Origin of the sequence: Kingella pumchi (genome assembly GCF_022288825.1) — a bacterium.
Classification (GTDB): domain Bacteria; phylum Pseudomonadota; class Gammaproteobacteria; order Burkholderiales; family Neisseriaceae; genus Kingella_D; species Kingella_D pumchi.
This window is the reverse complement of record NZ_JAKOOW010000017.1, coordinates 581-54,707: the sequence shown is the minus strand read 5'-3', so window position 1 is coordinate 54,707 and position 54,127 is coordinate 581. Positions and strand designations below refer to the sequence as shown.

60 protein-coding genes and 2 pseudogenes (1 of these 62 only partly in view) are annotated in these 54,127 nt (G+C 58.4%); 21 read left to right on the top strand and 41 right to left on the bottom strand.

The window, feature by feature from the left end; translation table 11 throughout:
* The 3 genes from MB824_RS04245 to MB824_RS04235 form a co-directional block, all read left to right on the top strand.
* A protein-coding gene (locus tag MB824_RS04245; protein ID WP_238746259.1) for an NAD(P)-binding protein crosses the window boundary here: on the top strand, nt 1-207 show its 3' portion. The gene continues 1,455 nt to the left of window position 1, outside the view; 207 of the gene's 1,662 nt are visible here — the last part of the coding sequence; the start codon falls outside the window, past its left edge; its stop codon occupies nt 205-207.
* Between the two features lie 196 nt (nt 208-403).
* Nucleotides 404-1,900, top strand: a complete 1,497-nt coding sequence (locus MB824_RS04240) for a S41 family peptidase (protein WP_238746258.1) — start codon at nt 404-406, stop codon at nt 1,898-1,900.
* A gap of 285 nt (nt 1,901-2,185) precedes the next feature.
* The gene (locus MB824_RS04235) at nt 2,186-3,538 is read left to right on the top strand and encodes a DUF2868 domain-containing protein (RefSeq protein WP_238746257.1); all 1,353 of its coding nucleotides are present in this window, start codon (nt 2,186-2,188) and stop codon (nt 3,536-3,538) included.
* A 228-nt stretch (nt 3,539-3,766) separates the two neighbouring features.
* Here MB824_RS04235 and MB824_RS04230 read toward each other — a convergent pair whose 3' ends face one another.
* The 5 genes from MB824_RS04230 to mgtE form a co-directional block, all read right to left on the bottom strand.
* The gene (locus MB824_RS04230; RefSeq protein WP_238746256.1) at nt 3,767-4,018 is read right to left on the bottom strand and encodes a peptide ABC transporter permease; all 252 of its coding nucleotides are present in this window, start codon (nt 4,016-4,018) and stop codon (nt 3,767-3,769) included.
* A gap of 257 nt (nt 4,019-4,275) precedes the next feature.
* Nucleotides 4,276-5,469 carry an NYN domain-containing protein gene (locus MB824_RS04225; protein ID WP_238746255.1) on the bottom strand — a complete coding sequence of 398 codons (1,194 nt, stop codon included), beginning with the start codon at nt 5,467-5,469 and terminating at the stop codon, nt 4,276-4,278.
* Between the two features lie 25 nt (nt 5,470-5,494).
* Nucleotides 5,495-6,208: a hypothetical protein gene (locus MB824_RS04220; RefSeq protein ID WP_238746253.1), complete on the bottom strand. Its 714-nt coding sequence runs from the start codon at nt 6,206-6,208 to the stop codon at nt 5,495-5,497.
* 61 nt (nt 6,209-6,269) lie between these two features.
* Complete coding sequence (locus MB824_RS04215) at nt 6,270-7,508, bottom strand: NAD(P)/FAD-dependent oxidoreductase (RefSeq protein ID WP_238746251.1); 1,239 nt, start codon at nt 7,506-7,508, stop codon at nt 6,270-6,272.
* A gap of 203 nt (nt 7,509-7,711) precedes the next feature.
* Nucleotides 7,712-9,148: a magnesium transporter gene (mgtE, locus tag MB824_RS04210; RefSeq protein WP_238746249.1), complete on the bottom strand. Its 1,437-nt coding sequence runs from the start codon at nt 9,146-9,148 to the stop codon at nt 7,712-7,714.
* A 338-nt stretch (nt 9,149-9,486) separates the two neighbouring features.
* Here mgtE and MB824_RS04205 point away from each other — a divergent pair, with 338 nt between their 5' ends.
* The 4 genes from MB824_RS04205 to era all read left to right on the top strand — a co-directional run bounded on the left by MB824_RS04205 (nt 9,487) and on the right by era (nt 11,405).
* Nucleotides 9,487-9,717: an RNA-binding S4 domain-containing protein gene (locus MB824_RS04205; protein WP_238746247.1), complete on the top strand. Its 231-nt coding sequence runs from the start codon at nt 9,487-9,489 to the stop codon at nt 9,715-9,717.
* Nucleotides 9,704-9,886, top strand: coding sequence for an oxidoreductase-like domain-containing protein (locus tag MB824_RS04200; protein WP_238746245.1), 183 nt, complete (start codon nt 9,704-9,706; stop codon nt 9,884-9,886). The genes MB824_RS04205 and MB824_RS04200 overlap by 14 nt, the downstream gene beginning before the upstream one ends.
* Nucleotides 9,887-9,979: 93 nt before the next feature.
* Nucleotides 9,980-10,423 (top strand): peroxiredoxin, encoded by a 444-nt coding sequence (locus tag MB824_RS04195; protein WP_238746243.1) that lies wholly within the window; start codon nt 9,980-9,982, stop codon nt 10,421-10,423.
* Between the two features lie 76 nt (nt 10,424-10,499).
* A complete protein-coding gene (gene era, locus MB824_RS04190; RefSeq protein WP_238746241.1) occupies nt 10,500-11,405 on the top strand; it encodes a GTPase Era in 906 nt (301 codons plus the stop codon).
* A 205-nt stretch (nt 11,406-11,610) separates the two neighbouring features.
* Here era and MB824_RS04185 read toward each other — a convergent pair whose 3' ends face one another.
* The 11 genes from MB824_RS04185 to fdx all read right to left on the bottom strand — a co-directional run bounded on the left by MB824_RS04185 (nt 11,611) and on the right by fdx (nt 21,974).
* Nucleotides 11,611-13,065, bottom strand: a complete 1,455-nt coding sequence (locus tag MB824_RS04185) for a TrkH family potassium uptake protein (protein ID WP_238746239.1) — start codon at nt 13,063-13,065, stop codon at nt 11,611-11,613.
* 366 nt (nt 13,066-13,431) lie between these two features.
* Complete coding sequence (gene aspS, locus MB824_RS04180) at nt 13,432-15,240, bottom strand: aspartate--tRNA ligase (protein ID WP_238746238.1); 1,809 nt, start codon at nt 15,238-15,240, stop codon at nt 13,432-13,434.
* A gap of 58 nt (nt 15,241-15,298) precedes the next feature.
* Nucleotides 15,299-15,643, bottom strand: coding sequence for a hypothetical protein (locus MB824_RS04175; protein WP_238746236.1), 345 nt, complete (start codon nt 15,641-15,643; stop codon nt 15,299-15,301).
* Between the two features lie 30 nt (nt 15,644-15,673).
* On the bottom strand, nt 15,674-16,210 hold the full coding sequence (locus MB824_RS04170) for an Ivy family c-type lysozyme inhibitor (protein WP_238746234.1): 537 nt from the start codon (nt 16,208-16,210) through the stop codon (nt 15,674-15,676).
* Nucleotides 16,211-16,328: 118 nt separating this feature from the next.
* The gene (locus tag MB824_RS04165) at nt 16,329-16,805 is read right to left on the bottom strand and encodes an Ivy family c-type lysozyme inhibitor (protein WP_238746232.1); all 477 of its coding nucleotides are present in this window, start codon (nt 16,803-16,805) and stop codon (nt 16,329-16,331) included.
* 164 nt (nt 16,806-16,969) lie between these two features.
* A complete protein-coding gene (locus MB824_RS04160) occupies nt 16,970-17,464 on the bottom strand; it encodes a hypothetical protein (protein WP_238746231.1) in 495 nt (164 codons plus the stop codon).
* A 15-nt stretch (nt 17,465-17,479) separates the two neighbouring features.
* On the bottom strand, nt 17,480-18,154 hold the full coding sequence (locus tag MB824_RS04155; RefSeq protein ID WP_238746229.1) for a DUF502 domain-containing protein: 675 nt from the start codon (nt 18,152-18,154) through the stop codon (nt 17,480-17,482).
* Nucleotides 18,155-18,297: 143 nt separating this feature from the next.
* Entirely contained in the window at nt 18,298-19,416 is a 1,119-nt protein-coding gene (locus tag MB824_RS04150; protein WP_238746228.1) for a phospholipase A, read from the bottom strand.
* Between the two features lie 164 nt (nt 19,417-19,580).
* Complete coding sequence (gene erpA / locus MB824_RS04145; RefSeq protein WP_238746226.1) at nt 19,581-19,922, bottom strand: iron-sulfur cluster insertion protein ErpA; 342 nt, start codon at nt 19,920-19,922, stop codon at nt 19,581-19,583.
* Between the two features lie 191 nt (nt 19,923-20,113).
* Nucleotides 20,114-21,490 (bottom strand): argininosuccinate lyase, encoded by a 1,377-nt coding sequence (argH, locus tag MB824_RS04140; protein ID WP_238746224.1) that lies wholly within the window; start codon nt 21,488-21,490, stop codon nt 20,114-20,116.
* 142 nt (nt 21,491-21,632) lie between these two features.
* Nucleotides 21,633-21,974, bottom strand: a complete 342-nt coding sequence (gene fdx, locus MB824_RS04135; RefSeq protein ID WP_238746222.1) for an ISC system 2Fe-2S type ferredoxin — start codon at nt 21,972-21,974, stop codon at nt 21,633-21,635.
* Nucleotides 21,975-22,193: 219 nt separating this feature from the next.
* Between fdx and MB824_RS04130 the strand changes: the two genes are divergently transcribed.
* From MB824_RS04130 to MB824_RS04100, 7 genes are all read left to right on the top strand, one after another.
* On the top strand, nt 22,194-23,177 hold the full coding sequence (locus MB824_RS04130) for a J domain-containing protein (RefSeq protein WP_238746220.1): 984 nt from the start codon (nt 22,194-22,196) through the stop codon (nt 23,175-23,177).
* 255 nt (nt 23,178-23,432) lie between these two features.
* Complete coding sequence (locus tag MB824_RS04125; RefSeq protein WP_238746218.1) at nt 23,433-23,633, top strand: hypothetical protein; 201 nt, start codon at nt 23,433-23,435, stop codon at nt 23,631-23,633.
* A 156-nt stretch (nt 23,634-23,789) separates the two neighbouring features.
* Nucleotides 23,790-24,236, top strand: coding sequence for a Fe-S cluster assembly transcriptional regulator IscR (gene iscR, locus MB824_RS04120; RefSeq protein WP_238746216.1), 447 nt, complete (start codon nt 23,790-23,792; stop codon nt 24,234-24,236).
* Between the two features lie 32 nt (nt 24,237-24,268).
* On the top strand, nt 24,269-25,483 hold the full coding sequence (locus MB824_RS04115) for an IscS subfamily cysteine desulfurase (protein ID WP_238746215.1): 1,215 nt from the start codon (nt 24,269-24,271) through the stop codon (nt 25,481-25,483).
* A gap of 63 nt (nt 25,484-25,546) precedes the next feature.
* Nucleotides 25,547-25,930, top strand: a complete 384-nt coding sequence (gene iscU, locus MB824_RS04110; protein ID WP_238746213.1) for a Fe-S cluster assembly scaffold IscU — start codon at nt 25,547-25,549, stop codon at nt 25,928-25,930.
* 584 nt (nt 25,931-26,514) lie between these two features.
* Nucleotides 26,515-26,928, top strand: a complete 414-nt coding sequence (locus MB824_RS04105) for a CopD family protein (RefSeq protein ID WP_238746211.1) — start codon at nt 26,515-26,517, stop codon at nt 26,926-26,928.
* 24 nt (nt 26,929-26,952) lie between these two features.
* Nucleotides 26,953-27,429 carry a CYTH domain-containing protein gene (locus tag MB824_RS04100; RefSeq protein WP_238746210.1) on the top strand — a complete coding sequence of 159 codons (477 nt, stop codon included), beginning with the start codon at nt 26,953-26,955 and terminating at the stop codon, nt 27,427-27,429.
* Between the two features lie 66 nt (nt 27,430-27,495).
* On the opposite strand, the gene MB824_RS04095 is transcribed toward MB824_RS04100, so the two are convergent.
* The gene (locus tag MB824_RS04095) at nt 27,496-28,041 is read right to left on the bottom strand and encodes an NAD(P)H-dependent oxidoreductase (protein WP_238746208.1); all 546 of its coding nucleotides are present in this window, start codon (nt 28,039-28,041) and stop codon (nt 27,496-27,498) included.
* 139 nt (nt 28,042-28,180) lie between these two features.
* Here MB824_RS04095 and MB824_RS04090 point away from each other — a divergent pair, with 139 nt between their 5' ends.
* Together MB824_RS04090 and hscB are read left to right on the top strand one after the other, a co-directional pair.
* Nucleotides 28,181-28,573, top strand: coding sequence for a winged helix-turn-helix transcriptional regulator (locus tag MB824_RS04090; RefSeq protein ID WP_238746206.1), 393 nt, complete (start codon nt 28,181-28,183; stop codon nt 28,571-28,573).
* A 93-nt stretch (nt 28,574-28,666) separates the two neighbouring features.
* Nucleotides 28,667-29,173, top strand: a complete 507-nt coding sequence (gene hscB / locus MB824_RS04085) for a Fe-S protein assembly co-chaperone HscB (protein WP_238746204.1) — start codon at nt 28,667-28,669, stop codon at nt 29,171-29,173.
* Between the two features lie 82 nt (nt 29,174-29,255).
* On the opposite strand, the gene tpx is transcribed toward hscB, so the two are convergent.
* The 3 genes from tpx to MB824_RS04070 form a co-directional block, all read right to left on the bottom strand.
* Nucleotides 29,256-29,750 (bottom strand): thiol peroxidase, encoded by a 495-nt coding sequence (gene tpx / locus MB824_RS04080; RefSeq protein ID WP_238746202.1) that lies wholly within the window; start codon nt 29,748-29,750, stop codon nt 29,256-29,258.
* 124 nt (nt 29,751-29,874) lie between these two features.
* A complete protein-coding gene (gene ykgO, locus MB824_RS04075; RefSeq protein ID WP_238746201.1) occupies nt 29,875-30,000 on the bottom strand; it encodes a type B 50S ribosomal protein L36 in 126 nt (41 codons plus the stop codon).
* Entirely contained in the window at nt 30,000-30,272 is a 273-nt protein-coding gene (locus MB824_RS04070) for a type B 50S ribosomal protein L31 (protein WP_238746199.1), read from the bottom strand. The genes ykgO and MB824_RS04070 overlap by 1 nt, the downstream gene beginning before the upstream one ends.
* Nucleotides 30,273-30,470: 198 nt before the next feature.
* Here MB824_RS04070 and MB824_RS04065 point away from each other — a divergent pair, with 198 nt between their 5' ends.
* A complete protein-coding gene (locus MB824_RS04065; protein ID WP_238746198.1) occupies nt 30,471-32,462 on the top strand; it encodes a TonB-dependent copper receptor in 1,992 nt (663 codons plus the stop codon).
* A gap of 362 nt (nt 32,463-32,824) precedes the next feature.
* On the opposite strand, the gene gap is transcribed toward MB824_RS04065, so the two are convergent.
* The 11 genes from gap to MB824_RS04010 form a co-directional block, all read right to left on the bottom strand.
* Nucleotides 32,825-33,856 (bottom strand): type I glyceraldehyde-3-phosphate dehydrogenase, encoded by a 1,032-nt coding sequence (gene gap / locus MB824_RS04060; RefSeq protein ID WP_238746196.1) that lies wholly within the window; start codon nt 33,854-33,856, stop codon nt 32,825-32,827.
* Nucleotides 33,857-34,102: 246 nt separating this feature from the next.
* Complete coding sequence (gene lptA, locus MB824_RS04055; protein WP_238746195.1) at nt 34,103-34,618, bottom strand: lipopolysaccharide transport periplasmic protein LptA; 516 nt, start codon at nt 34,616-34,618, stop codon at nt 34,103-34,105.
* Nucleotides 34,596-35,174 (bottom strand): LPS export ABC transporter periplasmic protein LptC, encoded by a 579-nt coding sequence (gene lptC / locus MB824_RS04050; RefSeq protein WP_238746193.1) that lies wholly within the window; start codon nt 35,172-35,174, stop codon nt 34,596-34,598. Before lptC ends, lptA begins: the two co-directional genes overlap by 23 nt.
* Nucleotides 35,171-35,710 (bottom strand): KdsC family phosphatase, encoded by a 540-nt coding sequence (locus MB824_RS04045; protein WP_238746191.1) that lies wholly within the window; start codon nt 35,708-35,710, stop codon nt 35,171-35,173. The genes lptC and MB824_RS04045 overlap by 4 nt, the downstream gene beginning before the upstream one ends.
* Before the next feature lie 27 nt (nt 35,711-35,737).
* Nucleotides 35,738-36,835, bottom strand: a complete 1,098-nt coding sequence (locus MB824_RS04040) for a TerC/Alx family metal homeostasis membrane protein (RefSeq protein WP_238746190.1) — start codon at nt 36,833-36,835, stop codon at nt 35,738-35,740.
* A gap of 139 nt (nt 36,836-36,974) precedes the next feature.
* Nucleotides 36,975-38,963: a transglutaminase family protein gene (locus MB824_RS04035; protein ID WP_238746188.1), complete on the bottom strand. Its 1,989-nt coding sequence runs from the start codon at nt 38,961-38,963 to the stop codon at nt 36,975-36,977.
* 130 nt (nt 38,964-39,093) lie between these two features.
* On the bottom strand, nt 39,094-40,536 hold the full coding sequence (locus MB824_RS04030) for a surface lipoprotein assembly modifier (RefSeq protein ID WP_238746186.1): 1,443 nt from the start codon (nt 40,534-40,536) through the stop codon (nt 39,094-39,096).
* A gap of 74 nt (nt 40,537-40,610) precedes the next feature.
* Entirely contained in the window at nt 40,611-41,267 is a 657-nt protein-coding gene (locus MB824_RS04025) for a fumarylacetoacetate hydrolase family protein (RefSeq protein WP_238746184.1), read from the bottom strand.
* A gap of 216 nt (nt 41,268-41,483) precedes the next feature.
* Entirely contained in the window at nt 41,484-41,942 is a 459-nt protein-coding gene (locus MB824_RS04020) for a hypothetical protein (protein ID WP_238746182.1), read from the bottom strand.
* A 306-nt stretch (nt 41,943-42,248) separates the two neighbouring features.
* Nucleotides 42,249-42,494, bottom strand: coding sequence for a hypothetical protein (locus MB824_RS04015; protein WP_238746180.1), 246 nt, complete (start codon nt 42,492-42,494; stop codon nt 42,249-42,251).
* On the bottom strand, nt 42,491-43,357 hold the full coding sequence (locus MB824_RS04010) for a LysR family transcriptional regulator (protein ID WP_238746179.1): 867 nt from the start codon (nt 43,355-43,357) through the stop codon (nt 42,491-42,493). Before MB824_RS04010 ends, MB824_RS04015 begins: the two co-directional genes overlap by 4 nt.
* Before the next feature lie 299 nt (nt 43,358-43,656).
* Here MB824_RS04010 and MB824_RS04005 point away from each other — a divergent pair, with 299 nt between their 5' ends.
* Nucleotides 43,657-44,337, top strand: a complete 681-nt coding sequence (locus tag MB824_RS04005) for a type 1 glutamine amidotransferase domain-containing protein (RefSeq protein ID WP_238746177.1) — start codon at nt 43,657-43,659, stop codon at nt 44,335-44,337.
* 80 nt (nt 44,338-44,417) lie between these two features.
* Here MB824_RS04005 and MB824_RS04000 read toward each other — a convergent pair.
* The 9 genes and pseudogenes from MB824_RS04000 to ppk2 form a co-directional block, all read right to left on the bottom strand.
* Nucleotides 44,418-44,582: pseudogene (locus tag MB824_RS04000) on the bottom strand (IS1595 family transposase); the annotation flags it as partial.
* An 81-nt stretch (nt 44,583-44,663) separates the two neighbouring features.
* A complete protein-coding gene (locus tag MB824_RS03995) occupies nt 44,664-44,939 on the bottom strand; it encodes a hypothetical protein (RefSeq protein WP_238746175.1) in 276 nt (91 codons plus the stop codon).
* Between the two features lie 309 nt (nt 44,940-45,248).
* Nucleotides 45,249-45,527 (bottom strand): annotated as a pseudogene (locus MB824_RS03990) (IS1595 family transposase); the annotation flags it as partial.
* Between the two features lie 87 nt (nt 45,528-45,614).
* Complete coding sequence (gene uvrB / locus MB824_RS03985) at nt 45,615-47,642, bottom strand: excinuclease ABC subunit UvrB (protein WP_238746173.1); 2,028 nt, start codon at nt 47,640-47,642, stop codon at nt 45,615-45,617.
* Between the two features lie 252 nt (nt 47,643-47,894).
* Entirely contained in the window at nt 47,895-48,455 is a 561-nt protein-coding gene (orn, locus tag MB824_RS03980) for an oligoribonuclease (RefSeq protein ID WP_238746171.1), read from the bottom strand.
* Nucleotides 48,456-48,559: 104 nt separating this feature from the next.
* Nucleotides 48,560-50,236, bottom strand: coding sequence for a formate--tetrahydrofolate ligase (locus tag MB824_RS03975; RefSeq protein WP_238746170.1), 1,677 nt, complete (start codon nt 50,234-50,236; stop codon nt 48,560-48,562).
* Nucleotides 50,237-50,354: 118 nt separating this feature from the next.
* A complete protein-coding gene (locus MB824_RS03970) occupies nt 50,355-51,011 on the bottom strand; it encodes an energy transducer TonB (RefSeq protein ID WP_238746168.1) in 657 nt (218 codons plus the stop codon).
* A 13-nt stretch (nt 51,012-51,024) separates the two neighbouring features.
* Nucleotides 51,025-51,285, bottom strand: a complete 261-nt coding sequence (locus MB824_RS03965) for a hypothetical protein (RefSeq protein WP_238746166.1) — start codon at nt 51,283-51,285, stop codon at nt 51,025-51,027.
* 82 nt (nt 51,286-51,367) lie between these two features.
* Nucleotides 51,368-52,285, bottom strand: coding sequence for a polyphosphate kinase 2 (gene ppk2 / locus MB824_RS03960; RefSeq protein WP_238746165.1), 918 nt, complete (start codon nt 52,283-52,285; stop codon nt 51,368-51,370).
* Between the two features lie 279 nt (nt 52,286-52,564).
* Here ppk2 and MB824_RS03955 point away from each other — a divergent pair, with 279 nt between their 5' ends.
* Genes MB824_RS03955 through MB824_RS03945 form a run of 3 tightly spaced genes read left to right on the top strand, consistent with a single transcriptional unit; the run spans nt 52,565 to nt 53,706 of the window.
* Nucleotides 52,565-52,891 (top strand): DUF883 family protein, encoded by a 327-nt coding sequence (locus MB824_RS03955; protein WP_238746164.1) that lies wholly within the window; start codon nt 52,565-52,567, stop codon nt 52,889-52,891.
* 34 nt (nt 52,892-52,925) lie between these two features.
* Nucleotides 52,926-53,420 carry a phage holin family protein gene (locus MB824_RS03950; RefSeq protein ID WP_238746163.1) on the top strand — a complete coding sequence of 165 codons (495 nt, stop codon included), beginning with the start codon at nt 52,926-52,928 and terminating at the stop codon, nt 53,418-53,420.
* On the top strand, nt 53,413-53,706 hold the full coding sequence (locus MB824_RS03945) for a hypothetical protein (protein WP_238746162.1): 294 nt from the start codon (nt 53,413-53,415) through the stop codon (nt 53,704-53,706). The genes MB824_RS03950 and MB824_RS03945 overlap by 8 nt, the downstream gene beginning before the upstream one ends.
* A 241-nt stretch (nt 53,707-53,947) precedes the next feature.
* Here MB824_RS03945 and MB824_RS03940 read toward each other — a convergent pair.
* Nucleotides 53,948-54,127: hypothetical protein (locus MB824_RS03940; RefSeq protein ID WP_238746161.1), on the bottom strand; the 180-nt coding region annotated here is incomplete at its 5' end.

Sequence of the window (54,127 nt, the reverse complement as noted above, 5' to 3'; positions counted from 1 at the left end):
TGCGTGCGCGGCCACGGCATGCGCGTGCCGCTGCCGGGTTATCTGGACGATGCACCAACGCTGGCGCTGCGCCGCCACCGCTCGCGCATTGTCTTTGCCCACAGCGATTTGAGCGGCTATTCAGTGTTTGAAGAAGCCGCGCATTGGGGCGTAGCGGCGGCCCAATACTGGCTCTCCCAAGACCAAGCCGGTTTTCAGGCAGCCTGAAAACTGCCGTCCGCACGCTTGGGGCGCAGCAGAAAATGCCGCGCCAACGCAAAATTTTGCCAAATTTTCCCACCGCCACTTTCCATCGTCCCAAAAATCACATACCCTTACGCCTTTTTCGATTTCAGGCTGCCTGCGGGCAAAACCTGAGTGTATTTTTCAGGCTGCCTTTAGGCGGCCGACGGAGAACCAGCCGATGGCTCAGCAAACTTGGAAAAAAATCGCCCTTTACACTATGGGCGCCTTAACCGGCGCCGTGCTGACGGTCAGCGCCCAGTCGATCGCCGCCGATAAGGCCGCCGAGAAAAAAGAAGGGCTGCCGATCTCGTCCCTGCGCAATATGGCCGAAGTTTACAGTCAGGTGAAAGCCAATTACGTGAGCGACGAAAAAGACGAAAAACTGATCGAAAACGCCATCAAAGGCATGGTTTCCGGCCTTGATCCGCACTCCGAATATATGAACAAAGAAGGCTATGCCGACATGCAGGAGAGCACCAGCGGCGAATTCGGCGGCCTGGGCATGGAAATCGGCGCGGAAGACGGCTTTGTCAAAGTGGTCTCGCCGATTGAAGACACGCCCGCCGAGCGTGCCGGCGTAAAAAGCGGCGACTTCATCGTCAAAATCGACAACGAATCCACACGCGGCATGAGCGTTACCGACGCGGTGAAAAAAATGCGCGGCAAACCCGGTACCAAAATCACCCTGACCCTGTCGCGCAAAGACAGCACCAAGCCGATTGTGGTCAACATCACCCGCGCCATGATCAAAGTGAAAAGCGTGCGCCACCACCTGCTGGAAGACGGCTACGGCTATGTGCGTGTCAGCCAGTTCCAAGAGCGCACCGTGCCGGCGCTGGCCGAAGCGATTGCCGCGCTTTCCAAAGAAAACAAAGGCCCGCTCAAAGGCGTGATTCTTGATTTGCGCGACGACCCCGGCGGCCTGCTCAACGGCGCGGTCGGCGTATCGGCAGCCTTCCTGAAGCCCGATTTGCTGGTGGTCAGCACCAAAGGCCGCGACAACCGCTCGGCGATGGAACTCAAATCCCGCCCCGAAGACTATCTGCTTGCCCCGGGCGGCGACCCGCTCAAAGACCTGCCGCCGGAAATCAAAACCGTGCCGATGGCCGTTTTGATCAACTCCGGTTCCGCATCTGCTTCCGAAATCGTGGCCGGCGCGCTGCAGGATCACCGCCGTGCGGTATTGGTCGGCACCCGCAGCTTCGGCAAAGGCTCGGTGCAGTCGGTGATCCCGATGAGCAACGGCGGCGCGCTGAAAATCACCACCGCGCTCTACTACACGCCCAAAGACCGCTCGATCCAAGCCACCGGCATCCTGCCTGATGTGGAAGTGCAGGATAAAAACCGCACCTTCGAGAGCCGCGAAGCCGACCTCTCCGGCCACATCAACAACCCCACCGGCGCCAACGAAGTCAAAGGCGGCGTCTTGGAGCAGCAGGCCGAAGAAGCGGAAAAAGCCGCCAAGCAGGCCAAAGCCAAAGACGGCAAAAAAGACAAAGACGAAGATGTCGGCTCCCGCCGCAAACCCGATCCGAGCAAAGACGACCAGCTGCGCAAAGCGCTCGAACTGGTCAAAGACCCCGCCCAATGGCAAAAATCGCTCGGCCTGGCCGCTGCCAAGAAAACCGACGACAAAACCGCCAAAGGCAAAGACGCCGCCAAAGGTAAAAAATAAGCACCGTCTCCCATCCGATCGCACGCTTTGGCGTGCGGTTTTTTTGCCGACAGAACTTTCAGGCTGCCTGAAAGTTCTGAAAAACACGCCGCCGGATGGCGTTTCAAAGCAGCCTGAAAAGCCAAACGCTTGGGGCAGGGTGCCGCTATCCGCTTTCAGGCTGCTTTGTCCCGCAACAACAGTCCCTAACGCAAGCAGCCTGAAAGCACCCAAAAGCCGTTTCAGGCTGCCTGAGAAGCGCGACACTTGCGCTATAATCCGCCGCTTTCAACCGCCCGCGACGCCATGTATTTTCTAACCGAACTCGTCCGCCTGCTCGAGCAGCGCGGCCATGTTTTTTCCGCCGACCCGCGCGTGGCCGAAGAGAGCCTGCGCGACAGCCCGCTGCCCTTTGCCGAGCGGCTGGCGCGCCGCGCCGAAATGGCCGACCGCGACCACGCGCTGCGCGACCGCCTGGCCGCCCACGAGCGCCGTCTGCACCAGTTGCTGCGGCTGGCCACGCTGCTGTGGCTCGGTGCCGGCTTTGCCGCCGGCTGGGCGCTGATGGCGCAACGCAGCCTGAATTTCCTGCTGCTGCTGGCCGGCGTGCTCAGCGTCCACAGCGTGATGCTGCTGCTGTGGCTGGTATCGGCGCTCGGCCGGCGTCCGCCGAAAACGCTGCTGGCGCCGGACAACTGGCTGCGCGGCAAAGACGCCGTTTCCCAAGCGATGCTGCGGCTGTATGCCGAAGCCGCCGGCCAAACCGTGCAGCGCTGGCGTTTGGGCGCGGCCATGCACCGGCTCTCGCTGGCGGCGCTGGGCGGCATGACGCTGGCGGTACTGCTAATGCTCTCGGTGCGCCAGTACGGCTTCAACTGGGAAAGCACGCTGTTGGACAGCGCCGCTTTCGGCCATCTGGTGCAGGTGCTGGGCTGGCTGCCGGCCAAACTCGGCTTTGCCGTGCCCGATGCCGCCGCCGTTGCCGCCAACCGCAATCAGGCGCAGGCCGGCGATGCCGCCGCCTGGGCGGGGCTGCTGCTGGGCAGCATCGTCTGCTACGGCCTGCTGCCGCGCGCCGCAGCGTGGCTGTTCTGCCTGTGGCACGGCCGCGGCCGTCTGGAGCCCGACTGGTCGCAGCCCTATTACCAAACCATTATCGGCCGCTGGCAGCGCAGGATTACCGACAGCGCCGCCGACTACCGCGCCGACACCCCGCAGCCTGCGCCCGCGCTGCCGGCCGCCGCCGCCCAGCATTGGGCGCTGCTGCTCGATACCGCCCATCCCGAGCGCGACTGGTACCGCGACCTGCTCGGCCGCGACTGGCAGGACTGCGGCGTGATTGCCGAACGCAGCGAGCTGGCGGCGCTGGCCGAACGCCTGCAACACGCCGCCGCACCGGTACAGCTGCTGGTCGGCATCCGCGCCACCCTGCCGCCCGACCGCGGCATGACCCGCCGGCTGGAAACCCTGTCCGCGCAGGCCGCCGGCGGACTGATCGTTCAGCTCTACCTGCCCGCCGGCACCGATCCCGCCGCCGGCAGCCTGCAAGAAACACTGGCGCAATGGCGCGATACCCTGCACCGCTACGGCTGGCCGTGGATCGAACCGCCGCAAACCAGCCAACTGCCGCCTAAAGCATCAGCCGGCAAAGCAGTCTGAAAACGTCCAAAACCGCTTTCAGGCTGCTATGCTTGCGAAATATCAAAAAGCAGCCTGAAACAGCGTTTACCGCTTTCAGGCTGCTTTTGTTTTGGTTGGCGCGCTTTGGTTTTGCGAATGCCGCTGCGGCAAATATTTTCAGGCTGCCTTGGGTATTCAAGGCAGCCTGAAATGCTTTTGGCGGGCGCAGATGGGTTGCAGGCTGCTTTGGCTGGGCAGCCTGAAAAATCAGCCGCCCAAGTCTGTAAATTCGCTGCTGCTGCGCGACATGGCGATCAGGACAATCCACCAGACGCCGACGAAAACCAGGAAATAGGAAAAGGCGAACAGCCCGCGCTCCCAGGGGCTCATCGGCGGCATCGGGCAGCGGCTGCATTCGGCGGTGGAGCCGCCGAGTATGGTGTAGAAGAAAGCGTCGGCGGCAAGCAGGATCAGCGGCTTGCGGTAATGCCGCCACAGGGTTTGCAGGCGTTCGCGCATGGTGCGGTCCTTTTTGGGGATTTCAGGTTGCTTGGGTGTAAGGCAGCCTGAAAATTTTTAAGACGCGGCGGGCGATTGGCGATCGGGTATCCGCTTATTTTTGCCCGGCCGGGTGCCTTGTTTTGGGGAACGCTATTTGGCAAAACTGGCGCTTCGGATGCCGCCAAGATTGCTGGCTATGCGGACAATGACGGCTTGGTTTGTTTTTCAGGCTGCTTTGTGTGGCAAAAAGCAGCCTGAAAGTCTGCAGCGGCGGTTTAGTCTTTGCTGACAAAGCGTTTGTTTACGCGCAGGCGCTCGCCGCGGCCGGCTTTTTTGATTTCCAGCCAGTCGGCGTAGATGGCGTGAATCAGTTCGCGGTCGGTGTCGAAGCCGTAGTTTTGCGGGTTGATGTTGAGCGCGGCGAGCTGTTTGAGTACGTCGCTCAGGCGCGCCCAGCCTTCGACGTCGGCGGCGGCATCGACGGCCTGCTGCACGGTGGGAATCACGCGGGTTACCGGCAGTTTGCCGTTTTTGGTTTTGGCGGCGGGTTTGGCTTGGGCTGCCGGGGTTTCTGCGGCGGCGTTCTCTTGGCTTTTCAGGCTGCCTTCGCTGCCGGTTTTGCGCGGTTTGCGGCCTTTGGCTTGGCTTTCGACGGTATCGGCGTTGTTGGCGGTGTTTTCAGGCTGCTTTTGGCTTTCAGGCTGCCTGCTTTCGGTTTTGTCGGCGGCTTTGTCGCTGCGGCGGCGCACTTGGAGCTGGTTGTTGTCGGTGCGGTGTTCGAAGATGTCGAAGGATTTGATGAGTTCCGAGAGTTTGCCGTAGCCGTAAAGGCGGGAGTCGAAATCGGGGTTGGTTTTGTTGATGTAGCTGCCGATGGGGCCGAGATTGGCCCAGCCGAGATCGTCGGCATTTTCGCGCACGGCACGTTTGATCAGGGTAAGGGCGTCGGCGGCCGGTTCGGTGGCGTTGTCGGCTTCGCCGGCGGCGATTTTGCCGTCGCTGCGGGCTTTGGTTTGGTTTTTGTGGGGGCGGAAGATTTCGGTGTAAACGAATTTGTCGCAGGCTTTGCGGAAGGCTTCGGGGGTTTTCTTTTCGCCGAAACCGTATACGGTGCGCCCGCTTTCGCGCAGGCGGCTGGCCAGGCGGGTGAAGTCGGAATCGCTGGAAACGATGCAGAAGCCGTCGAAATTGCCGCTGTAAAGCAGGTCCATGGCGTCGATCACCAGCGCCATATCGGTGGCGTTTTTGCCTTTGGTGTAGGCAAACTGCTGCACGGGGATGATGGCGTGGGGCAGGAGTGCGGCTTTCCATTTGGAAAGGCCGTGGCTCCAGTCGCCGTAGATGCGTTTGACGCTGGCGATGCCGTATTTGGCGATTTCTTCGAGCAGGCGGTCGATGATGTCGGCGGGGGCGTTGTCGGCGTCGATCAGGACGGCGAGCTTGGTGTTGGCGTTGTTGGCGGTTGTCATTTTTCGGGAACTTTCGGGAACGGGTTTATCGGTAGCGCACGTTTTCGGCGGCGTCGATGCGGATGCGGCCACTGCGCAGCAGGCGGGTCAAGACCAGCGCGGCGGCCGCGGGGCTGTGCAGTTTGGCGGCCAGAAGCTGCATCAGCGCGGCTTTTTTCTTGGGACGGTTTTTCTTCAAGAGCGCCAGCACTTCGGCTTCGTTTACCGGCGGCAGGTCGCAATCGGCCAGCAGGGTAAACACCGGCTCGGCGGTTTTTTCAGGCTGCTTCGGTGCGGCCGTGCGGACGGCGGGCGGTGGTGGCGGGGTGAATACGGCAGGCATCTGCGGCGCGGCGGGCAGCGGCAGTTTGGCGTTTGCCGTTTCAGGTTGCTTGTGCGGGGCATTGTCTGATTCAGAGCGCTGCAGCCGGCGGGCGAGTTTTTTGCCGAATTTGGCGGCATAGCGCACGCTGGCTTGCGGATAGGCAGCCTGAAAACGCTTGGCCAGCCGTTTGAGCTTTTTGCGTGGCGAAACCAGCACCACGCGGGCGGCAGGTTCGGCGGAGAGTACCGCTTCGGCTTCGGCGGCGATGCGGCGCAGCGGTTTGCCGGTGGCGCACAGGCCGCATTCGGCACCGAGCTGCGGCAGCACGCGCCGGAGCGATTTTTCGCTGCCGTACAGGCTGATGCGCCAGCCTTCGACGGGCAGGCGGCGCCATTTGGCTTGGACTTTGGTGGTGTCGATAAGCAGATGCTGCATAAGGCTTCCTTTCCGTGCACAAACGCCGTTTCAGGCAGCCTGAAACGGCGGTGGGTGGGGCTTAGCCGGGTTTGCCGACGTTCTGCGCCAAAAGCTGCAGATTGCGTTCGGCCTTGGTAACGAAGGGGTTGTCGGCATCCCAGGCATAGCCGGCGAATATCGAAGTGAGCTGGCGGCGCGCTTCGCCGCGCAGCGCTTCGGAAAAGACGATGTTTTGGAAACTCTGGTCGTACCAGCCGGTAACATAATGGCGAAAGGCATTGACGCCGAGATTCAGCGCGTCGGCAAATTCGCGCTGCCAATCGACTTTCTCGCCCTGAAAATGGCGGTCGATGATGTCGGCGGCGAGTTTGGCGGAGTGGACGGCGGTGGTCACGCCACTGGAAAACACCGGATCGAGAAACTCAGCGGCATTACCCAACAGCGCGAAATGGCGGCCGTACAGCGCTTTGACGCTGGCCGAATAGCCGCGCAGATATAGTGCGGGAAAGCCGTTGTCCCACACCGCGTTTTGCAGGATGCGCGCCGGCAGCGGCATTTCTTTGGCGAATTGTTCGATCACCGTTTCCGAGCCGCTGATGCCGGCGAAATGATCGCCGGAGCCGACCACGCCGATGGATGAGCGGCCGTTGCTGAAGCAGGTGAGCCACAGCCAGACGTCGCGGTGCTCGGGGTGGACGCAGACCAGGGTTTTGTTGCGGTCGAAATCGGGATTGGTGATGTGGTCGTCGATATGGGTGAAGTGGACTTGACGCGGCGGCAGCGTCGAGGGCATGTCCCAGCCCAACAGGCGCGGCAGCGCGCGGTAGTAGCCGCTGGCATCGAGCACGAAATGGGTGTCGATCACGTATTTGGTGCCGCTTTCGTCTTCCACGCCGAGTTTGGCGCTGTCGCCGCCGTTGTTGAAGGCGGAAACGGTTTCGCCGAAACGCACTTCGGCGCCGGCTTTGATGGCGGTGTCGATCAGAATCTGGTCGAAACGGTCGCGCTGGACGTGAAAGGCATGGCTGGGGCCGGCGGCGGTTTTTTCGTTGAAATTGAAGCTGGCGTAGCGCTCGCCCCAGGAAAAGGCGGTGCCGTTTTTGTATTGGAAGCCGATGCCGTTTTGCACCGCGTCGGCCATGCCGGCTTCTTCCAGAATCTGGATGGCGTGCGGCAGCAGGCTCTCGCCGATAACGAAGCGCGGAAAGTGTTGTTTTTCCAATACGCAGACATGGTAGCCGCGGCGGGCAAGCAGGGTGGCGGCAACTGCACCTGAAGGTCCGGCGCCGATAATGGCGATGTCGAAATGGTGGATCATGTGTGGCTCTCGGGTGACAGGCAGCCTGAAAGGGGCAAAACCGCTTTCAGGCTGCCTGCCGGCAATCCGCGGGGCAAACGCGTAAGTTTATGTTCTGTAAAAAGCTATGCCGGCGCAAACGCCGTGCGCGCTTCAGGCAGCCTGAAAAGAGCAAACAGCGGTTTTTTTCAGGCTGCCTGAAACTGTATGTAATAAGGCATATTCTACAATAAAAACATGGTTGCCAAGCCGAGAAAAATCATAAAGCCGCCCGAATCGGTTACCGCGGTAATCAGAACCGAGCTGCCCAGCGCCGGGTCGCGGCCGGAGCGCTCCATCAGAATCGGAATCAGCACGCCGACCACCGCCGCCAAGAGCAGGTTGAGCGTCATCGCCGCCACCATCACCAGGCCGATGCCGACGCTGTCGTAGAGCAGCCACGACACCAGTCCCATCACGCTGCCCCAAATCACGCCGTTGACCAGCGCCACGCCGATTTCTTTTTTTAGAAGCCGGATGGCCTGCGCACCGGAAATCTGGCCGACCGCCAGCGCGCGCACAATCATGGTGATGGTCTGGTTGCCCGAATTGCCGCCGATGCCGGCCACAATCGGCATCAGCGCCGCCAGTGCGACGATTTTCTCGATGCTGCCTTCAAAGGCGCCGATCACGCGGCTGGCCACAAAGGCGGTAACCAGATTGATCGCCAGCCACATCCAGCGGTTTTTCACCGAATCCCACACCGGCGCAAACAGGTCTTCTTCTTCCTTCAAACCGGCCATATTCAAGATGTCGGCTTCGGATTCTTCGCGGATCACGTCCACCATTTCGTCCACGGTCAGACGGCCGATCAGCTTGTCGGCGGCATCGACCACCGGCGCGGTTACCAAGTCGTAGCGCTCGAAGGCCTGCGCCGCTTCTTCGACGTCGTCTTCCGGCCGGAAGCGCACCACGTCGGTGGCCATCACGTCGGCCACCATTTCTTCGGGCGCCGATACCAGGAGTTTGCGGATCGGCAGCACGCCCTGCAGGGTGTCGTTGTCGTCCACCACAAAGATTTTGTCGGTATGGTCGGGCAGGCTGTCGAAACGGCGCAGATAGCGTAGCACCACTTCGCAGCTTACATCGGCGCGGATGCTGACGGTTTCAAAGTTCATCACCGCGCCCACCTGGTCGTCGCGGTAGGACATGGCAGCCTGAACCTGGGCGCGCTCTTCTTCGTCGCGGGTTTGCAGCGCTTCGGCAACCACGTCTTGCGGCAGATCGTCGGCCAAATCGGCCAGATCGTCGGCTTCCAAGTCTTCCACCGCCGCCAGCAGCTCTTCGCTGTTCATCGCTTCGATCAGCGTTTCGCGCACCGCGTCGGACACTTCCAGCAGCACTTCGCCGTCTTCTTCGGGCGCGGCCAAACGCCACACCAGCACGCGCTCTTTGGGCGGCAGCTGTTCGAGCACGTCGGCGACGTCGGCCGGATGCAGCTCGTGCAGGATGCCGGTGAGCGTTTGCAGACGGCTGTTGGTTTGCGGGTCGGAAAGGGTGTTGTCGGCCGCGATCAGCGCGTAGTGCGGCAGCAGCGACTCGGCCAGATCGTGGATGCGTTCGATGTCGATGGCGGCGCCTTGTTCGGCGGTACGGCGATCGTCGGTGGTTTGAGGTTCCATAAATGCTCCGCCTGCCTGTGCGGCGGGCATTCAGGCAGGTTTAGGGTGTGTGTGGGAAAGAATGGCTCGGTAACGAACTGGGAAGGTCCATAGTCGGCGCCCGCGCGTTTGAAAGCGGGCCGGCGGTTGGAAACGGCGCGCATTCTACACGCTTTGCGCGGCGGCGGCAGCGGAAATTCAGGCAGCCTGAAAACCGCAACCGCCGCGCCGCGGGCAAATGTTTTCCGCAGGCGGCGGTTTTGGCGGATAATCGCGGCTGCGCGCAGGCAGCCTGAAAACGCTTTTCAGGCTGCCTGAGGCCGGAAAATCCCGTTTCACCACCAATAAAGAAAACTGCCATGCACACCGTTTTTTATCTCGAAAACCACGAGCACATCGCCCTGTGCGATCTGCTCAAAGCCGCCGGCCTGGCCGAGAGCGGCGGCGCCGCCAAAAGCGCCATCGCCGCCGGAGAAGTGAGCCGCAACGGCGAGACCGAAACCCGCAAAACCGCCAAAATCCGCACCGGCGAGCGCATCGAATTTGCCGGCAGCAGCATCGAAGTGAGGGCGGGCCATGACGCCGGATAAACCCCTGCTGAGCGAACCGGAAGCGCCGGAAGACTGGGAATGCTGCGGCAGCGAATGCGGCGAAGCCTGCATCCACGACATCTACCGCCGCGAACTGGCCGCCTATCGGGCGCAGCAGCGCGAGCTGGTAGAAACCGCGCAAACTGCCGAGTCGCCGCCGGCCGAATAATCCCGTTTTGCCCCTTTATCCGTTTTCAGGCTGCCTTAGCCGCCAGCGCAAAGCAGGCAGCCTGAAAGCCGTTTGATTGTGAAAGGAAGCCCGATGGCCTACCGTTTTTCCCTGCCGTCTTCATCCGGCAGTATCTTCAACAGCGAAGACAACTTACCGCTGGTGCTGTATTTCTACCCCAAAGACAGCACCCCGGGCTGCACCACCGAAGGATTGGACTTCAACGCCCGGCTCGCAGACTTTCAAGCGCTCGGCTACACCGTGGCCGGCATCTCGCGCGACAGCGTCAAAAGCCATCAGAATTTCTGCGCCAAGCAGCAGTTCCGTTTCGAGCTTTTGAGCGACGCCGACGAAACCGTCTGCCGCCTGTTTGACGTCATCAAAAGCAAAAAACTCTACGGCCGCGAATACGAAGGCATCGAACGCAGCACCTTTGTGCTCGATGCCGCCGGCGAAATCCGCCACGAATGGCGCAAGGTCAAAGTAGCCGGCCACGCCCAGCAGGTGCTCGACACCCTGCGCGCCGAAGCAGCCTGAAAACCCGAAGCAGCCTGAAAAAGCGGTTTTCCCCTTTTCAGGCTGCCTGAACGTTTGTCCCACCGAAAGACTAAGCATGTATCCCACCGCCCCCCCCGGCTACCGCTGCGGTTTCATCGCCATCGTCGGCCGCCCCAACGTCGGCAAATCGACGCTGATGAACCACCTGATCGGCCAGAAAATCAGCATCACCAGCAAAAAAGCGCAGACCACCCGCCACAAAGTAACCGGCATTTACACCGACGACACCGCCCAATTCATTTTCGTCGATACCCCCGGCTTCCAAACCCACCACCGCAACGCCATCAACGACCGCCTGAACCTAAACGTAACCGAAGCGCTCTCCGGCGTCGATGCCGTTGCCTTCGTCATCGAAGCCATGCGCTTTACCGAGGCCGACCGCACCGTTATCCGCCAGCTGCCCAAACATGTGCCGGTGGTGCTGGTGCTCAACAAAATTGACCGCAGCAAAGCGCAAAACGCCCACGAGCTGCAGGCCTTTATCGACAGCGTTACAGCCGAGTTCCCTTTTGCCGCCACCGCCACCGTCAGCGCCAAACACGCTCTGGGGCTGGCCGCGTTGCTGCAGCAGCTCAAAGCCTACCTGCCCGAAGGCGAACCGCTGTATCCCGAAGACATGGTTACCGATAAATCCGGCCGCTTTCTCGCCAGCGAAATCGTCCGCGAAAAGCTGTTCCGCTATCTGGGTGAAGAGCTGCCCTATGCGATGAACGTCGAAGTCGAGCAGTTCCAAGTCGAAGAAGACGGCCTGCACCGCATCCACATCGCCGTGCTGGTGGAGAAAGACAGCCAAAAAGCCATCCTGATCGGCAAAGGCGGCGAAAAGCTGAAAAAAATCTCCACCGAAGCGCGGCTGGATATGGAAAAACTGTTCGACGCCAAAGTCTTTTTGCGGGTATGGGCGAAAGTCAAATCCGGCTGGGCCGACGACATCCGTTTCCTGCGCGAATTGGGCATGTAGCCCGCATCCGAGCCGTCTTCGTCCAATATTTTCAGGCTGCCTTGAATCCCCAAGGCAGCCTGAAAATATTTGCCGCAGCGGGAAAAGCGCTAACGGCGGCGTTGGCGAAACCGAAGTGTGCAAACCAAAGCAAAAGCAGCCTGAAAGCGGCAAACGCTGTTTCAGGCTGCTTTTGAGTGTATTGCAGGCATGGGCAGCCCGAAAACTATTTTTTCCAATAGCCGGGCGTAAACAGGATAAATACGGTGAAGATTTCCAGCCGCCCCAGCAGCATCACGGCGGCGCACAGCCATTTTTGCAGGTCGGTCAGCGCGGCGTAGTTGTGGGCGGGGCCGACGATGCCGAGGCCGGGGCCGGTGTTGGTGATGCAGGCAATCACGGCGCTGATGGCGCTGATCAAGTCCATGCCGCTGATCATCAGGGCGAAGGTGGCGGCAACCACGGTCATAAAATAGGCGAAGATAAAGGCCATAATCGCCATGGCGAGGTGTTCGGTCAGGCTGCTGCCGTTGACTTTTACCGTGCGCACGGCGTTGGGGTGCTGCAGCAGTACGGTTTCGCGCAGCGAGAATTTGGCCAGGGCAATGGCGCGGGCGAGCTTGATGCCGCCGCCCATCGAGCCGGTGTTGGCCAGTACGTTGGAGAGAAAGAACATCCACAGCGATACGGTGAGCGGCCACACGCCGAAATCGGTGTTGGCAAAGCCGCTGGCCAGGCCGATGGAGATGAAGTTGAAACCGACGTAGCGCAGCGCATCGCCCAAGCCGTAGCGGCCGGTGAAGTAGAAATAAAGGGTGGCGGCGGCAATGCTGGCGGCCAGCAGCAAGAGCAGGGTGCGCACTTCTTCGTCGCGCCAGTAAGGGCGCAGACAGCGGTGGCGCAGCGCTTTGAAGTGGGTGGCGAAATTGATGCCGCCGGCCAGGGTGGCCAGCGCGATTACCCATTCGACCGCGGCCGAATCGAAGGCGGAGATGCCTTTGTCGCGGGTGGAAAAGCCGCCCAGCGCGAAGGCGGACATGGCGTGGCAGATGGCGTCGAACCAGCCCATGCCGGCCAGGTGCAGCCCTAGGCCGGTGAGCAGGGTGCAGCCGAGATAAAACAGCCACAGCCGCTTGGCGGTTTGCGAGATGCGCGGCGCCATTTTGGCGTCTTTTTCGATGCCGGGGATTTCGGCCTGAAACAGGCGCGTGCCGCCGACGCCGAGCATCGGCAACACCGCCACCGCCAGCACGATAATGCCCATGCCGCCGAGCCAGTTGAGCATGTGGCGCCAGAAATTGAGCGAGGGCGCAAGGGTATCTAGCCCGCTCATAATGGTGGCGCCGGTGGTGGTCAGCCCGCTGATGGCTTCAAAAAAGGCATCGGTAAACGACATCTCTTCAAAGTAGAAATAAAACGGCATCGCCGCAATCAGCGCAAACGCCAGCCACAGCATGGTCACCAGCGCGAAGCCGTCGCGCGGGCGCAATTCGTGGTGGTGGCTGCGGGTGAAAAACCACACCGGCAGGCACAGCGAAAAGGTGATCAGGCCGGTGGCGGAAAACACCGTTTCGGCGCCGTCGTGAAAATAAAACGACACCGCCGCCGGCACCAGCATCAGCACCGCGAGCAGCATGCCGAGCTTGACGAGAATATGCAGGGTGGGCAGGATTTTTCGCATAACAGAACATCAAAGGCGCGATAAAGGCAGCCTGAAAACGGCAAAAACGGTTTTCAGGCTGCCTTGTTTGGTGTTACCTGAATGTTTCAGGATGCTGGGATTCCGGGGTGTTTTGACAATCAGCATTGCAGCGGCTTTTGCGGCATAAACTTCCAATGCCGACAGCTTACGCAAGTCCGCTACGCTACCCCCGCGCAGGCGGGAATCTTGTTTCGGATTGGATATCGGACTGCTTATCCGCGCATTGCCGCCGTCCCAACCAAGATTCCCGCCTGCGCGGGAATGACGCTGCTTGGGCGAATCTTGGGTTTTGCCGGGGCTTTCAGGCTGTCTTTTGTATTTCAAAAGCCGATTGCCAACAGCTCCCTAGGCTTCTTTATTCTCCGCCGCTTTTTGTCGCAGGCGCAGGCCGAGTTCGCGTAGTTGTTTGTCGTCCACCGCGCCGGGGGCGTTGGTGAGCAGGCATTGGGCGCGCTGGGTTTTGGGGAAGGCGATGACGTCGCGGATGGACTCGGCGCCGGTCATCAGCGTAACCAGTCTGTCCAAACCGAAGGCCAAACCGCCGTGCGGGGGGGCGCCGAATTTCAGGTTGTCGAGCAAGAAGCCGAATTTTTCCTGCTGCTCTTCGGGGCTGATTTTGAGGGCGGCGAACACTTTTTCCTGCACTTCGGCGCGGTGGATACGGATGGAGCCGCCGCCGATTTCCCAGCCGTTGAGCACCATGTCGTAGGCGCGGGCGAGGCAGTGTTCGGGGTCGCTGTCCATCAGGTCTTCGTGACCGGGTTTGGGCGAGGTGAACGGGTGGTGCATGGCTGCCCAGCGGTCGTTTTCTTCGTCGTATTCGAACATCGGAAAATCGACAACCCACAAAGGTTTCCATTCGTCCACGAAGTAGCCGTTGTCTTTGCCGTGTTCCAAACCGACTTTGATACGCAACGCGCCGATGGCTTCGTTCACGACTTTGGTTTTGTCCGCGCCGAAGAAGATGATGTCGCCGTTTTGTGCTCCGGTACGCGCAATGATTTCTTTCAGGGCGTTTTCAGACAGGAATTTCACGATTGGAGATTGCAGGCCGCTGTCTTCGCCGTTGGAGAGGTTGCTGACATCGTTCACTTTGATGTACGCCAAACCTTTCGCGCCGTAGATGCCGACAAATTTGGTATATTCGTCGATTTCTTTGCGGCTGAATTTCGCGCCGTTCGGTACGCGCAGGGCAACCACGCGGCCGCCCTTCATGTCGGCTGCGCCACGGAAGACTTTGAACTCTTCCGTTTTCATCAGGTCGGTCAACTCGGTGAATTTCAGGCTGATGCGCATATCGGGTTTGTCGGAGCCGTAGTAGAACATGGCTTCGGCGTAAGGCATACGCGGGAAATCGCCCAAGTCCACACCCAGCGCGTCTTGGAAGACTTGTTTTGCCATGCCTTCGGTGATGTCCATGATTTCATCCTCGTTCAAGAACGAGGTTTCCAAGTCGATTTGGGTGAATTCAGGCTGGCGGTCGGCACGCAGGTCTTCGTCACGGAAGCACTTAGTGATTTGGTAGTAACGGTCGAAACCCGCCACCATCAACAGTTGTTTGAACAATTGCGGCGATTGCGGCAGAGCGAAAAACTCGCCCGGATGAACGCGGCTCGGCACGAGGTAGTCGCGCGCGCCTTCGGGGGTGGAGCGGGTCAGCATCGGGGTTTCGATGTCGATGAAGCCTTGTGCGTCCAGATAACGGCGAACGCCCATAGCGACTTGATAACGCAGGCGCAGGTTGCGCTGCATCACCGGACGGCGCAGGTCGATAACGCGGTTGCTCAGGCGCACGTTTTCGCTGATGTTTTCGTCGTCGATTTGGAACGGCGGCGTAGCGGCGGCGTTCAAGACTTCGATTTCTTTGGCAAGGATTTCGATTTTGCCGGAAATCATTTTGTCGTTGGTCGTGCCTTCGGGACGGTTGCGTACGCGGCCGGTAATGCTCAAAACGTATTCGTTGCGGGCGGAATCGGCAGTGGCAAACGCTTCGGGCGTGTCGGGGTCGATCACGACTTGGACGATGCCTTCGCGGTCGCGCAGGTCGATGAAAATCACCCCGCCGTGGTCGCGGCGGCGGTGCACCCAGCCTTTCACGGTAACGGTTTGGTCGAGATATTGTTCGCTGATTAGGCCGCAATAGTTGGTACGCATGGTTTTTCTTTCTGGTTTCAATAATAAAGTAGGGGAAAAGGGGTTTTAGAAACTGTTTTCAGGCTGCCTCAATTAAATCGTATTCTGCAAGGGCATCTTCCCACAGCAAATGACGGTTGGCGGTAAGCGTTCTTTTAACAATTTGTTTGAACAGCTCGGGTTCGGATACGGTTTCTTCAAACGCATAATGTTGCCAAATGCGTTTAATGGCGGCGCTGTCGTGGGCATCAAGCGCGATGGCTTGGGCGGTTTCTACATCGCAACAGCCGTAGCCGTCAAATGAAATGCGCCGTAAACAAACGGCATCGCCGTGGTTAATAAAGTCAATAAACGCGCAATCGCCCACGCAAAAATAATAATCGGCAGGGCGTGATAGGTTGTAATAACTGGGTTCTACTTGCATGGGGGCTCTTTTTAGGCAGCCTGAAAAGGTTTATTCGTTTTTGGTATCCGGTTTTTGCGGGGCATTTTCTTCGGCTTCCGCCTTCCATTCCTGAAATATCAGTTCTCTTAGGGCTTCTTTTTCGGCTGTGTCGGGTTGGCCGTAGTAGCGGAGGGTGAAGGCTTCGGTGCGTTTTCCGGATTCGTTGTGTGCAGGTATCCGGTCGGCTTCGTGAAACTGCGCGTGCGCTGCCACGGCATGTTGCTCGTTGATTAGGATATAGAGCTTGTTGTCGTCGCGCGGATGGCGCAGGGTGGAAGCGAGATAGCGTCGGCCGTTTATCCTTATTTCGCCGTTGGGGCCGCTCGAACTCAGGGCGTCTTCAATCCAAACCTGATCTTCTGCGGGGATTTCGGGCAGGATTTGGCTACGCCAAACTTGGCGGTAGGCGGATTTTTTGAGCAGCTCGGACAGATGGCGATCGGCTATCCATTCAATTTCTACGGATTTGGCGGCGGCGGGCGCGGCAAGGGCCAGCATCAGGGCAAGGGCGGCGGCAATTCGGGCAAGGCGGGGCATGGCGGGCATTTGATAAAACGGGTTAAAGCCTTTTCAGGCTGCCTGAAAAGGGCAAACGGGCGGATTGCAAAACTTTGTGCGGTTTTAATCGGGCTTTCAGACGGCCTCAGAGGCCGTCTGAAAAGGTTTATTTTTCTTCTTTGTCGGTGGCGAGTTTCTGCAGGGCGGCTTTTTCAGCATCAGTGGGTTTGCCGTAGTAACGGGTGGCGAGGATTTCTTGGGTGCCGTTTCTTTCGACATGCAGCACCACGGCGCGCTGTTTGTTCAGCAGGATGTAGATGCTGTTGCTGATGCAGTTGTGCGGCTGGCACATGGTGGTGGCGATGTAGCGTTTGCCGTCCACCGTTACCGCGCCTTTGGGGGCGGTGGGGCCGTCGGCATCTTTAATCCAATATCTGTCGCTTTTGGGCGTGTGCGGTACGATTTGGCTGCGCCATACTTTGCGGTAGGCGGGTTTTTTGAGCAGGTCAAAGAGATAGGTGTCGGCGTCTTTTTGGCTGACCTGTTGGGATGCCTGGCCGGTTTGCGCGGACTTGGCGGCGGCGGGGGCGGCAACGGCCAGCGCGAGGGTGAGGGCGGCAAGGGTTTTTAGGGTGCGGGTCATGGCAGATTCTCCTGGGGGTGGGGCAAGTGGAAAAATGTTTTCAGGCTGCCTGAAGCTGCCTAAGGCAGCCTGAAAAGGGCAAACGGGCGGATTGTAATGCTTTGCGGGCTTTTGTGCAGGTTTTCAGGCTGCTTTTTCCTGCTTTCAGGCAGCTTGAAAACGGTTTAGGGCCGAGCGGACAGCATGGCTTCCAGGCGGCGGGCGGCGGCGGCGATTTGCGGGTCGTCTAGCCAGCTGTCCAAATCGGCTTCGCTTTGGTTGTCGGCCAGATCCATATATTGCGCGACGCTGGCAAAGGCGGCGGCAAAGCATTCGTCGGCATTTAGGCCGGGCTCTTGCAGCAGCATCCAGTTGTCGAGCAGCACCAGAAAGGCAAGGTTGTGTAGTTCGGTATCGCCGTTGCCGTGCTGCTGCTCGAGCGCGGTTAGGGCATCGAGCTCGGCGGCGATGGTTTCAGGCTGCCAATTATTGCTGCGCACGGCTTGGCGTAGGGCGTGAAAATGGGGCTGCATGGCCGGCGGTTCGCGCAGGAAGTTGTCAACCGGCATTTGGGCATCGACGGCGGTAGCAAGCGCCTGCACCAGCTGCTGTGCCTGCGTTTGGCCGATGCCGTGCAGGCGCTGGCCGAGGTGGTGTTGGAAGTCGTCGTAGCTGCGCATGGTTTTCAGACTGCCTTAGTCGGTTTCGCGGCGGAAGTCGCTTTCGAGAATAATGGCGGATGCGGGTTCGGCGGGGCTGACCATGCCGAGGGAGATCACGTATTTCAGGGCGTCGTCCACGCTCATGTCGAGAAAGCGCACATCGCTTTCGCGCACCATAATGTAGTAGCCGCCGGTGGGGTTGGGGGTGGTGGGAACGTAAACGGGAATATAGTTTTCGTCGGGCAAAACGGCGGCGATATTGGGCGGCAGGCTGCCGGATACGAAGGCCAGCGTCCAGATATCGGGCTGGGGGAAGGGCACCAGCACGGGGGTTTTGAAGGAGCGGCTGTTGTCGGAAAACAGGGATTCGGAGATTTTTTTAACGCTGGAATAGATGGATTTGACTACCGGAATGCGGCCAAGCAGGGAGTCCCAGCCTTCGAGTATGGTTTTGCCGAGTATGTTGGCGGCGAACACGCCGGTAACGAACAATACGGCCAGCGCCAGCAAAAAGCCCAGGCCGGGCAGGTTGAAGCCGAGATAGGTGGCGGGCTGCCATTGGGCAGGCAGCAGGTTGGTCAGGCCGTCGCTGGCGGAGATGATGTAGGCGATGATGCGGATGGTCACGACGATCGGCAGCCATACCAGTATGCCGGTAACCAGATATTTGCGGATGATTTTGCCGATGGTCGGCCGTGGTTCGCTCATTGGGGGAACTGTGCGGGGGAAAAGGCGGGATTATAGCGCAAAGCGGGCGGCGCCCGTATGGCTTTTGCGTGCGGGAAACGGTTTTTAGGCTGCCTGCGGCTTTATGGTGCGCAAGGCAGCCTGAAAATTGGCGGCAACGTGCTTTACAGACCGTCCCAGTCGCGGAACATCACGCCCAGACCGATGCCTTTTTGCTTGTGGTTGTAGTCGATCAGGTTTTCGCCGTAGCCGTAGAAGCCTTGCAGATAGGCTTTGAGCTTGCCTTTGATCGGGAAGGTGTAGCTCACTTCCATCGCGCCTTTGCCGCTGCCGAAATTGAAGCGGGTAAGGGTGGAGAGGGTGTGTTTTTCGTTGATGCGGTAGCTGGTGCGCAAATCGCCGTAGCCCATGTATTTGCCGATGTCGGGGTTGTCGTCCTTTTCTTTGCGGCTGGGGTCGATGCGCGCCCATACGCGCGGCACCACGGTGAATTTGCCCCATTCGGCGCCGGCCATCAGGTAAATGCGGTTCCACGAGCGCGACAGCGGGCGGCTCTGGCCGTTGGACTGGTGGACGTAACCGGCGCCCACCATCCGCAGCTTGCCGCCGAAGGGCAGCGCGGCTTTCACCGGTTGGGTGATGAAAATTTCCGGCTGGTAGTCGGAATTGCGGAAAGGCGCGGATTTCTTGCCCTGGTTGTAAACTTGCCAGTTCGACTGCTGGGTGTAGCCGAACCACACGTCGGCGCGGGTTTTGAACAAGTCCTGCAGCAGCTTGGTTTTGAAGGAAACCTGCATTTTGGTTTCCAGATGTTTTTGCTCGGAATGGACGTCGTTTACGGTAACGCCGCGGGTAGGCGTTTGCGGGTAGTAGTTGGGACTGCTGCGGTACCACAGCGGAATCAGGTACATCGGATTGTGCTCGCGCACCGACAGCAGGCCGTTTTCGTCGTTTTTGTCCAAATCGTAAAGCAGGCTCAGGTCGCTGTAGGCATCGGCGGTGTGCTCGGGCAGGTTGGCTTCGCTGAACACCACTTGCGGCGATTTGCTCTCAATGCTGCTGCGGTAGCTGTTTTCCAGATCGACGGTTTTTGACGCCTGATCGCCTTCGTGCGGTACAATCGGCTTGCTCGGCGGCAGCTGGCGGCCGTAGATTTTGTCAAAGCAGGCCAGGCGCACGATGCTGTCTTCAATCAGCGTGCAGGAGAGCGCGGCATCTTGGGGGTTTTCGGCGTGGACGGCGCCGGCAGCCAGCAGCAGCGGCAAAAGGGCGGTTTTTTTCATCAGAACGAATCCGGGGAAAAGGGTTGTTCGGGCAGCCTAAAAGCGGCTGGGGCAATGGGTTCAAAGAATTTTCAGGGCGGCATTCTAACCAATTTTTATGTGAAAACGGCAGACGCGAAAAGGCAGCCTGAAAACTTTTTCAGGCTGCCTGTGCGGCATCGGGATCAGACCGAGAAAGAAGAGCCGCAGCCGCAGGTGGTTACGGCGTTGGGGTTGCTGCGGATCACGAACTGCGAACCCTGCAGGCCTTCGGTGTAGTCGATTTCCGAGCCGAGCAGATATTGGTAGCTCATCGGGTCGATCAGGAATTTCAGGCCTTGTTTTTCGATTTCGAAGTCGTCGTCGTTTTTGATTTCGTCAAAGGTAAAACCGTATTGGAAGCCGGAGCAGCCGCCGCCGTTTACGAAGACGCGCAGCATCAGGTCGGGGTTGTTTTCTTCGGCAATCAGGTCGGCCACTTTGGCGCAGCAGGAATCGGTAAAGATAATCGGGCTTTCGTCGGACATGGTGTGTCTCCTTTCGGAAGATGTTGCAAGGGTGCGTTTATATGGGCGCGGGCTATGGGTTTCAAGACCGCGCAGGCGTAATGCTACGCCGAACGGGGCTAAAGGGCAATAAGCGTTTGTTGTAGCGGGCTAATTGCGACGCATTTGCATGGCGAAAACCGCCCACCTGTACGCTCGGGCAGCCTGAAAATTTACGCCAGCAGCTTTCGCCAGCGCTCGATCTGGCGGCGTACTTGTTCGGGCGCGGTGCCGCCGGTGTGGTTGCGCGCTTTCAGGCTGCCTTCGGGGGTGAGTACCCGGTAAACGTCGTCAGCAATCAGATCGCTGAAGTTTTGCAGCTCGGCAAGCGACAGGTCGGCCAGATCGACGCCTTTGCTTTCGGCCAGGCGCACGGCGCGGGCAACGGCTTCGTGGCTGTCGCGAAACGGCAGGCCTTTTTTCACCAGATAGTCGGCCAGATCGGTGGCGGTGGCGAAACCCTGCATCACCGCCGCGCGCATGTTTTCGGGTTTGACGCGGATGCCGCGCACCATTTCGGCGTAGATTTTCAGGGTCTGTACCAGCGTATCGACGGTATCGAACAGCGGTTCTTTGTCTTCCTGATTGTCTTTGTTGTAGGCTAGCGGCTGAGATTTCATCAGCGTGAGCAGCGCCATCAGGTGGCCGGTGATGCGGGCGGACTTGCCGCGCACCAGCTCGGGTACGTCGGGGTTTTTCTTCTGCGGCATAATCGACGAGCCGGTGCAGAAGCGGTCGGCCAGATCGATAAAGGCAAAACGCGGGCTCATCCACACAATCAGTTCTTCGGAAAGCCGGCTCAGGTGGGTCATCAACAGCGCGGCAGCGGCGGTGAATTCGATGGCGAAATCGCGGTCGGACACGGCATCGAGCGAGTTTTGGCACACTTCGTCAAAGCCGAGCAGGCGGGCGGTGGTTTCGCGGCTGACGGGGTAGGTGGTGCCGGCCAGCGCGGCAGCGCCCAAGGGCAGGCGGTTGAGCCGTTTGCGGCAGTCGGCCAGGCGCTCGCGGTCGCGGCCGAACATTTCCACATAGGCCAAAAGATGGTGGCCGAAGCTCACCGGCTGGGCAACCTGCAGATGGGTGAAGCCGGGCATCACGGTTTCGCTATGTTCGGCGGCCACGTCCAGCAGTGCGTGCTGTAAATCGGCGAGCAGTCCGGAAATGTGGTCGCTTTCGTCGCGCAGCCACAGGCGGATGTCGGTGGCGACTTGGTCGTTGCGGCTGCGGCCGGTGTGCAGGCGTTTGCCGGCATCGCCGATTTTTTCGGTGAGCCGGCGCTCGATATTCATGTGCACGTCTTCCAAATCGAGCGACCATTTCAGGCTGCCTGCGTCGATTTCTTCCAGGATTTCGGCCATGCCGCGACGGATGTCGGCCAAATCGCTTTCGCTCAATACGCCGGCTTTGCACAGCATCTGCGCGTGCGCCAGCGAGCCTTGGATGTCGTGGCGGGCAAGACGGTGGTCGAAGGGAATTGACGCGGTGTATTGTTTGACCAGCTCGGATACGGGCTCGTCAAAACGGCCGGACCAGGTTTTATTGTTCATTTTCGCTTCCTTTGTAGTGGGGCAGGTGCTTCGTTCAGGCAGCCTGAAAACGGAAAAACGGCTTTCAGGCTGCTTGGGGATTGGGGCAAATTAAAACAGGCGGCTTTCAGGCTGCCGGTATTTTTCAGGCTGCCTTTGGCTTTTAATGGTGTTCGCGCGCGTGGTTGATGGTGTATTTGGGGATTTCGACCACCAGGTCTTCATCGGCCATAACCGCCTGGCAGCTTAAGCGCGAATCGGCTTCCAAGCCCCAGGCTTGGTCAAGCAGGTCTTCTTCCAGTTCGCTGGCTTCTTCCAGGCTGTCGAAACCCTGGCGCACAATCACATGGCAGGTGGTGCAGGCACAGGATTTTTCGCAGGCGTGGTCGATTTCGATGTCGTTGTCGAGCAGGATGTCGCAGATGGTTTCGCCGCTGGGGGCGTTTTCGATGACTTTGCCTTCGGGGCACAGGTCGGCGTGCGGCAAAACGGTGATTTTTGGCATGGTTTGGCTTTCTTTATCGTTGGATGGTGTGCGGAAAACGGGCGGTATTGTAGCGTAAAAGCCTAAGCGCTTCAGCGCTAAAAACCTTACTTTTGCAGGCTTATTTTGCGGCTTTGTACGGCAAAGGCAGCCTGAAAGCGGCAGCGGGCGCATCCCCGAAAGATTGTCCGCCGGCGGCAAGGGCGGTATTATCCGCGCTTTTGTCCGCCACCGATTGCCATGCCGATACGCACGCATTACGACAATCTCCACATTAGCGCCGATGCCGACGCCGAAACCGTCAAGCAGGCCTACCGCCGGCTGTCGAAACAGTACCATCCCGACCTGAACCCCGATCCGGATGCCCACCGCATCATGCAGCTGATCAACCAGGCCTATGAGGTGCTGTCCGACCCCGAACGGCGCGCCGAACACGACCGCTGGATTGCCGAGCAGCAGGCGCGGCAGAAAGTGGCTGAAGTACGCATTACCGTGCAGCGCCAGCCCGCTGCGGCACCCGCTGCCGCCAGCACGCCGCCGCAGCCGGCTGCAGCCGCCGCGCCTACCAAGCAGCAAAAACGCTTGACGGCCGCGCTGCTGGCGGTGGCGGTGGTAATGGCCGGCGCCCTGCTGGCGTGGCAGTTGTCGCTGTTTTGGTCGGGTAGCAACGATGAGACCGCCCAAGATGACGCTTCTGCCGTCGCAGGCAGCCTGAAAGAAACGGCTCCCGCACCGCAGCCGCTGCAAGGCCGCATCGACCAGCCCGGCGGCGACGGCATCGAAATGTCGGAAATGCAGCCTGAAAACCCGCCCGCTGATGCCCAACCGCAGCAGCAGCCCGAATTGGCCGCGTTTCCCCCCGCGGGCGAGAACTATATCCGCCCCGCCACCGCCCCCAACGGTGCTCCGTGGCCGAAAACTTCGGGCTATATCGGCGGCTATCCGCAGTTTTCAAAACAGGGCAGTTACCGGATTTTCGTTGACAATATCCGCAATTCTTCCGACGTTTTCGCCGAGCTGATGCACGAAGGCCAGCCCATCCGCACTTTCTTTATCGAAGAGCGCAGCCAGCTGGCTTTGGAAAAACTCGATGCCGGCGAATACCGCATCCGCTACCGCCAGCTCGACAACGGCGAAGAAATCTCCAGCGAAACGCTGAATGTCGGCGGTAAAAACAGCGAAGCCACCGTTTATCTGCAGCGCGCCAAAGAGCGCCCCCTGTAAATGCCGCCAGACTGAAAAGCCCAGAAAAACATCCCGCTAAGGCAGCCTGAAAATTTTCAGGCTGCCTTTCGTGGCAATAATGCAGCATTTTGCCGAGATTGCCGCCGCACATCGGCCGCGATGCTGGACACTTATGCCAAATGCAGGCACAATCGCCACGCTTAACGCAGTTTGATGTTTGTCAAATTTCTTGCGGGTTTCGCAAACTCGCTGCGTTGCATATATCTATTAAATTCATTGAGTAAGGAGTTGAAAATGCCGCAACTTAAACTTTCCGTCGGCGGAATGTCCAGCAAACAAGACGGCGATCGTTTGGTCGAACAGACTTCCGGTGTTGCCGGTGTGCGTTTCGTCAATGCCAACCATGAAGAAGGCTATGTCGTCATCACCCACGGCGATGGTTTCGATGTCGAAGCCTACAAAGCTGCCGCCAAAGCCGCTGGCTTTACTGCCTGATTAGCTTATTTCCGATAGCAAACGGTTCCGTAAAACGGAACCGTTTTTATTTGTGAACGCATGTAAAATTTTCACCGCCATATACTTGACTGATTTACTCGGGTATCGGATAATCCGCCGCCATAAGAACAGCACCGAACCACCCAGAAACACATCATGCGTCTCACCACCAAAGGACGCTTTGCCGTAACCGCCATGCTTGATTTGGCGATGAATGCACAAGGCAATGCCGTCAAACTCAATGCCATCAGCGAAAGACAGAGCATCTCTCTTTCCTATCTGGAGCAGCTTTTCAGCAAACTGCGCCGCGCAGGTTTGGTTGAAAGCATCCGCGGCCCCGGCGGCGGCTATATTCTCGGCCGCCCCGCAGATTCCATCAATATCGCCCAAATCATCACCGCAGCCGAAGACCGGCTGGATGCCACGCTGTGCAGCGGTCAGGAAAACTGCCACGGCGGTGCCCGCTGCCTGACGCACAATCTCTGGGAAAACCTTAACCATACCATCAACAGCTATCTGAGCAGCGTAACGCTGGCCGGGCTGCTGGAGCAGGAGCAAAGCAAACAGAGCGAACAAACCGTAACCCTTACCCACATTTACTAACCCGAGAACACACGACAACAAGAGACCACACCATGACCGTAAAAATCCCCGTTTATCTCGACTACGCCGCCACCACCCCTGTTGACAAACGCGTGGCGGAAAAAATGATTCCCTACCTGACCGAAACCTTCGGCAACCCCGCATCCAACAGCCACAGCTTCGGCTGGGTGGCCGAAGAAGCGGTGGAAGAAGCCCGCGCCAATATCGCCGCGCTGATCAACGCCGATCCCAAGGAAATCGTCTTCACCAGCGGCGCCACCGAGTCCGACAACCTCGCCATCAAAGGCGCGGCAAACTTCTACAAAACCAAAGGCAAACACCTCATTACCGTCAAAACCGAACACAAAGCCGTGCTCGACACCATGCGCGAACTCGAACGCCAAGGTTTCGAAGTAACCTATCTCGGCGTGCAGGAAAACGGTTTGATTGATTTGGAAGAACTCAAAGCCGCCATCCGCGACGACACCATCCTGATTTCCGTAATGTGGGTGAACAACGAAATCGGCGTCGTGCAAGATATTCCCGCCATCGGCGAAATCTGCCGCGAACGTAAAATCATCTTCCACGTTGATGCAGCCCAAGCCTGCGGCAAAGTGCCTGTTGACGTAGAAGCCGCCAAAATCGACCTGCTGTCCATGTCCGGTCATAAAGTGTACGGTCCCAAAGGTATCGGCGCGCTGTACGTCCGCCGTAAACCCCGCGTCCGCCTAGAAGCCCAAATGCACGGCGGCGGCCACGAACGCGGTTTCCGCAGCGGCACCCTGCCCACCCACCAAATCGTCGGCATGGGCGAAGCTTTCCGCATCGCCAAAGAAGATTTGGCAAAGGATATGGCGCACTACCGCAAACTGCGCGACATCTTCCTGAAAGGCATCGAAGGTATCGAAGAAGTCTATATCAATGGCGATCTCGAACACCGCGCGCCTAACAATCTCAACGTCAGCTTCAACTACGTCGAAGGCGAAAGCCTGATTATGGCAGTTAAAGAACTCGCCGTATCCAGCGGCTCCGCCTGTACCTCCGCTTCGCTCGAACCCAGCTACGTCCTGCGCGCGCTCGGCCGCAACGACGAACTGGCGCATTCCTCCCTGCGCATCACCTTCGGCCGCATGACCACCGAAGAAGAAGCCGCCTATGCCGCCGAGCTGATCAAATCCAAAATCGACAAACTGCGCGAACTCTCGCCGCTGTGGGAGATGTTTAAAGAAGGCATCGATTTGGAATCAATCGAATGGGCGGCGCACTGATTTCAGGCAGCCTGAAAACCGTAACCGGCAAACAAACATAACTCGTTATAAGGAAACCACATCATGGCATACAGCGACAAAGTCATCGACCATTACGAAAACCCCCGCAACGTCGGCACATTCGACAAAGACGACAGCGACGTCGGCACCGGCATGGTGGGCGCGCCCGCCTGCGGCGACGTGATGCGCCTGCAAATCAAAGTGAACGACCAAGGCATCATCGAAGACGCCAAATTCAAAACCTATGGCTGCGGCTCCGCCATCGCATCGTCGTCGCTGGTAACCGAGCTTCTGAAAGGCAAAAGCCTGGATGAAGCGATGGCCATCAAAAACAGCGAAATTGCCGAAGAGTTGGAACTGCCGCCAGTAAAAATCCACTGCTCGATTCTGGCTGAAGACGCGGTAAAAGCGGCAGTAGCCGACTACCGAAAAAAACGTGATGCCTGATTTTTTCAGGCTGCCTGAAGATGCAGTATCCCTTTCAGGCAGCCTGAAAAGGCTTTAAGCACATCTCTATTAAAGGCACGGACGGTAAAAATACCGGCCGTGCCTTTGCTGTTTTGTACCACATGCGCCGCTTAAACGTTTTCGCTATAAGCCGGCAGGCAGCCTGAAAAGTTTTGTATGTTTCGGTAATCTTGTGTTGGATGCCTGATTTTATCGGCCTTAAAGTAGTTTTTTGTTTGAGACGACGGAAAAAAGATAAAAAAAATTTGAAATTTAGTTGCGTAAAATTAGCGTTATAGCCTAATCAATTTTGAAATCGGCCAAATGCGCCGCTTTTGGGCTTGTTTGCTGCGGCAAAATGAATTACATTCCATTACACAATTATGCCAGGTTGTACAAAGGCAGAGAAAAATAGAGGATTGATGGCGCTTGCCATAACGCAGACAGCTTCAGATACGGGCGGTCTGCGTCATTTTTTGTTTTCTCTTTTTCCCCCGCCGCAAGTACCGGCAGCCTGAAAACGGCTGTGCGGGCCAAGGCGGCCGGCTGGTACAATACGCGCTTTTTTTTTCAGGCTGCCTGCAATGTATCTGTGGCTTAAATTCCTGCATCTGTTTTTTATCGTTTCCTGGTTCGCCGGCCTGTTTTACCTGCCGCGTATCTATGTAAATCTGGCGATGGCCGACAGCGAAAGCGAATATGCGCGCCTGCTGCTGATGGCGCGCAAACTGTTTAAATTTATGACACCGTGGGGCATCGGCGCGCTGCTGTGCGGATTATTGATGCCGCTGACACAAACCGCTTTTGCCGGCTGGATTTACGCCAAAATCGCACTGGGGCTGCTGCTGCTGCTTTATCACGGCTGGTGCGGCCTGCTGCTGGCCGCTTTTTCCCGCCGCCAAAACCGCCACAGCCACCGCTGGTACCGCGTGTTTAACGAACTGCCGGTGCTGGCGCTGATTGCTGCGGTATATCTGGCCGTTTTCAAACCGTTTTAACTTTCAGGCTGCCGGAGCAAACGCATGAGCCATATCGAAATCGAACGCCGCTTTCTTATCCGCAACGACAGCTGGCGCCAGCTTGCCGGTGAGCCGCAGCGGCTGGAGCAGGGCTATATGAGCGTCGATCAGGCCTGCAGCGTGCGCGTGCGCCTGTGCGGCGAGCAGGCGTGGCTTACGGTTAAGGGATATATTTCCGATCTGTCGCGCAGTGAGTTCGAATATCCGGTGCCGCCGGCAGACGCGCGGCAGATGCTCGCCCTATGTCCGTTCCGCTTGCAGAAACTGCGCTACCGCATCGCGCTTGACGGCGCGGTATTTGAAATCGACGAATATCTGGGCGACAACGCCCCGCTGCTGCTGGCGGAAATCGAGCTGCCCCACGAAAACGCCGCCTATCCGCAGCCGGAATGGCTGGGGCGCGAAGTCAGCAGCGATCCGCGTTTTACCAACGCCTATCTGAGCAAGCACCCCTATCCGCAATGGATGGATCAGGAGTAAACGCAGCCAGACGGCATTCAGGCAGCCTGAAAAGCTTTCAGGCTGCCTTTTTTACTTCACTTTGATTTACCCGCCCAGCTTTTGCAGCAGGCTTACCAAACCGGTTGCACAGTTTTCGGCTTTGGCTTGGACTTCTTCGCGGCTGTACAGTGCGGGCGAAGTACCGTGGAAATAGAATGGGTCGATATAGCGCATTTGCGTGTAATAGGCGGTTTGTTCGAGATTTTTGCAAAACTCCAATACCCGAAAATGTGCCAAGCCGTCGGCGCGGTAGTCTTCTTCGGGCGAGCCGACGGTAAAGCTGGGCACAAAATTCCGGCCTTTGAGTTTGTCGCCGTCGCGGCCGTAAGCAAAACCGTAGGTAAACACGCTGTCAAAATACTGCTTGAGAATCGCGGGCATGTTGTACCAGTAAAAAGGGTATTGGAACACCACAGTTTGGTGGCGCAGCAGCGCCTGCTGCTCGGCGGCGGCATCAATGCGGTAATCGGGGTAAAGGGAGGCCAAATCGCGCACTTCGATATCGGGCAGCACCGCCTGCAGATGCGCCAGTACGGCTTTATTGGCAACGGAGCGGGCAAAATCGGGATGGGCTAAAATAACGAGAGCCATGTTTTTCTCCTAAAACATATCGACATTGGGCTTTTGAGACGGGTTTCGCAGAGCAGCTTGTTTTGCTGCAAAGCGCGGCGATTGTAGGCACGCGCGCAGCCGAGCGGCAATAACTATCCTTTTAAACAGGTATCCCAAAATGAAAACAGAATGCCGCAGCGGCGCCTTCGCTTACAACGGCAAAATCTATCCCTGCACGCTGAGCGTGGCCATGGATCTGGTCGGCGGCAAATGGAAGGCCGTTATCCTTTACCACCTGCAGGAGGGCAGCAAACGCTTTGGCGAGCTGCACAGCCACCTGCGCGATGCCACCGAAACCATCTTAAGCCGGCAGCTCAAGCAGCTGGAGCACAGCGGACTGGTTTCGCGGCGGGTTTACGGCAGCAAACCGCCCCTGCGCAGCGAATACGCGCTAACCGAGTTCGGCCGCAGCTTCCTGCCGGTATTGGCGGCGCTCACCGAATGGGGCAACCGCGCGGTAATCGAGCGCGGCAGCTTTATCGATCCCCAGGCGCCGGCAGAAAGCGGTTAAACGGCCGCAAGCAGCCAAGCAGCCTGAAAACGATATTGGAGTTGCGACGTGCTTCGCTATACAATCGCCCGTTCCGTCCCTAAGGAGAACCCCATGCCCGGCTATTTTGAATTATTCGGCCTGCCCGAGCGTTTCGAGCTTGACGATGCGGCGCTGGAGGCGCGCTACCGCACGCTGGCAGCGCAGTTTCATCCCGACCGTACCGCGGCGGCTTCGGCTTTTGAGCAGCGGCAGGCGGTGATGATGGCGTCGGCGGTCAATCAGGCGTATCAGGCGCTGAAAGACCCGCTGGAGCGCGCCGCCTATCTGCTGGAATTGCGCGGCATTAACGCCGATGCGCCCGAGCATACGGCTTACGCGCCGGAGTTTCTGATGCAGCAGATGGAATGGCGCGAGCAGCTGGCCGATGCCGCGGCGGCGCAGGATGCGGCGGCGATGCGTTCGCTGGATCAGGAAATTGCCCAAGTGCAGGACGGACTCTACCGCGAATTGGCGGACGCTTTTGCCCAGAGCCGTTTCGAGCCGGCAGCGGACTTGCTGCGCCGCGGCCGTTTTCTGGCGAAAATGCGGCAGGAAGTGTATGCGGCGCTGCCCGAATAGGCAGCCTGAAAACCCCGGCACAACGCACAAACAAAAACCGCTTTCAGGCTGCCTGAAAGCGGTTTTGGCGTTTAAGACGGATTTACAGCACCGCCAGCGCGGCATCGTAATCCGGTTCGTTGGCAATTTCCGGCACCAGCTCGACATGCAGCACTTTGTCTTGTTCGTCTAGCACAATCACCGCGCGGGCGGTCAGGCCGCGGATCGGGCTTTCGGCCATCAGTACGCCGTAGTCGCGGGCAAAACTGCTGCGAAAGCTCGACAGGGTCAGCACTTTGTCCAAACCTTCGGCGCCGCAGAAGCGGGCTTGGGCAAAGGGTAGGTCGGCGGAAATGCACAGCACGACGGCGTTTTCCAGCGACGATGCGCGTTGGTTAAACGTGCGTACCGACTGGGCGCAGACGCCGGTGTCGATGCTGGGAAAAATATTCAGCACTTTGCGCTGGCCGGCAAAATCGGCCAGCGTTTTGTCGCTCAAATCGGCGGCGGCCAGCGTGAAGGCGGGCGCGCTTTGGCCGACGGCGGGCAGTTGCCCTTCAACGCGGGCGGGTGTGCCGCGAAAAGTAACTTGAGACATGCTTAATCCTTTCGGAAAGTGGTGGAAAACGCTGGCAGCATAATGTGTTCGGCCGCCCTTGCCAAGCGGCGGCGAAATGTTTTTCAGGCTGCCCCAATGGTGCGGGCAGCCTGAAAAGTCTGGGTTAGCGCTGGCGGGCTTTAAAGCGCGGGTTGGATTTACAAATCACATACACCTTGCCTTTGCGGCGGACGACTTGGCAGTCGCGGTGGCGTTGTTTGGCGGTTTTGAGTGAAGAGAGTACTTGCATTATTTGTCCTTTTTCAGGGCAGACATCATGCCTGCGTAGCGTTGGTTGAACTGGCTGGCGCGGCCTTCGCGGTTGTGCTCGCGCTGCTTGCCGGTATAAACCGGATGGCTGGCGGCGGAAGTGTCGAGCAGAAATACCGGATATTCTTTGCCGTCTTCCCACTGCATGGTTTTGCTGGTGGGGGCGCAAGAGCGGATCAGCCAGCCGGTTTGGGCGCCGCTGTCGTAAAACAGCACGGTGCGGTAGTTTTCGGGGTGGATGCCGGGTTTCATGGTTTCTCCTGTGGTTAAACTTGTTATAGTATAACACGATAAATTTGTACACGGCAAATTGGTGTGTAAAGAAGAAAACGCTTAAAAAGCAAAAACAGTTTACAAAAAATTACACTATTTGATGCAAGTCAAAATCCCGACAAACAATAGGGCTATACTGTAAACATTAGGTTGTAACAAATCACATAGGAGAAAATCATGTCCAAGCATCCTTCCTGGGTTTTGCTGCCTTTATCACTGGCCTGCGCCTGCGCCTTTGCGGATACCGGCGATGAAGGGGAGAGCCAAGAGCTGAATCCGGTTGTGGTCAGCGGCACGCCGACCGGCAAGGCCAATTCGGTGCAGTTCAACCCCAAAACATCTATCCAGCCACTGCCTGCCAACGACGGCGCCAGCGTGCTGCAGTCGGTGCCCAATATGAGCATTATCCGCAAAGGCGGCAGCTCGGGCGATCCGCTGCTGCGCGGCTTGGGCGGCTCGCGGCTGAGCATCCAGGCCGACGGCCAGTTTATCTACGGCGGCTGCAGCAACCGCATGGATCCGCCCACCGCCTATATTTTCCCCGCTTCTTTCGACAAAGTGATTGTTACCAAAGGACCGCAGAGCGTTAGCGAAGGCATGGGCATGGTGGCAGGTTCGGTGCGCTTTGTACGCAAAACCTCGCCCAAAGCCGAAGAATTCAAAGCGCACGGCAATGCCGGCCTGACCGTGGGCAGCTTTGACCGTTTTGATATCTTCGCCGATGCCGAGCTGAACAACCGCTACGGCTATCTGCGCGCCAATGCCAGTTACAACAAATCCGGCAATTACCGCGATGGCGACGGCAACCGCGTCCACTCCCACTTCAGCCGCCACAACCAAATGCTGCAGTTGGGCGTTACTCCCACCGAAAACACCGTGCTTTCCGCCGGCTACGAACGCAGCCGCGGCGAAGCGGCCTACGCCGACCGCATGATGGACGGCAGCAAATTCGACCGCGACGCCTGGACGCTTAAAGCCCAACAGCGCAGCCTGACTCCGTGGCTCAGCGAAATTTCCGCCAGCTACGGCCGCAGCAAAGTCGATCACATCATGGACAACTACACCATGCGCCGCCGCGCGCCCAATATGCGCGCCCTGATCAATCCCGAGCGCATCGTCGATACCGCCCAGTTGCGCGCCACCATGAACTGGAGCGCCCTCGAGCTGCAAACCGGTCTCGACTGGACGCACGACCGCCACAACAGCCGCATGGCCAACGGCATGGTGCGCATCAGCGGCGCCAATGTTGACCGTTTATCGTCCTTCCCCTTTATCGGCGATCAGGACTTCCGCCAATACGGTCTGTTTGCCGAAGCCACGCTGGAACCCAAAGCCGGCAGTAAAGTAATCGGCGGCCTGCGCTACGACCAAGTTAAAGCCGAATACTTGCGCAAACTCGACCCCGCCGATCCCGACGCGCTTTACAACGCCCACCGCAACCAAACCTACAATCTGAAAGCCGCTTTCGCCCGCTACGAACAGCAGCTGGGCGAGTCCGGTAAATACTACGTCGGCCTCGGCATGGCCGAGCGCGCGCCGGATTATTGGGAGCGCAACCGCTCCTACCGCCTTAAAGCCGAGCGCAACACCCAGCTGGACACCGGCTACCAGTTCCAAAGCGGCAATGTCCAAGGATCGGTATCGCTGTTTGCCGGCCACATCAAAGACTTCATTTTGGTTAAAGGCGCCAGCGCAGACAACGTGAAAGCCGTGCGCTACGGCGGCGAAGCCGAAGGCAAATGGAAATTCGCCCGCAACTGGGAGCTGGGCGGCAGCTTGGCCTACACCTACGGCAAAAACCGCAGCGACAGCCTGCCGCTGGCGCAAACCCCGCCCTTGGAAGCCAAAACCTTCCTGAACTGGGATAACGGCACCTTCAGCGCCGGCGCCCTGTGGCGCGTGGTGGCCGCACAGAAACGCTACGCCCGCGGCCAAGGCAATATCGTCGGCACCGATATCGGCCCGTCCGCCGGCTTCGGCGTGTTGTCGCTCAACGCCGGCTGGCGCTTCCACAAACAGGCCGTACTGCAGGCCGGCGTGGACAATGTGTTCAACAAAACCTACGCCGAGTTTGTCAGCAAGGGCGGCAACCCCGCCGCCGGTACCCAGACCATCCGCGTCAACGAACCCGGCCGCCAAGTCTGGCTGCGCCTGCAGGCCAGCTTCTAAGCGCGCGTAAAACCGCCGCCGCATGGTTTTCCCATGCGGCGGCGGTTTATATCGGCAATAAGTCAAAAGCAGCCTGAAAACCTTTCAGACTGCTTTTGTGCTGTCGTTTGCCCTGTCTTCCACCTAAATGCCGGCACTCGAAAAAGCAGCCTGAACCTTTCAGGCTGCTTTTGTACTGCCGTTTGCTGGTCGTTCATTCCAAACTGCCGGCATTTGAAAAGCAGCCTGAAAGCCAAAAGGCAGCCTGAAAACAGCATCAGACGATTTTCAGGCTGCCTTTGTGGGATTCAAACACAAAGGCAGCCTGAAAAAAACGCGCCCTGCAAACGGGGCAGGGCGCATCTTGGATAAAAGCGAAAGGCTTAGGCCAGCGGCAGGCGGACGGTTTCGCCGAACATGGCGCGGGCGGTGTTGAGCATCTGGCAGGAGAAGCCCCATTCGTTGTCGTACCATGAAAAGACTTTGACCAGATTGCCTTGCGAGACTTTGGTTTGGGTGGCGTCAAACACGCTGGCGTGGCTGTTGTGGTTGAAGTCGCCGGAAACCAGGGGCAGGGTGTTGTAGCCGAGTATGCCTTTCAGGCTGCCTTCGGATGCGGCTTTGATCAGTGCGTTGACTTCTTCGACATCGGTGTTGCGGCCGGCTTCAAAAGTGAGATCGACCAGCGAAACATTGATGGTGGGCACGCGGATGGCCAGGCCGTCGAGTTTGCCCTGCAATTCAGGCAGCACCAGGCCGAGCGCTTTGGCGGCGCCGGTTTTGGTGGGAATCATGTTCTGCATGCCGCTGCGGGCGCGGCGCAGGTCGGAGTGGCGCACGTCGGTGAGCACCTGGTCGTTGGTTACCGCGTGGATGGTGGTCATCAGGCCTTTGTTGATGCCCAGCGCATTGTGCAGGGTTTGGGCGACGGGCGCCAGGCAGTTGGTGGTGCAGGAGCCGTTGGACACCACGGTCATGCCGGGGTTGAGTACCTGATGGTTGACGCCGTAAACCACGGTGGCATCGACATCGCCTTTGCCGGGAGCGGAAATCAGCACTTTTTTGGCGCCGGCATCCAGATGGACTTGGGCTTTTTCCTTGCTGCAAAAAGCGCCGGTGCATTCCATCACCAGATCGACATCCAGCGCTTTCCACGGCAGCTCGGCCGGGTTGCGGGTGGAGAAGAAGGGAATTTTGTCGCCGTTGATCAACAGATTGCTGCCGTCTTCTTCAACTTTGGCGGCAAAGCGGCCGTGCACGGTGTCAAACTGGGTCAGGTGGGCGTTGGTGGCCAGATCGCCGCTGCCGTTGATGGCGACGATTTTGAGTTGGTCGCCCAAACCGTATTCGTAGATGGCGCGGACAATTTGACGGCCGATGCGGCCGTAGCCGTTGATGGCGATTTTGATAGACATGGGTGTTTCCTTGACGGGTTGCGGACAAACAAAAACGGCAAAACTCGCGTTGCCGGGCGGCGCGGATTATACCGAAAACGCAGCCTGAAAACTACAGCGGGCTACAAACTGCCGTCCGGCTTTTCAGGCTGCCTGCCGTCGGCTGCGTTCGGGATTTTTCAGGCTGCCTAAAAACCCGGACAACACAAAAAAGCAGCCTGAAAACTGCCGCAAAGGGTTTTCAGGCTGCCTACGATAGTAAAGGTGTTATTTGGCACTGGGCTGGATAATCACGCTGACGCGGCGGCCGCTTTTGGTGCCCGCCGCCTTGCTGCCGAGCACGGTATAGACTTCGCTTTTGGTGTTGTAGGTGATGACTTCGCCCTGGGCGACATCGCCGCCGCGCTGGACTTTGGCGTTGCCGGACAGGCGGATCATATTGCTGGCGGACGAATATTCGGCGCGGTTGCCCTGGCCTTCGACATAGCCTTTGTTTTCCAGCTGCTGGCCGAATTTGACCGGGCTGCCTTCGGCCTGCAGGGTTTGGTTGCCCTGTTTGTCGCGGGTCAGGCGCACGCGCTCGGCGCGCATATTGATGCTGCCTTGTTTGATGATGACGTTACCGCTGAACACGGTAACCTGGTTTTTCTGGTCGAGCGAGCCGCTGTCGGCGTCGATGGAAATCGGCTGTTTGCGGTCGCTCTCCAGCGCGTGGGCGCTGAAGCTGAGCGCCAGCAGGAGCAGGGCGGCAGGCAGGAATTTAGCGTTGCGAGTCGGTGTCATAAATCAGGGCTTTCACTTTGGCGGGCAGATCGAGCCGCCCTTGTTTGTGGTCGTAGCGCATGCCGTGGGCGCTGCCGCTGGAGCGGCCGTAGCGGTAGTTGACGGCTTGGTCGGTGTAGGCGGTTTGGGCGCGGGTATCGACGGTAAGCGAGGCAGTGCTGACTTGGGCGGCGGGGCGCTCGCCGTCAGCGGGTTTGTCGAGCAGCACTTCACGGTCGAACAATACCTGGCGGGTTTCGGTGTCGTAACGCGCCTGCGCGCTGCGTACCTGGTATTGCTGGCGGCCGTTTTGGTAGAGGTGCAGCTCGGGGCTTTGGAAATGGACGTAGCGTTTTTCCGGCAGCTGCCAGGCGCGCTCGGCGCTGAGGCTCTCGCCAAGGCTGCCGTCTTCGGCAAAGCGCACGCCGCGCATCTGCGTCATCAGATATTGCGGTTCGTCGGCTTTAAGCGCTACTTCTTCCAGCTTCACTTCGCTGATGCGGCCGAGCCAGGCGCTCAGGCCGCCGAGTATCAGCGCCAGCATCAGCGGAAACATCAGATTGCGCAGGCGGCTCATTGCAGGTACCTGTCTAAGGCAGCCTGAAAGCTGCCTTGGGCGTACATAATCAGGTCGCACAATTCGCGCACGGCACCGTTGCCGCCGGCAGCGGCGGTGGTGTAGGCGGCGCGTTTGCGCACTTCGGCGTGGGCGTTGGGCACCGCTACCGGCAGGCCGCAGCGGATCATTACCGGCAGGTCGATCACATCGTCGCCGATATAGGCGCATTGCGCTTCGCTCAGGTCGGTTTCGGCCAGAAGCACCTGATAAACGGCTTTTTTGTCGCTGCTGCCTTTGCGGTAAAAACCGATGCCCAGCTGCGCGGCGCGCGCATCGACGGCAGCATCGCTGCGGGCGGTGATGATGGCGGTTTGCACGCCGCTCTCCTGCAGCATTTTGATGCCGTGGCCGTCGAGGGTGTTGAAGGCTTTACTCATGCGGCCGTCGGCGTCAAACAGCAGCTTGGCGTCGGTCAGCACGCCGTCCACATCCATAATCAGCAGGCGGATGCGTTCGGCGCGTTCGATAAGCGGGCGGGGCAAGTGGGAAAACATGGTTTCAGGCTGCCTGAAAAACGGGGTTTATTCGCCGGCGGCATCGTTGCCGTCGGCAGGCTTGTCTTCGGCTTCTTCGCGTTCGGGGAAAACGAATGAAGCGACAATGCCCAGCGCCAACACCACAATCACCACCAGCAGCGAAGCATTGGGCGAAATCTCGTAGCCGACGCCGAAAATATGCTCGGAAGCGGCCAGGCCGAGTTTGGCGGCGATAAAGAACAGCAGCACGATCACCGCTTTTTCCAGATGCACCAGATAGCCTTTGAGCGCTTCGAGCACGAAATACATGGTACGCAGACCGAGAATGGCGAACATCATCGCGCTGTACACAATCAGCGGCTCTTTAGATACCGCAATCACCGCCGGCACGCTGTCAAAGGCAAACATCACGTCGGAAATCTCAATCACCGCTAGGCACAGAAACAGCGGCGTGGCCACCCAGGCGCCTTTTTTCATCTGGTGCGGATGGCTTTTTTCGGGATGTTTGACATCTTCGCCGGCCAATTCCAGATGCACGTCGGGATGGGCGGAGCGGGCTTCTTCCAGCTCTTTGGTATTCAGGAAGAAGTTGTGGCCGAACAGGCGCGGCCATACCGGAAAGAAGCGGTGCACCCAGCGGTAGGCCAGGTGGTCGGAGTAGTCTTCGTTTTCTTCTTCATCGTCGCCGGCTTTGAGCATCATCACCGCCGTCCAGCCGACAATCAGCGCAAACACCAGTTCGACATACGGCCCCAGCGCCAGCAGGCCGGTGCCGATGGCCACGAACACCATGCGGAACACAATCGCGCCGATAATGCCCCAGTAGAGCACGCGGTGGCGGTAGCCTTCCGGTACTTTGAACCAGGCGAAAATCGCCATCATCACAAACAGATTGTCCACCGACAGCACTTTTTCCAGCGCATAGCCGGTGATAAACAGGCTGGCGGTTTCGCTGCCGTGGTGAACCCACAGATAGCCGCCGAAGGCCAGCGACACCAATACCCAAAACACCGACCACAGCGAAGCGCTTTTGAGCGACATCGGCTGGTCGTTTTTATGGGCGAAAAGGTCGATGGCAATCGCGCCGACCGAGAGCAGGACAAATACGGCAACGGTTTCCAGCGGGAAGCCTAAATGGTTCATGTGCTTTTCCTTTGTGTGGAGTGTGGTGGTTGCGGAAAAAAGGCGGGGCAAAAGGCCGCCATTCTAATCTATTTTCGCGCTTTGGCGCAGGGCTTTTTCAGGCTGCTTTGCTGCGTTCAGGCAGCCTGAAAAGCGGTATTCAGCCGTCGGCCAGGCGGTATTTTTTCGACAGCCGGCGCGCGCGGCGGAACCATGCCTGCGCCACGGCGGCGGCCGGACTGCCGGCAGCGGCGTAATTGAGGCGGATATAGTCGTCGATCAAGGCTTTCAGGCTGCTTTCGAGCCGGTTTTGCCGTGCCAGCTCGCGGCGCAATTCCTGCGGGCCGACGGCGGCAAGCTCGGGATAGTCGGCGCCGAGCAGGCGGTATTTGAGCAGGGCGAAACCGTCGCGCAGCGGATCGGCATCCTGCCGGCGCGAGCGGCGCCACCACAGCCATACCGGCAGCAGCACCGGCAGCGCGCCCAGCGCCAGCAGCGCCAGGATGCTGAACACACCGACGCGGCCGAGGCCGAGCGAGGCAAACAGGCTTTTCTGGCGGTTGTCGTCGTAATTGACCACCCACTGCTGCCAGTAAAAACGGCTGCGGTCGAGCCAGGCGCTCCAGCGGCCGGTGTTGGCAATCATGCCTTCGGCTTCGCCGCTGGGCAGGGCGGCGGCCACGCCCTGTTCGATGCGGTCGGCGGAAACAGCGGCGGTGGGATCGTAACGCCGCCAGGCCTGGCGCTCGGGCAGCCACACTTCCGCCCAGGCGTGAGCGTCTTTGCTGCGTACCTGCCAGAAGCCGCCTTCGGCATCGTATTCGCCGCCCTGATAGCCGGTCACCACGCGGGCGGGAATGCCGGCGGCGCGCATCAGGCTGACAAAGGCATCGGCATAGTGTTCGCAAAAGCCGCGGCGGTGCTCGAACAAAAAGCGGTCGGTGGCATCGGCATCGGGCATCTGCGGCGGCTGCAGGGTGTAGGCAAAACGCTCGCGATGGAAATATTCGAGCACGCTTTGGGCGTAACGCTCGACGCTGCCGTTGCTGGCGGCAGCCAGCTTGCGGGCAAGGGCGACGGTGCGCGGATTGCTGGCGGCCGACGGCAGGCGGCGGTAGAAATCGGCTTCGCCGCGGGTCAGCCGCTGGTAGAGCAGGCTGTCGGGCAGCGCTTCAAGGCGCACGCGGCGCACGCCGCTGTTTTCCGGCACGCGCAACACATTGCCCAATTCGCGGTTGAAACCGCGCTTTTCAAAGGGCGGCGGATAGTCGAGGGCGGGCAGCATGCCGCGCTCGTCGGCAACAATCATCTGATAGCCGATGCGTTTGCCTTCCTGCGGCACGGCATCATCCGCCACGCCCTGCACCGCCTGCCAGGCGCCGTTTTCATAGGCGGGCAGGGTCAGCACGCGCCAATAGAGCTGCTGGCGCTGCGGCATATAGCCCTGATCGAAAGTGGCGGTGAACGCCGGTTCGTTGCTTTGCACCAGATCGCTGATGCTGCCGGGCTTCATGCGGTCGGAAAGGCCGGTAACCGCCTTGTTTTGCGGGTTGGGCATCTGCCACAGCGGCGATTCGCGCCGCGGCATGGCAACAAACAGCAGCAGCATCAGCGGCAGCGCCAGCAGAAAGCCGGTCAGGCTCTGGCGCAAAGCCGGCCGCCACGGCATTTCGTTCAACAACGCCAGCACCAACGCCATCACCACCAGACACAGCAGCATCCACAAACCGGCCGCCGGCCCCTGGTCGAACAGCACCGAACCGGCGGTGAGAAACAGCATCGCCAGCACCAGCACCTGCCAGTCGCGCCGGCTTTTGCCTTCGTAAGACTTCAGCAGCGCCACCAGCAGCAAAAAAGCGATGCCGCCCTGCAGGCCGATAATGCTGCCCAGCAGCTTCCACACTGCGGCGACGATGGCGCCCAGCAGCGGCAGCAGCAGGCGGTTGTCCACCGCGCGCACGCCGGCCAGCAGCAGCGCCACCCGCACCGCCAGCAGCAGGCCGAACAGCACGCCCACGCTTAAGGGCAGTTGCAGCAGCAGCGGCAGCGACACCACCGATAAAGCGCCCAGCGCCAGCAGCAGCGTACTGAGCGCGGGTTGGGTTTCGAGGAAGGCGGGGCGGATGCCCGGTAGATGGTAGCTGTTCATTGTCGGATAAGCGGGAAAAAGGCAGCCTGAAAAGCGGCAGGCGGGGTTTTCAGGCTGCTTTTGGGGTTAAACGGCGCGCAAAACACTTTTCAGGCTGCCTGCTGTTACGCTTTCAGGCAGCCTGAAAACCTTAAAAGGTTTTGTTGAACTGAAGATAGGCATTGGCCTTTTGGTGGCCGTAGAAAGGATGGTTGCTGCGGGTTTTCTGCCACACCGCCACCAGCTTGGGCGTGATGCCCCACAGGTGGATGCGGCGGTTCCACAGCGCCAGGCTGCCGGAGTATTCCATGTCTTTGCGGATCACGTTGGTGATATCCACGCCGTCGTAGCGGCGCTCGCCGACGCTGCCGGTAAGCGAAGTGGAAAAGCCTTTGCCCCATTCGCGCGTCCAGCCCACACGCAGGCCGCGGCGGAAGTAGGCATCGCTGTCGTCTTGTGCGGTTTTGCGGCTGACGTCGACGCCGGCCATCCAATATTGGCGCGCGTTCTGCACAAAGAGCCAGGTAGCCGAGGCATTGACATGGTAGCCTTCAAGGTATTTGCGCCGGTCGTAGAGCTCTTTGCCCCACTCGGCGGCAGTCTGAAACTGCGTGCGCGGTGTAAGCCAGCGCGACCATTCGAGCCGCAGGCCGGTTTCGCGACCATATGGCTTGGTGCCGTACCAGCGGCGCTCGACATAGGGCAGGATGGCGGTTTCGGTGCGGGCGGTGCGGTACACGCCGCCAACGGTGGCGCGCAGGTTCAAATCATCGTATTTGTGGTTGTCCCAATAGCTTTTGCCGTAAACATCGACGGCGGTGCGCAGCGAATAGCGGCCTTTGAGATTCCAGTCGCGCGAGGCGCCGGCCTGATAGGAAATGCCCTGCGCGCGCTCGGGCTCGGGCAGCGTCCATACGCCGTTGCCGTGCCGTACCTGGCGGCGGCTGGGGGTGTTGTTGATGTTGTTGTCGCGGGTATAGTTCATGCCGCCGTAAACCGACCAGCCGCCGCGCTTGTCGATGGCTTCGATGTATTGGTCGCACAGGCTGCGGATATTGTCCGGCAGCTCCGGCTCGCTGCGCAGGCGGACAAACTGGTCGCGTGCCGCTTCGCTTTGGCGGTCTTCAAACAGCGATTGCGCCAGCGCCAGCCGCACAATCGACATCTCCGGCTTGCGCGCGAGCGCTTCGCGGTAGAGCCGCACCGCTTCGCCGTAACGGCCGTCGGCACGCGCCACCATCGCGCGGGACAAAATCAGCAGCAGCTCGGCATCGGCGCCGCGGCGGTACTGCTCCGGCAGCTGCAGATAAATCGGCAGCAGCACTTTCACCGCTTCAACATTGTTAAACAGCACCGACGAAAACAGCGCCCGCTCCAAAAGTTCAGGCTGCTTGAGCAGCTCTTCGGGGCTGATATTGAGCGTATCGCCGCCCTGCGCCGCCGGCTGCGGCGCGCTTGCGGGCGTTTGGTCGGGATTGGTCGGCTTCGTCATATCGAAGCGGGTTTCCGGTTCGTCGGTTTTAACGACATCATCGGCCAAAAGCGGCGGCGTCAGCAGCATCAGGCTGCAAAGCAAAAGGGTTGGGCGTTTCATATTCGGCCAATCGAAATCGGGTAGGGCGCCGTTTTCAGACAGCCTGAAAGCAGGCGACGGCAAACTCGGGCGCTTTAGCCGGCGGCCACTTCAAAGCGGGTTTGCACTTGGCCGGCCAAATCCAATTCCAGCACATCGCCCGCCACCAGCGCACCGACGCCTTCGGGCGTGCCGGTAAACACCAGATCGCCTTCGTTCAGACCATAATCGCGCGCCAGCGTGCACAGAATCTCTTCCAGCGGAAAAATCATGTTTTTCAGGCTGCCCTGCTGCTGCAGGCGGCCGTTCAAATGCAGGCTGAAACCGTGTTCGCGCACCGCATCCAACGCATCGGCCGCCACAAATTCCGATACGCAGGCGGCGTGTTTGAAGCCTTTGGCGCGCGTCCACGGCAGCCCTTTTTCCTGCGCCTGCCGCTGCCAGCCGCGCTCGGTCAGATCCAGTCCCACTGCCAGTCCCGCCACCACATCCAGCGCGTTTTGCGGTGCCAGCTCATCCGCCGCGCGGCCGATCAGCAGTACCAGTTCGGTTTCGTAATGGACATTGTGCGCATCCGCCGGCAGCACCAGCTTGGCCGGCCCCTGCAGCAGGCTGCTGTTGGGCTTGAGAAACACCAGCGGCGCGGCGGGCTTTTCATTGCCCAGCTCGCTGATGTGGGCGGCGTAATTGCGGCCGATGCAGAAAATATTGTTGGCGCGGACGCTGCGTCCGCCAAGCGATACGGAAGTCATAATATTCGGAGAAATCAGAGAAACAGAATGTTCAGACGACAATGCGGCGTGATTCTGACAAGCATCCGCAAAAGCCGCGGATTGTAGCGGAAAAGCAGGGGATTGTCTGTTTGCCCCTTTCAGGCTGCCGCCAAACGAAAGCAGCCTGAAAAAGGCAAAATGCTTTCAGGCTGCCTGAATGTTACGGGGCAACAGCCTTATCAACACAACGGCTGTTCAGTAACCGAACCAGCGCCTAATCCGACCGAACCAACCGCTTTTCAGGCTGCTTTCCGTATACGCTATGCTTTGCAGCTCGGGATTGAGTTCGACCCATTCCAGCGCCAGGCGGCAGATGCGGTCGTAAACGGTATGGTCGCTGCTGCGCGCGGCGGCGGCCTGATTTAAGCGGGAGAATTCCGCAAAGTCCGGCAGGCGGCGGCCGCCGGCGAGCAGTTGTTCGAGACGCTCGAGCATACGGGCGCAGCCTGCGCTGTCCCAGTTGGCGCCGTCGTAGAGATAAACCGATTCCCACACCCGGCCGCTTAAGCGCAAAACTTCGCCCTGCAGGGTTGGCGCATAGCCGCTGGCCGGCACCAGCGCCTGCCACAGCAGCTTAAAGCGCACGTGCCAGTCTTGGTGGTCGCTGCCGGCAAAAGCATGGATGCTCGCGGGCAGATGGTTGTCTCGGTTCATAGGGAGTCTCGCTTATCGGGTAGCGAGTTTAACAGAAATTAAACCAAATTAAAGAAATTTGCCCCAAAAGCGGAAAATTTAACCTTAAAAAAGCAGCCTGAATCTGCCGAAACGGCTTTCAGGCTGCCTTTTGTGGTGGGGTGGCGCAGGCATGTACGGGGCTTTTGAGAGATTGGAAACCGCGTGCGTGGCAGAACCACACAGACTACGCATACAGACTACGCTTGCTACGCATGACCCACGCTACGCTTGCTCGCACCCTGCAGACTGCGGCTTGCTGCCTTGTATCTTTCTTATTTTATTTCACTATATCTTTTCACTATAAAATCCCGCGCAAACGAATGCCAGCCTCAGGAGAATCACATAAACTTCACCGAATACCGCCAACTCCCCCAGCCCGAAGCCGCGCAAGCCTATTTGCGGCAAATCGAATGGCGCGCAGGCCGGCACCTTGCCGAACTGTTGGAGCAACACCGCTTTCAGACGGCCTACGGACTTCGTTTTCAGGCAGCCTGCATTTGGGTTTTGATAAAGTGCAGGCTGCTTTTTCATATTGCCGACATGTGTTCCAATGCCTCCGCGAAATAATCCGCCACTGCCCTTACGCTGGGGCTGCGGCGCACGTCTTCGTGCATCACCAGCAAGAGTTCCTCCGAGAATTCGGGCGGCGGGGCATCCGGATTGAATGAGACGGGATGCAGCCTGTCGGCGGGGAAAACGGCGAAATCAGGCAGGATGCCGATGCCGATTTGTTCGCACACGGCTTGTTTGACGGCGGCGAAATCGTTGCTGGCGAAGGAAATGTCTGCATCTTCGCCGATTTGTTCGGCAAACCAGCGGGAAAAGCGGGTGTTTACGGCAATCTGCACGAAACGCCAGTCTTTGCGGCGGGTGGTTTCCAGGTAGCCCTCATGGCCGTAGATGCGGTAGGAAAAATGGGCGATGCGGCGCACGGTAAGGTCGTTTTGGGTGGGGCGGACGAGGCGCAGGGCGATGTCGGCTTGGCGGCCGTGCAGGTCGGCGAGTGCGGCATCGCTTTGGATGATAAGGCGTATATCGTTGTGTTTTCTGTAGAAATCGGTAATGTGGGGCATCAGCAGGAGTCGGGCGACGAATGGCGGTGCGGAAATGACGACGCTGTGCCGCAGTTCGGCCTGTTCGCGCGCGGTACGCTGCAACATGCTCATATCTTTGCAGATTTCGCAGGCATGGCGGTAAAGCCGTTCTCCTTCGGGGGTGAGTAGGTAGCGTTTGCCGATGCGGTCGAACAGGCGCAGGCCGAGGGCGTTTTCCAGCTGGGTGATTTGCCGCGAGACGGTGCTGTGCTGCACGCCCAAGTGTTCGGCGGCAGCGGTAAGGGTTTGTTTTTCCACGAGGGCGGTGAAGTGGCGGATGCCGTTCCAGTCCCAATCCATTATTGCTTCCTTTGTGCATTTTTTAGCTGCGTTTGCCAATTTATATTATTTTCGTGTTTTTATAAACGGTATAAACTGTGCAATATGGATTTTTTGATGGGAACGAGATGAAAAAACTGCCGAAAAAATACGCGGGCGTGCTGTTTTCTTTTTACGCTTCGAATGTTGCGTGAAAATCCTTTAAAATAAATTTTGCTTCTTAAACTCTTGTTTTTTTTGAATTTCAGACTGCTGAATACAGCCAAAAGTTCCTCTGGAAACCAGCCTTTGTTTACCAACCTTGCAGACAGGAGACACATATGTCCGACAAACCCATTCTCTACGTTGTAACCAGCAATGCCGTTAAAGGCGCAAGCGGTCAACCCACCGGCTTTTGGTTGTCCGAACTCACGCACCCCATGCATGAAACCGAAGCCGCTGGGCACCGAAGCGAAATCGCCGCCATCCGAGCCGGAGTCGCCCCCGTTGATGCCGATAGCCTGAATATGGATGACCCCGTGAACGCCCATTACTGGCAGCAAACTGACCTGCAACAACGCTTGCAAGCTGTGCCCGGGCTGGATGACCTGAACGGCGCGGACTATTCCGCCATTCTGTTTACCGGCGGCTACGGTACGATGTGGGATTTCCGCGAAAACCTTGATGCGCAACGCCTTATCCGTGAAGTGTATGAAAACGGCGGTATCGTTGCCGCCGTCTGCCACGGCCCTGCTGCGCTGGTGGACGCGAAACTTTCTAATGGCGAATATCTGGTTAGCGGCAAAAACGTTGCTGCTTTCACTAACGCCGAAGAAGAAGCAACGGGCGGAGCTAAAATCGTCCCCTTCCTGCTGGAAACCCAGCTCGTTGAACACGGCGCAAAACACCATGCCGCGCCGAACTGGGCGGAAAACGTGGTGGTGGACGGCCGTCTGATTACCGGTCAAAACCCGGCATCCGCCAAAGGCGTAGGGGTGGCGTTGGCCAAGGCATTGGGTTGATGAAGTATTGAAAAAGCAGCTTGCACTTGGAAAATTCAAAGTGCAGGCTGCTTTATATTGGGGGCTGACGTAGATTGGCCCTAAATTCCACACCAATCCCGCAGGATTTTAAGCTGTTGGGACGGTGTGCCGAAGTTAAATCGAAATTCGCATTCTTTCAAGAACAGTGGGAAAGATTTGCGGTCAGTCCCGTTGTATTTGCGCAAGACGCGTTTTGCCTGATTCCAAAAATTCTCAATGCCGTTATGTGTAGAAAACAACGCGGTTATTTTCTACAAATTAAGCAGCCTGAAAACGCTGTTTAGCTGTTTCAGGCCGCCTGAATGTTAGTCTTCGTTATCGGAATATTGGCTGGGGTCATACGGCTTAAATTTGATTTCGCCACCATCCTCGTTCTCGTCTTCATCCTCGTCTTCAAAATTCCCCAGCACGCCCGATTCAAACAGCCAAGTAATCGCCTCGCCCAGCGTTGCGCCCAAATCGTAGATTTTTTCCTCCTCGCGCGGCAACACATAATAGCGACCTTCAAACCAAATAATCTCGTCGCCATCCAAAGTATCCGCCACCGCGATAGATTGCAACACCTGCTCTTTGGTGAGCACGTCCGCGCCCTCGTCCCAAAACCAATATCGCGTGATGCGTTCCAGTCATTCAGGCCGCTCCTTCATAATTTGCTCAGGCAGATAAACGCGCAGATACACGCCCAAATCGCCCTCCCCGTAGCGGGTAACGTATTCGCGGTAATCGGCTTCAAACTGGGTGTTCAACGCCGCTTCGCATTGCGCAATATCCTCGGCAGTTGCCAAAAACAAATCGGTTTTGCCTGTTTGGTCATTGGGGATGATGGGGTAATTTGCGATGCTCATGGATATTCCTTTGTATAAAGTGGATAAAAATCGGATTGTGGTGTAGAAAATAACCACTTTTCCTGCCGCACCGCGACCACGTCTGCCTTTACGCCGTCCGCCGAAATAGCTTTCGTCCAACTCGACGGGGCCCTCAAAAACCTCATCGGCAGCCAAGGCCAAATGATGGCTGATAACCATACGGATTTTGCGGTAGAACAGAATGGCGGAGTTGGGCTGAATGCCCAAAATATCGGCAGCGGAACGGGCGGTAACTTGGAGCACAAAAAATTCAAGCAGTTTCTTTTGAATTCTCTTGCTTAATTTACAATTGGTTATCTTCATTTTCATAGCCTAGCATAACTGCTAATCTACGTCAGCCCCAAAAAGTTTATTTTCCATTTAATCCTCCAAAAAATCCATAAAAATTAATCACTCTGCCCCAAACAACAACCCTTCCTTAATCCCCCGAATCCTATCCCGCAACACCGCCGCCTCTTCAAACTGCAAATCTCGCGCCGCCTGTTGCATGGCTTTTTCGAGTTTGGCGATTTCTTTAATCGCGTCTTCTTCGTTGTGGATTTCGCCGACTTTGACTTTGTTTTTGCCTTGTCTACGACCTTTGCCGCTGTCTTCTTCGTGGTACACGCCGTCGATGATGTCTTTAACCTGTTTTTTAATCTGCTGCGGCACGATGCCGTGTTCTTCGTTGAATTTCATCTGTTTTTCGCGGCGGCGTTCGGTTTCGTCGATGGCGGCTTTCATGGAATCGGTGATTTTGTCGGCGTACAGGATGGCGACGCCGTTCACGTTGCGCGCGGCGCGGCCTATGGTTTGAATCAGGCTGCGGTGTGAGCGCAGGAAGCCTTCTTTGTCGGCGTCGAGGATGGCGACGAGGGAGACTTCGGGGATGTCGAGACCTTCGCGCAAGAGGTTGATGCCGACGAGTACGTCAAACAGCCCGAGCCGCAAATCTCTAATGATTTCAACGCGCTCGACGGTGTCGATGTCGCTGTGCAGGTAGCGCACTTTGATGCCGAGTTCGCTGTAATAGTCGGTGAGTTGCTCCGCCATGCGTTTGGTGAGGGTGGTAACGAGCACGCGTTCGCCTTTTTGGATGCGCTCGTTGATTTCGCTCATTAAGTCATCGACTTGAGTGGCGACTGGGCGGATGATGATTTGGGGGTCGACCAGCCCTGTGGGGCGGACGACTTGTTCGACCACTTGTCCGGCGTGTTCTTCTTCGTATTTGGCGGGGGTGGCGGAAACGAAAATGGTTTGCGGCATGACTTTTTCAAATTCGTGGAATTTGAGCGGGCGGTTGTCGCGGGCGGAAGGCAGGCGGAAGCCGTAATCTACAAGGTTTTGCTTGCGCGATGCGTCGCCTTTGTACATGCCGCCGATTTGGGTAACGGTAACGTGGCTTTCGTCGATGAACATGATGGCGTTGTCGGGCAGGTAGTCCATCAGCGTGGGCGGCGGTTCGCCTTCTTTTTTGCCGGAGAAGTGGCGGGAGTAGTTTTCGATGCCTTTGCAGAAGCCCATTTCGTAGAGCATTTCGAGGTCGAAGCGGGTGCGTTGTTCGATGCGTTGTTGTTCGACGGGGCGTTGTTCGCGGGCGAAAAATTCGATGCGTTCGCGCAATTCGTCTTTGATGCTCTCGCAGGCGCGCAAGACGGTGTCGCGCGGGGTAACGTAGTGGCTGGACGGGAAGACGGTGTAGCGACCGACGCGTTGGTGCAGGCTGCCTGAAAGCGGGTCGAACATATCGAGGCGGTCAATTTCGTCGTCGAACAGGCTGATGCGCAAGGCGTTTTCGGAGCTTTCGGCGGGGTACACGTCAATCACGTCACCACGCACGCGGAAGCTGCCGCGTTTGAAATCCAAATCACCGCGTTCGTACTGCATGGAAACGAGCGTGGCGATGATGTCGCGCTGCTCGATAGTGTCGCCTTCTTTGACGGACAACACCATTTGTTGATACTCGGTCGGGTCGCCGATACCGTAAATGGCGGACACGGTGGCGACAATAATCACGTCGTCGCGCGTCATCAGGTTTTTGGTGGCGGAAAGGCGCATCTGCTCGATGTGTTCGTTAATCGCGCTGTCTTTTTCGATGAACAAATCGCGGCTGGGCACATAGGCTTCGGGCTGGTAGTAATCGTAGTAGGAGACGAAATATTCGACGGCGTTTTCAGGGAAAAACTCGCGCATCTCGGCATAAAGCTGGGCGGCCAGGGTTTTGTTGTGCGCCATGATGATGGCGGGGCGGCCGCTTTGGGCGATGACGTTTGCCATGGTGTAGGTTTTTCCCGAACCGGTTACGCCGAGCAGGGTTTGGTAGGAAAGGCCGTCTGAAAGCCCTTCGAGCAGGCCGGCAATGGCGGTGGGCTGGTCGCCTGCGGGCGGGAAGGGCTGGTGGAGTTTGAAGGGGGAGTTTTCGTATTGGATGACTTGCATTTTTTCAGGCTGCCTGAACGCGGGAAAACGGCGGATTATAGCGCAGACGGATAGGGCTTTTACGGCAGCCTGAAAGCGGACGGCTGCTTTTTCAGGCTGCTTGCCGGGCAAAAGCAGCCTGAAACTTTGGCGCCAGATGGGCGGCGGGCAAGGTTGGCAAAGCGGATTTCTGTTGCGCCGAAAAGATAAGAAAAAGAGCAAAAAGCAGCCTGAAAAAGTTTTCAGGCTGCTTTTTGCCGTGCTGATGTGCCCTTACTGCTCCGTAGTTTGCGGCAGACGCAGGAAGTGTTCGCGGTAGTAGCGCAGCTCTTCGATGCTCTCCAAAATGTCGTCCAGCGCCTTGTGGGCGCCTTTTTTGGCAAAGCCTTTGTAAACCGGCGGATTCCAACGGCGCGCCAGCTCTTTGAGCGTGGAAACGTCGAGATTGCGGTAGTGGAAATGCGCTTCCAATTCGGGCATATAGCGCGCCATAAAGCGGCGGTCTTGGTGGATGGTGTTGCCGCACATCGGGCTAGCGTTGGCCGGTATCCATTGGCGGATAAATTCCAGCAGTTTTTGCTCGACTTCGCGCTCATCCAGCTTGGACTGGCGTACGCGCTCGGTAAGGCCGGTGCGGGCGTGGGTGGCGGTGCACCAGGCATCCATGCCGTTTAGGATTTCGTCGCTCTGATGCACGGCATACACTTCCGACTGCGCCAGCACGTTCAGATCTTTATCGGTGATGATCATCGCCACTTCGATGATTTTGTCGTTGTCGGGATTCAGGCCGGTCATTTCCATATCCAGCCAGCACAGATTGTTTTGGTCTTGCATATCGGGTTCGTTTCGGGGAAAAAGGGCGCGATTATAGCGGCAGCGGCTGGGGATTCAAAGGCAGCCTGAAAAGCGGGAAACGGCTTTCAGGCTGCCTTTGGGGTTTAGAACAGCCCCGTAATATTGCCGTCTGCATCCACATCAATCTTCTCGGCCGAGGGCACTTTGGGCAGGCCGGGCATTTTCATGATGCTGCCGCATACGGCGACGATAAAGCCGGCGCCGGCCGACAGGGTGAGGCTGCGTACGGTAATGGTGAAGCCGCTCGGGCAGCCCAAGAGTTTGGGATTGTCGCTAAATGAGTATTGCGTTTTGGCGACGCACACCGGCAGTTTGTCTAGGCCGAGTTTTTCCAGCGAGGCGATTTCGGCGCGGGCTTCGGCGCTGAATTCGACGTCGGCGGCGCCGTAGATTTTGGTGGCGATGGCGCGGAGTTTGTCGGGGATGCTGTCGTTGGTGTCGTAGGCGAAGGCGAAACGGTTGGGCTGGCTGTCGATGGCGGTGACGACTTTGCGCGCCAGGTCTTCGCCACCCGCGCCGCCGTGCGCCCACACTTCGGTGAGGGCGACTTCGGCGCCGCGTTCGGCGCAGGCAGCCTGAATCAGGGCGAGTTCGGCGTCGGTGTCGGACACGAAGCGGTTGATGGCGACGACCACGGGCAGGCCGAAGACGGTTTTAAGGTTGGCGATGTGTTTGAGCAGGTTGGGCAGGCCTTTTTCCAGCGCGGCAAGGTTTTCCGCGCCCAGCTCTTCTTTGGCGACGCCGCCGTTGTATTTGAGCGCGCGCACGGTAGCGACGACGACTGCGGCGTCGGGTTTGAGACCGGAGAGACGGCATTTGATGTCGCAGAATTTTTCCGCGCCCAAATCGGCGCCGAAGCCGGCTTCGGTAACAGCGTAGTCGGCCAGATGCAGGGCAAGGCGGGTAGCGGTTACCGAGTTGCAGCCGTGGGCGATGTTGGCGAAGGGGCCGCCGTGGACGAAGGCGGGCGTGCCGCCGATGGTTTGCACCAGATTGGGTTTGAGCGCGTCTTTGAGCAAGGCGGCCATTGCGCCTTGGGCGTTGAGGTCGCGGGCGAAAACGGGGCTGCCGTCTTTGGCGTAGGCGACGAGCATATTGCCCAGCCGCTCTTTCAAATCGGCCAGGTCGCGGGCCAGGCAGAACACGGCCATCACTTCGCTGGCGACGGTGATGTCGAAGCCGTCGGGGCGCAGCACGCCGTCGGTGGGCTTGCCGTTGCCGCTGACGATGTTGCGCAGCTGGCGGTCGTTCATATCGATGGCGCGGCGCCACAGCACGCGTTTGGGGTCGATATTGAGCGCGTTGCCTTGGTAGATGTGGTTGTCGATCATGGCGGCCAACAGGTTGTTGGCGGCGCCGATGGCATGGAAATCGCCGGTAAAGTGCAGGTTGATGTCTTCCATCGGCAGCATTTGCGCGTAACCGCCGCCGGCCGCGCCGCCTTTGATGCCGAACACGGGGCCGAGCGAGGGTTCGCGGATGGCGACGGCGGCTTGTTTGCCGATGCGGTTGAGCGCGTCGGCCAGGCCGATGGTGACGGTGGTTTTGCCTTCGCCGGCGGGTGTGGGGTTGATGGCGGTAACCAGAATCAGGCGGCCGTTTTTATTGGGCAGCCTGAACGCGTCGGCGGGGTTGATTTTGGCTTTGTAACGGCCGTATGGCTCAAGCTGCTCTTCGCCGATGCCAAGTTTGGCGGCAATGTGGCGGATGGGCTGGATCGCCGCTTCGCGGGCGATTTGGGCATCGGTTTTGAAGCTCATGGGGTATCTCCTGTGCGGCGGCCTGAAAAGCAGCCTGAAAAAAGAAATGGTGGGTTTTCAGGCTGCCTTGGGCGGAAAAGGGAAAAAGGCAGCCTGAAAATAGCAGGCGGGGTGCTGCTTAGAATGCGTAATTAAAGCCGCGCTCCATCTCAATCCATACCGGTTTGCCCTGCAAACGCGCAGGTTCAAATTGTGGTTGGCGTTCTATAGCGCGTACGGAGGCGCGATCTAGGCGGTGGTAGCCGGAAGAGCGGGTAACACGCGCGCCGTATGTTTTGCCGTCGCTGCCGACAACAAAACGCACGCGCACCATGCCTTGTTCGTTTTCTTCTATCGAAACCGGCGGGTAGGGCGGCGGCGGCAGGGGCACTTTACTAATACCGCTGATATCCAAATCCCGTTTTTGCTGGGCACCCACGACAAAAAATGCTTCCTGAACCGCCGTGCCTGCCACATTGCGGCATGAGGGCCGGTAATCGGGGGCGGTACCGTTGCTGCATTCTTGGATGGGCTGGATTTTTTTCGTCAAGGCCAAAGCAGCTGCCTGTTTGGCAACGGTGCGGTCGACATGCTGCAGGCGTACGCGCGTTACCTTGCCTTGTTCATCCACATCCAGCAGAAAAACCGCCCGGCCGGTTTGCGGAAAATTCTGGCTGTTTACGGCAGCAGCGGCAATCAGCGGCGGCAGTTTTGTACTTGCCGCCGTATCCGGCGCAGCATGAACGCTAAAAGCTGCCAGCAGCAGGGCAGCGGGAAAAATACGGGAAAAAGTCATGGTTTTCTCACAGTCAAAAAAAGCGTACGAGCAAAATCAAAACCAGCAGCACACTAATGCCCAGCCAGCTTAATTTTGTCCAGTTGCGGATGGTTTCGGCAGAGTCTTCCTGATCGAAATCAAACAGCCATGAAAGACAGCGGCCTTCGAGAAATTCGGCGCCGCCCCATGAAACAATCCATTTGCAAATCAGGCTGTAAACTGCGTAGGCAACTAGGATTTTCGTGATGGTATTGCCACCGAGAATGCCGATGACCCTATTGATTTTAAGCATACCGGCTCCTGTTATCGGAAATCGGAATAAACAAAAGGCAGCCTGAAAAACATTTTTTGCGTTTTCAGGCTGCCTGTCTGCTTTAGCCGCGCTCCTGCGAAGTGGCGTTCATATCCGGATGCAGCACCAGCAGCGGGTCGATGCGGCCGATGGCTTTTTCATCCTTGTTCGGGTAGTCGAGCACGCTCAGGAAGTGGCGGATGCAGTTGAGACGGGCGCGTTTTTTGTCGTCGGATTTGATGATGACCCACGGCGCGTCTTTGGTGTGGGTATGGAAGAACATGGCGTTTTTCGCTTCGGTGTAGTCGTCCCAGCGATCAAGCGACTGCACATCTACCGGCGAGAGCTTCCAATGCTTGAGCGGATCGGAATAGCGGGAGACGAAGCGGCGCAGCTGCTCTTCGCGCGATACGGAAAACCAGAATTTGAAAAGGTGGATGCCGCTGGCCACCAGCATGCGTTCGAACTCGGGGGTTTGGCGCATAAACAGCAGGTACTCCTGCGGGGTGCAGAAGCCCATTACGCGCTCGACACCGGCCCTGTTGTACCAAGAGCGGTCAAAAAACACCATTTCTCCGGCGGTGGGCAGGTTTTGGATGTAGCGTTGGAAATACCATTGGCCGCGCTCGGTTTCGGTGGGTTTTTCCAAGGCCACCACGCGGGCGCCGCGCGGGTTGAGGTGTTCCATAAAACGTTTGATGGTGCCGCCCTTGCCGGCGGCGTCGCGCCCTTCAAACAGGCAGACGATTTTCTGGCCGCTTTCCTTTACCCAGCTTTGCACTTTGAGTAGTTCGACCTGCAGCTTGGCTTTTTCGCGTTCGTATTCACGCCGGCCCATACGGGTTTTGTAGGGATAATCGTCCGGCAGCGGGGCGGAGCTGCTGTCTTCGCTGCTGACGCGGCCTTCGTATTTGACGACGGCTTCTTCAAAGATTTTGAGGCTTTCGCGCTGCTCGCCCAATTCGATTTTTTCAAACGGCTGGGGTTGGTGGTCGCTCATGGAAGTGTCCTTTCTGTTGTTAAGCGTGGGTAAAAAAGGGGCGGTTTTTTCCTGATGTGCATACGTTTGTTTTTCTGCCGCAAAAGGCGTTTTTCATGCCGTTCATACTAACATGATTTAACCCTTTCAAACAGTTTTCAGGCAGCCTGAAAACCGCTGCAGGTCACGCGCGCAACAGGCGGCTTGCCAAATCTGCTTGCCGTCTTATATAGTGCCGCAAACGGCAATTCCGCCGTTCGGGCAGCCGCCGCTGCTGTAACTTGAAGAAGGAATCTCAACATGAGACACAATTCGTCCAAACGTGATTTTGAAAGCCAGAAAGAAGCGCTGATGCGCGAAATCCAAAGCGTGCTGGAACAGGCCGAAACCCTGTACGACACCACCGTGGATCGCGGTGCGGAAGAAACCCAGGCGCTGCGCCAGAAACTCCAGCGCCAGTTCGAGCAGGCCAAAGGCAAACTGGCTGATTTTGAAGAACGCGCGGCAGACCAAGTGAAATACCGCGTGAAACAGGCCGACGAATACATCAACGACAAACCCTATTACGCCATGGGTTTTGCCGCGCTGGTCGGCTTGGTGGTGGGCATTTTGCTCAACCGCCGCTAAAGAGCGGTTCCGTGGCAGCCTGAAACCGCAAGTGATGATGAAAAAGACGGTTTCAGGCTGCTTTTCCCCGTTTTCAGGCAGCCTGAAAAACCAAACCGGACACGCCATGAATCTCAAACAGGAAATCCGCCACGCCAAAAACCAGCTGGGGCAGGGCGCCGAACTGCTGCTGCTGCGCCTGCGCCTGCTGCGGTTGGACGCCGAAGGCCAGTTGGGCGGCGCGCTGAAAATCGCCGCCCTGATTGCCGCCGCCGCGGTGCTCGCCTTTATCGCCCTGGCCGTGGCGCTGCTGCTGCTTTACCTGCTGCTGCCGCCGCATTGGCGGGTGCCGGTGTTTGCCGCCGTTGCCGCGGCGCTGCTGCTGGCGGTTTACCTGCTGCTGCGGCAGATTCCCGCCATCTGGCGTTTTCACAGCGGCCGCGTTGGTGAAACGCTGGCCGATCTGCAGGAAGACATCGCCCGTCTGCGCCGCGCTGCTGGCAGCAGGCCGCCGCCGGCCGAACCAACACAGGAGACGGAAAATGAATGAGCATCCGCGCCCGACCCGCGAGCAGGAACGCGAACTCTTGCAGCTGCAATGCCGGCTCGCCCGTCTCAAACTGCAAACCGAAAGCCGCCTGCACCGCCGCCGCCAAGCGCAGGAAAACCGCAAACACCACGCCCTGCCGCAACTGCTCGAACTGGGCAACCGCCTGCTGCAGCAACGCGGCCTGCTGAAACTGGCGCTGCTGCCGTCCAAATGGAAATACCGCCTGCTGCTGGGCGGTGTGCTGCTGGCTTTGTTCGGCAGCGACAGCAAAGAAGAAAACCGCTGAAGGTTTGTGCAGATCAAAACGCCGCGTTTCAGGCAGCCTGAAACACGGCGTTTTTTAGCGGTTTATCCGTATCGGCGGGTGGCCGTGTCGGGGGCTATGGGTGGCCGGCGCTGGTTTTGCTTTTCNGGTATCCAAACGGCTTGATTTGAGTTTTGGTATTTTTGCCCGACGGGGTGAAAAATACAGTTGCTACGGATTATGCTGTTGCCAAAAGGCCGTCTGAAAACGGGTTGGCGAACTTTCAGACGGCCTTTGGCTTGGCTGCCACATGGCAACGACGATAAACGATAACAAGGCAGCCTGAAAAACAAGCAATGCCGTCATTCCCGCGCAGGCGGGAACCTTGTTTGATATTCGACAATATATTATAAAACAATACATTGCTTGAATCCTGACAAGATTCCCGCCTGCGCGGGAATGA

Excerpts from the sequence above, each read along its gene's own strand:
- MB824_RS04165 (WP_238746232.1), bottom strand. The coding sequence starts at position 16,805 with ATGACCCGCACCCTAAAAACCCTTGCCGCCCTCACCCTCGCGCTGGCC.
- lptA (WP_238746195.1), bottom strand. The coding sequence starts at position 34,618 with ATGACACCGACTCGCAACGCTAAATTCCTGCCTGCCGCCCTGCTCCTG.
- MB824_RS04025 (WP_238746184.1), bottom strand. The coding sequence starts at position 41,267 with ATGACTTCCGTATCGCTTGGCGGACGCAGCGTCCGCGCCAACAATATT.
- MB824_RS04100 (WP_238746210.1), top strand. The coding sequence starts at position 26,953 with ATGAGCCATATCGAAATCGAACGCCGCTTTCTTATCCGCAACGACAGC.
- aspS (WP_238746238.1), bottom strand. The coding sequence starts at position 15,240 with ATGCGTACCAACTATTGCGGCCTAATCAGCGAACAATATCTCGACCAA.
- MB824_RS04160 (WP_238746231.1), bottom strand. The coding sequence starts at position 17,464 with ATGCGCAGCTACGACGACTTCCAACACCACCTCGGCCAGCGCCTGCAC.
- MB824_RS04220 (WP_238746253.1), bottom strand. The coding sequence starts at position 6,208 with ATGCAGCATCTGCTTATCGACACCACCAAAGTCCAAGCCAAATGGCGC.
- MB824_RS04030 (WP_238746186.1), bottom strand. The coding sequence starts at position 40,536 with ATGAAACGCCCAACCCTTTTGCTTTGCAGCCTGATGCTGCTGACGCCG.
- iscR (WP_238746216.1), top strand. The coding sequence starts at position 23,790 with ATGCGTCTCACCACCAAAGGACGCTTTGCCGTAACCGCCATGCTTGAT.
- MB824_RS04010 (WP_238746179.1), bottom strand. The coding sequence starts at position 43,357 with ATGGATTGGGACTGGAACGGCATCCGCCACTTCACCGCCCTCGTGGAA.
- orn (WP_238746171.1), bottom strand. The coding sequence starts at position 48,455 with ATGCAAGACCAAAACAATCTGTGCTGGCTGGATATGGAAATGACCGGC.
- MB824_RS04125 (WP_238746218.1), top strand. The coding sequence starts at position 23,433 with ATGCCGCAACTTAAACTTTCCGTCGGCGGAATGTCCAGCAAACAAGAC.
- MB824_RS04225 (WP_238746255.1), bottom strand. The coding sequence starts at position 5,469 with ATGACAACCGCCAACAACGCCAACACCAAGCTCGCCGTCCTGATCGAC.
- MB824_RS04065 (WP_238746198.1), top strand. The coding sequence starts at position 30,471 with ATGTCCAAGCATCCTTCCTGGGTTTTGCTGCCTTTATCACTGGCCTGC.
- MB824_RS03965 (WP_238746166.1), bottom strand. The coding sequence starts at position 51,285 with ATGCTTAAAATCAATAGGGTCATCGGCATTCTCGGTGGCAATACCATC.
- MB824_RS03975 (WP_238746170.1), bottom strand. The coding sequence starts at position 50,236 with ATGAGCTTCAAAACCGATGCCCAAATCGCCCGCGAAGCGGCGATCCAG.
- MB824_RS03950 (WP_238746163.1), top strand. The coding sequence starts at position 52,926 with ATGATGAAAAAGACGGTTTCAGGCTGCTTTTCCCCGTTTTCAGGCAGC.
- MB824_RS04195 (WP_238746243.1), top strand. The coding sequence starts at position 9,980 with ATGGCCTACCGTTTTTCCCTGCCGTCTTCATCCGGCAGTATCTTCAAC.
- uvrB (WP_238746173.1), bottom strand. The coding sequence starts at position 47,642 with ATGCAAGTCATCCAATACGAAAACTCCCCCTTCAAACTCCACCAGCCC.
- mgtE (WP_238746249.1), bottom strand. The coding sequence starts at position 9,148 with ATGGAACCTCAAACCACCGACGATCGCCGTACCGCCGAACAAGGCGCC.
- argH (WP_238746224.1), bottom strand. The coding sequence starts at position 21,490 with ATGAACAATAAAACCTGGTCCGGCCGTTTTGACGAGCCCGTATCCGAG.
- ykgO (WP_238746201.1), bottom strand. The coding sequence starts at position 30,000 with ATGCAAGTACTCTCTTCACTCAAAACCGCCAAACAACGCCACCGCGAC.
- gap (WP_238746196.1), bottom strand. The coding sequence starts at position 33,856 with ATGTCTATCAAAATCGCCATCAACGGCTACGGCCGCATCGGCCGTCAA.
- era (WP_238746241.1), top strand. The coding sequence starts at position 10,500 with ATGTATCCCACCGCCCCCCCCGGCTACCGCTGCGGTTTCATCGCCATC.
- MB824_RS04235 (WP_238746257.1), top strand. The coding sequence starts at position 2,186 with ATGTATTTTCTAACCGAACTCGTCCGCCTGCTCGAGCAGCGCGGCCAT.
- MB824_RS04205 (WP_238746247.1), top strand. The coding sequence starts at position 9,487 with ATGCACACCGTTTTTTATCTCGAAAACCACGAGCACATCGCCCTGTGC.
- MB824_RS04115 (WP_238746215.1), top strand. The coding sequence starts at position 24,269 with ATGACCGTAAAAATCCCCGTTTATCTCGACTACGCCGCCACCACCCCT.
- iscU (WP_238746213.1), top strand. The coding sequence starts at position 25,547 with ATGGCATACAGCGACAAAGTCATCGACCATTACGAAAACCCCCGCAAC.
- MB824_RS04175 (WP_238746236.1), bottom strand. The coding sequence starts at position 15,643 with ATGCAAGTAGAACCCAGTTATTACAACCTATCACGCCCTGCCGATTAT.
- MB824_RS04240 (WP_238746258.1), top strand. The coding sequence starts at position 404 with ATGGCTCAGCAAACTTGGAAAAAAATCGCCCTTTACACTATGGGCGCC.
- MB824_RS04230 (WP_238746256.1), bottom strand. The coding sequence starts at position 4,018 with ATGCGCGAACGCCTGCAAACCCTGTGGCGGCATTACCGCAAGCCGCTG.
- MB824_RS04130 (WP_238746220.1), top strand. The coding sequence starts at position 22,194 with ATGCCGATACGCACGCATTACGACAATCTCCACATTAGCGCCGATGCC.
- MB824_RS04200 (WP_238746245.1), top strand. The coding sequence starts at position 9,704 with ATGACGCCGGATAAACCCCTGCTGAGCGAACCGGAAGCGCCGGAAGAC.
- MB824_RS04035 (WP_238746188.1), bottom strand. The coding sequence starts at position 38,963 with ATGAACAGCTACCATCTACCGGGCATCCGCCCCGCCTTCCTCGAAACC.
- MB824_RS04020 (WP_238746182.1), bottom strand. The coding sequence starts at position 41,942 with ATGAACCGAGACAACCATCTGCCCGCGAGCATCCATGCTTTTGCCGGC.
- MB824_RS04040 (WP_238746190.1), bottom strand. The coding sequence starts at position 36,835 with ATGAACCATTTAGGCTTCCCGCTGGAAACCGTTGCCGTATTTGTCCTG.
- MB824_RS03955 (WP_238746164.1), top strand. The coding sequence starts at position 52,565 with ATGAGACACAATTCGTCCAAACGTGATTTTGAAAGCCAGAAAGAAGCG.
- ppk2 (WP_238746165.1), bottom strand. The coding sequence starts at position 52,285 with ATGAGCGACCACCAACCCCAGCCGTTTGAAAAAATCGAATTGGGCGAG.
- MB824_RS04150 (WP_238746228.1), bottom strand. The coding sequence starts at position 19,416 with ATGAAAAAAACCGCCCTTTTGCCGCTGCTGCTGGCTGCCGGCGCCGTC.
- MB824_RS04015 (WP_238746180.1), bottom strand. The coding sequence starts at position 42,494 with ATGAAAAAGCAGCCTGCACTTTATCAAAACCCAAATGCAGGCTGCCTG.
- MB824_RS03970 (WP_238746168.1), bottom strand. The coding sequence starts at position 51,011 with ATGACTTTTTCCCGTATTTTTCCCGCTGCCCTGCTGCTGGCAGCTTTT.
- MB824_RS04005 (WP_238746177.1), top strand. The coding sequence starts at position 43,657 with ATGTCCGACAAACCCATTCTCTACGTTGTAACCAGCAATGCCGTTAAA.
- MB824_RS04155 (WP_238746229.1), bottom strand. The coding sequence starts at position 18,154 with ATGAGCGAACCACGGCCGACCATCGGCAAAATCATCCGCAAATATCTG.
- erpA (WP_238746226.1), bottom strand. The coding sequence starts at position 19,922 with ATGTCCGACGAAAGCCCGATTATCTTTACCGATTCCTGCTGCGCCAAA.
- MB824_RS04105 (WP_238746211.1), top strand. The coding sequence starts at position 26,515 with ATGTATCTGTGGCTTAAATTCCTGCATCTGTTTTTTATCGTTTCCTGG.
- tpx (WP_238746202.1), bottom strand. The coding sequence starts at position 29,750 with ATGTCTCAAGTTACTTTTCGCGGCACACCCGCCCGCGTTGAAGGGCAA.
- MB824_RS04095 (WP_238746208.1), bottom strand. The coding sequence starts at position 28,041 with ATGGCTCTCGTTATTTTAGCCCATCCCGATTTTGCCCGCTCCGTTGCC.
- MB824_RS03945 (WP_238746162.1), top strand. The coding sequence starts at position 53,413 with ATGAATGAGCATCCGCGCCCGACCCGCGAGCAGGAACGCGAACTCTTG.
- lptC (WP_238746193.1), bottom strand. The coding sequence starts at position 35,174 with ATGAGCCGCCTGCGCAATCTGATGTTTCCGCTGATGCTGGCGCTGATA.
- hscB (WP_238746204.1), top strand. The coding sequence starts at position 28,667 with ATGCCCGGCTATTTTGAATTATTCGGCCTGCCCGAGCGTTTCGAGCTT.
- MB824_RS04185 (WP_238746239.1), bottom strand. The coding sequence starts at position 13,065 with ATGCGAAAAATCCTGCCCACCCTGCATATTCTCGTCAAGCTCGGCATG.
- MB824_RS04215 (WP_238746251.1), bottom strand. The coding sequence starts at position 7,508 with ATGATCCACCATTTCGACATCGCCATTATCGGCGCCGGACCTTCAGGT.
- MB824_RS04070 (WP_238746199.1), bottom strand. The coding sequence starts at position 30,272 with ATGAAACCCGGCATCCACCCCGAAAACTACCGCACCGTGCTGTTTTAC.
- MB824_RS04090 (WP_238746206.1), top strand. The coding sequence starts at position 28,181 with ATGAAAACAGAATGCCGCAGCGGCGCCTTCGCTTACAACGGCAAAATC.
- MB824_RS04045 (WP_238746191.1), bottom strand. The coding sequence starts at position 35,710 with ATGTTTTCCCACTTGCCCCGCCCGCTTATCGAACGCGCCGAACGCATC.
- MB824_RS04170 (WP_238746234.1), bottom strand. The coding sequence starts at position 16,210 with ATGCCCGCCATGCCCCGCCTTGCCCGAATTGCCGCCGCCCTTGCCCTG.
- fdx (WP_238746222.1), bottom strand. The coding sequence starts at position 21,974 with ATGCCAAAAATCACCGTTTTGCCGCACGCCGACCTGTGCCCCGAAGGC.